Source organism: Xanthobacter sp. DMC47 (assembly GCF_056313845.1).
In genome coordinates, this window is record NZ_JBQUZM010000006.1 from 1 (window position 1) to 56,156 (window position 56,156).

A 56,156-nucleotide genomic window follows, 5' to 3' on the forward strand; every position below is an offset into this window, starting at 1 on the left:
TCGGCGTGGCGGGCGCCTTCATCGGCGACAAGCTGGCGGGCGTGCTGGAGGTGCCGGTCCACGGCTTCTTCCGCACGCTGATCGCCGCCATCGTCGGGGCCATCATCCTGCTCTGGGCGTGGCGGGCGATCAGGTCGCGCTGACGGAACGTCTGCGCTGGAGTATGCCGGCCCTGCGGCGCCGTCCCTTCCGGGCGGCGGCGCGGAGCATTATGTTGGTGGATTGCAGGCGCCGTCATGGCGTCCTGCCGGGTATGGAAGTTCGCTCATGGTCACGGTGATCGACACGCGGGAACGGCCGCGTCATCCGGAGAAGGCGCATCGGCCGGAAACCGAGGTGCTGCGCAAGCCGGAGTGGATCCGGGTGAAGGCGCCGGGCTCGGCCGGCTGGTCGAAGACCGCCGGCATCGTGAAGGAGCACGGGCTCGTCACCGTGTGCGAGGAGGCGGGCTGCCCCAACATCGGTGAGTGCTGGGAGAAGAAGCACGCCACCTTCATGATCATGGGCGACACCTGCACCCGCGCCTGCGCGTTCTGCAACGTGCGCACCGGCCTGCCGGATGCTCTCGACCGGGACGAGCCGCAAAAGGTGGCGGATTCCATCGCCAAGCTCGGCCTCTCCCACGCCGTCATCACCTCAGTGGACCGGGACGATCTCGCCGACGGCGGTGCCGAGCATTTCGCCCGCACCATCGCCGCCATCCGCAAGGCGAGTCCGAAGACCACGATCGAGATTCTCACCCCTGATTTCCTGCGCAAGGACGGGGCGCTGGAGGTGGTGGTCGCGGCGCGCCCCGACGTGTTCAACCACAATCTGGAGACGGTACCCTCGCGCTACCTCTCCGTGCGGCCCGGCGCGCGCTATTTCCATTCGCTGCGCCTGCTGCAGAAGGTGAAGGAACTGGACCCGTCCATCTTCACCAAGTCCGGCATCATGGTCGGCCTCGGCGAGGAGCGGCCCGAGGTGCTCCAGCTGATGGACGACCTGCGCTCGGCGGACGTGGATTTCATCACCATCGGCCAATATCTCCAGCCCACCCGCAAGCACCACAAGGTGGAGCGGTTCGTGACGCCGGACGAGTTCAAGGCCTATGAGACGGTGGCCTACGCCAAGGGCTTCCTGATGGTCTCGGCGAGCCCGCTCACCCGCTCGTCCCACCATGCGGGCGACGATTTCGAGAAGCTGCGCTCGAACCGCGCGGCGCGCCTCGGACGCGCCTGACGTGCCTTCCTTCTCCAACAGCCGGCGCGTCAGGCACTCCGCCCCCGACATGTTCGACCTGGTGGCGGACGTGGAGCACTACCCCGAGTTCGTGCCGCTGTGCCAGGCGCTGCGCGTCAAGCGCCGCACCAAGTCGGACGAGGGCGTGGAAATCCTCGTGGCGGATATGACGGTCGCCTACAAGCTGATCCGCGAGACCTTCACCTCGCGGGTGACGCTCGACCGGCCCCGCCTCACCATCCACGTGGAATATCTCGACGGCCCCTTCAGCCGCCTCGACAACCGCTGGGAGTTCATCCCTCAGGGCGAAAGCGCGTGCGAGGTGAAGTTCTTCATCTCCTACGAATTCCGCTCGCGCACGCTGGGCATGCTCATGGGCGCCATGTTCGACGCCGCCTTCCGCCGCTTCGCCGATGCGTTCGAGAAGCGGGCGGACGAGGTCTACAGGACGGTCGGGTAGGAGGAGGGCGCCTCCATGGGGGCGCCGGCCTCGCGCAGCGCCTTGAAGCCGCCTTCCACATGGGCGACCGGCTTCAGCCCCATGTCCTGCGCCGTCGCCGCCGACAGCGCGGAGCGCCAGCCGCCGGCGCAGAAGAAGATGAAGGCCCGATCCTCGCCGAACACCGGCTTGAAATAGGGGCTTTCCGGGTCGATCCAGAATTCCAGCATCCCGCGCGGGCAATGGAAGGCGCCCGGCACGCGGCCTTCGCGTTCCAGCTCGCGCGGGTCGCGCAGATCCACCAGCAGCGCGCCCTCGCCGGCGCGGCGCAGGGCTTCCTGCGGCGTCACGGTCTCGACCTTCGCGTTCGCCTCGGCAAGGAGGGCCTTGTAGCCGCGGGTGATGGTCTGGGGCATGGGCGTCCTCCGGTTGTCTTCCCGCCGTAGTGCTCCCCTCTCCCCTTGCGGGAGAGGGACTGGGGGTGAGGGGGCAGGGCGCGACAATCGAGGTGACACCCCCTCATCCGGCTCGCGGCTTGCGCCGCGATCCACCTTCTCCCGCGAGGGGAGAAGGGGACAGGCGGCCTACAGCTCGCTGTAGCCGCCGTTCTTCCACTCATAGACCACGAAGTCGGGCTTGGTGATGTCACCCTTCTTGTCGAAGGAGAGCTGGCCGAGCACCGTCTGGAAGGTCATGCCGGTGTGGATCTGCGCCGCCACCTTCTGCGGGTCGAGGGATTTCGCCGCCTCGGCCGCCTGCTTGATGACCTGCATGGCGGCGTAGGAATAGAGCACATAGCCCTCGGCATCGATGCCCTTGGCGGTCATGGCTTCCACGATGCCCTTGGCCGCTGGATTCTTGCGGGGATCGGGGCCGAAGGTCATCAGCGTCCCGGTACCGCCGGTGCCGGCGATGTTCCAGTATTCCTTGTCGGCCAGAGCGTCGCCGCCCATGAGAACGGTCTTCAGGCCCTGGTCGCGCATCTGGCGGACGATCAGTCCAGCCTCGGGGTGCAGGCCGCCGTAGTAAATCACGTCGACGCCGGCCGCCTTCATCTTGGAGACGAGGGCGGAATAGTCCTTCTCGCCGGGGTTGATGCCCTCGTACATCACTTCCTTCACGCCGGCCTTGTTGAGAGCCTTCTGCGTCTCGTCGGCGAGGCCCTTTCCGTAGGGCGACTTGTCGTGGACGATGGCGATCTTGCCGCCCTTGAACTTCTGGGCGAGGAAGGCGCCCGCCACCGGCCCCTGCTGGTCGTCGCGGCCGGCGGTGCGGAACGTGTTCCACAGCTTGCGCTCGGTGTAGGCGGGATTGGTGGAGGCGGGGCTGATCTGCAGCACACCGGCATCGGCATAATCCGATGAAGCGGCGATCGAAATGCCGGAATTGATGTGGCCGATGACAAAGGTCGCCCCATCGGTGATGAGCTTGTTGGCCGCCGCCACGCCCTGCTCGGGCTTGCCACCGTCATCGGCCACGAGAAGCACGATCTTCTGGCCATTGATGCCACCGGCGGCGTTGATGTCGTTCACCGCCTGCTCGACGCCGGTCTTCATCTGCGCGCCGAAGGCGGCGATGGAGCCGGTGAGCGGCCCGGCCGCCCCGATCTTCACATCGGCCCTGGCGCCCGGCGCAAAAGCGAGGCCGGCGCAGACGGCAAGCGCGGCGAAGGAAAGCCTGTTCATCCCGATCCCCTCGAAATGAGTCTGAATGTCTGGCGCGGAGCCGTTGGTCCGGTCTTCGCACGCCGGGCTTCGGGCGCATGGGACGCGCCTTGCCCTTGTGGCAGCATGATTGCCAAAGCGGGGTCCGAAGACAAGCGCGCCTGGGCAAGGCCTGATGACGAAGTTTGGCTCAAACGAAGAAGCCTGCGCCGGGGGGCGCAGGCTTCGGAGTGTTCACGCCTCGATCAGGCCGCGGGGCATCACAGCTCGCTGTAGGTGCCGTCCTTCCAGACGTAGACCACGTAGTCGAGCTTGGTGATGTCGCCCTTCTTGTCGAAGGTGAGCGGGCCGAGCACCGTGTCGAACTTCATGCCCGAATGGATCTTCTCGGCCACCTTCTTGGGGTCGAGGGACTTGGCCGCCTCGGCGGCCTGCTTGATGACCTGCACGCCGGCGTAGGAGTAGAGCACGTAGCCCTCGGGATCGATGCCCTTGGCCTTGAACTTGTCCACGATGGCCTTGGCGGCGGGGTTCTTGCGCGGGTCAGGACCGAAGGTGGTCAGGGTGCCGGTGGCGCCGTCGCCGGCGATGGACCAGAACTCCTTGTCGATCATGCCGTCGCCGCCCATCAGCACGGTCTTCATGCCCTGGTCGCGCATCTGGCGCACGATCAGGCCGGCTTCCGGATAGAGGCCGCCGAAGTACACGAGATCGGCGCCGGTCGCCTTGATCTTGGAGACGAGGGCCGAATAGTCCTTCTCCTTCGGGTTGATGCCCTCGTAGAGGACTTCCTTCACGCCGCCCTTGTTGAGGGCCTTCTGGGTCTCGTCGGCGAGGCCCTTGCCGTAGGGCGTCTTGTCGTGGACGACGGCGATCTTCTTGCCCTTGAAATTCTTCAGGATGTAGGCGCCGGCCACCGCGCCCTGCTGGTCGTCGCGACCGCAGGTGCGGAAGGTGTTCCACATCTTGCGCTCGGTGAAGGTGGGGTTGGTGGAGGCAGGGCTGATCTGCAGCACGCCGGCCTCTTCATAATCCTGCGAGGTCGGGATGGAGACGCCGGAATTGTAGTGGCCGATGACGAACTTGGCGCCGTCGGTGATGAGCTTGTTGGCCGCCGACTTGCCCTGCTCGGGCTTGCCGCCGTCGTCACCGACCAGGAACTCGATCTTCTGGCCGAGGATGCCGCCGGAGGCGTTGATGTCGATGATGGCCTGCTCGGTGCCGTTCTTCAGCTGCGCGCCCACGGCGGCGAGATCGCCGGTGATGGGGCCGGCGACGGCGATCTTCACCTGCGCCTGAGCCGGCGCCGCCAGGGCGAGGCCGGCGCCGAGCGCCAGCGACGCCATCAAAAGCTTCTTCATGCCTTGTCTCCCCTTCTGCACCCTGCCGGCGTCAATCCGGCCCCGGTGAATCCGTTGGCGGCGCATTGTGCCGCAATCACGGGTCGAGTCGATCCCTCTCGTGAGGGTACCCGCGGCCCGCTCTTCAGTCGTCGCCAGGCTGGCGCGGATGCCACGCCAGGTGCCCCTGCCGCTCGTACATCCAGCCGTATTGCACGGTCATCTGCCGCTGCCGCATGGCGCGGAAACCGAGCGTCGCGATGGAGGCCAGCAGCACGAATTCCACCGCCAGCGGCTCCGGGTCGAACAGCGTCGCCTGGAACAGCGCGAAATGGCAAAAGCGCACCGCGCAGGCGAGCAGCGCGCAATAGACGACGAGGTGGACATAGGATTCCCATGACCGCGCGACCGCCTTGCCGGTGAGCCAGGCCGCCCCGCCGCCGAGGAACAGCGTCACCAGCAGGAAGTCGCCCAGCGAGGCGCCGATCAGTTCCTCCGGCCAGAGGAACAAGGTCGCCACCAGCACGACCAGCGCAATGGCCGGGCCGATGAGCATGGGGGAGGTGACGCGGCCGGGATCGCGCGCGGCGTCGTGTGCGGTCACGTCAGCGCCCTCCTTCCAGATAGGCGGCGCGCACCTCCGGCCGGGCCAGCAGCTCCGCGCCGGTGCCGGACATGGTGACGAGACCGTTGACCATCACATAGCCGCGGTGGGCGAGCTTCAGCGCATGGAAGGCGTTCTGCTCCACCAGGAACACTGTGAGCCCCTCTGTGCGGTTGAGCATGCGGATGGCATCGAAGATCTGCCGCACCACCAAGGGCGCGAGGCCGAGGGAGGGCTCGTCCAGCAGCAACAGGCGCGGGCGGCTCATGAGGGCGCGGGCGATGGCCAGCATCTGCTGTTCGCCGCCGGAGAGCGTTCCGCCACGCTGGTCGATGCGCTCTTTTAGGCGCGGGAACAGCGTGAACATGCGCTCCAGATCCTCGGCGAAATGGGCGTTGCCGTCGATGGCGGCGCCCATCTGGAGGTTCTCGTAGACCGTCATGCGCGGGAAGATGCGCCGGCCCTCCGGAGACTGCGCGATCTTGAGGCGCATGATCTCGTGGGTGGGCAGGGCGGTGATGTCCCGCCCCGCATAGACGATGCGACCGTCGCGGGCGCGGGGGCTGCCGCAGATGGTCATCATCAGGGTGGACTTGCCGGCCCCGTTGGCGCCGATGAGGGTGACGATCTCGCCCTCGTTCACCTCGATGTCCACGCCCTTGAGCGCGATGATGTTGCCGTAATAGGCGGTGACGCCCGATACGGAGAGCAGCGGCGCCTTGCGCGCGGCGGGGGAGGGGGCAGTCTGGGTGTCGGGCTGCATGCTCATGCCCCGGCCTCCACCACGGCGACGGCCTCTTCCTCGTCCTCGACCCCGAGATAGGAGGCGATGACGCGCGGATCGTTGCGCACCTCGTCCGGCGTGCCGTCGGCGATCTTGGAGCCGTACTCCAGCACGACCACGTGGTCAGAGATTTCCATCACCACCGACATGTCGTGTTCGATGAGCAGGATGGAGGCCTGGTGCTCGCGCCGGATGGAGAGCAGCAGCTCGTTCAGCGCCGCGGATTCGCGCGGGTTGAGCCCGGCGGCGGGCTCGTCGAGGCAAAGCAGCACCGGGTCGGTACACATGGCGCGGGCGATCTCAAGCCGTCGCTGGTCGCCATAGGGCAGGTCGCCCGCCGGATCGTCCGCACGGTCGATGAGACCGATCTTGTTGAGCCAGTAGAGCGCGCGGTCCACGGCGCCCTTCTGCTTCCGCTGCCAGGACGGCAGGTTGAGGATGGCGGCGGGGTTGAGAAGGCCGGAGGTGGTCAGCGACATATGCTGCGCCACCAGCAGGTTTTCGAGGATCGTCATGCCCGAGAACAGGCGGATGTTCTGGAAGGTGCGCGCCACCCGTGCCCAGGAGGCCACCTTGTGGTCGGGCAGGCGCTCCAGCAGGTAGAGCGCGCCGGCCTGAGACTTGCCCCAGGCGAGGCCCGAGGCGGTGACGCCATCCACTTCCGCGTCGGTCGCCGGGCCGCCGTGGAACAGAGCGAGGCGGCCGGTTGAGGGCTTGTAGAAGCCGGTGATGCAGTTGAACACCGTGGTCTTGCCGGCACCGTTGGGGCCGATCACCGCCGTCACCTCGCCCCGCCCGGCGGCGAAGGACACGTCGTTGACGGCGACGAGACCGCCGAAGCGCATGGACAGGTGATCGACCTTCAGGATCGGATTGCGATCCCAGGACCGGGCCGGGGAGAGGGGCTCGCCCGCCATCAGCCGTGCCCTTCCTTCACCAGCGATCCCGACACCGCCTTGCGCTCCTTCAGGAAGATGGTCGGCATGCGGCTGGAGACGAGGCCGCGCGGACGCCACACCATGACCGCCACCATGGCGAAGCCGAAGATGAGCATGCGGTAGAGGGAGGGGTCGAAGTCCGGTCCGAAGAGGAAGTCGGCCTTGAGGAAGGAAAGATTGCGCAGCAGCTCCATGCCGCCGATGAGCAGGATCGCCGCGCCCGCGACGCCCATCTGCGAGCCCATGCCGCCGAGCACCACGATGGCGAGGATCACCGCCGATTCCATGAAGGTGAAGCTCTCGGGCGAGACGAAGCGGATTCGCACCGCGAAGAAGGCGCCGGCGAAGCCGCCGAACATGGCGCCGGTGGCGAAGGCGGTGAGCTTGGTGAGCGTCGTGTTGATGCCCAGCGAGCGGCAGGCGATCTCATCCTCGCGCAACGCCTCCCAGGCGCGCCCCACCGGCATCTTCCTCAGGCGGATGGTGACCACCGCAGTGAGCGCGGCGAGGCCGAGGATGACGAAATAGAGGAAGAACATCCGGTGCATGGAGTTGAACTCCAGCCCGAAGATGCTCGCGAACCCCGTCTCGGAGGAATCGAACGGCACGCCGAAGAAGGTGATCGGCGGGATGGAGGAGATGCCCGCGCCGCCGTTGGTCAGCGACACCCAGTTGATGAGCACGAGGCGGATGATCTCGCCGAAGGCCAGGGTGACGATGGCGAGATAGTCGCCGCGCAGGCGCAGCACCGGGAAGCCGAGGATGACGCCCCACATGGCCGCGAGGATGCCCGAGAGGGGCAGGCAGATCCAGAACGCCCAGGCGGTCCAGAAATCGTCCCCCAGCGTGCCGGCGAAGAAGTCGTTGATGGGCACGCTGGTGGAGAGGAGGGCGAACGTATAGGCGCCCACCGCATAGAAGGCGACGTAGCCGAGATCGAGAAGGCCGGCGAGGCCGACCACGATGTTCAGCCCCCATCCCAGCATCACATAGGTGAGGATGTAGATGCCGAGGTCCACCCAGTAGCGGCTCGGGCTGAGCCCGCCGGCGAGCAGGATGGACAGGAACGGGTAGAGGATGGCGAAGCTGAAGAACACCGGCTTCACCGCCGGCGCCGCCAGCGCGCCGAGACGGGCCATGGCGCCGGGCGTGGTGGAGACGCGGCGGGGCGGCCGGCTCGGATTCCACACCGTGATCATGAGGACGAAGCGTCCCACCATCACGATGCCCGCGAAGATGGCGACGAGCCCGAAGCGATAGGTGAGGACCAGCGAGCCGGTGCCCGATTCGCTGGCACGGAAGCCGACGAGCGGAAGCAGCAGCAGCGCCGTCAGAAGGCCGCTGACGATGGCGTCCCTGATCGCACCCGCCACTGCCGAGGGCCGCCGCTCCGGCCCGGGGGGCGGCAGCGGGACCGGATCGAGCACCACGGTGGGATCGGGCAGTCCCAGATCGTTGAGCCCCGGACCGGATACGGTCGCCATCACACCTTCTCCACTTCCGGCCGGCCGAGCAGGCCCTGCGGCAGGAAGATGAGTGTGACGACAAGGATGGAGAACGCCGCCACATCCTTGTATTCGATGGAGAAATAGGCCGACCAGAAGGTCTCGATGAGGCCGATGAGGATGCCGCCGAGCACCGCCCCCGGCAGCGAGCCGATGCCCCCCAGCACGGCGGCGGTGAAGGCCTTCACCCCCGGCACGAAGCCGTCGGCGAAGTTCACCACGCCGTAATACATGAGGTACATGACGCCCGCGACGGCGGCGAGTGCGGCGCCGATGACGAAGGTGAGGGCGATGGTCTGGTCCACGTTCACGCCCAGCAGCGCCGCCATCTTGCGGTCCTGCTCGCAGGCCCGCTGCGCGCGGCCGAGGGACGTCTTCTGGACGAGATACCAGAAGCCCGCCAGCAGCACCGCCGTCACCACCATGATGATAACCTGCTTGTAGGCCAGCGTGACCTGATAGCCGTTGTTCTCCATGACGACGATCACGTCCGTGACCATGGGCGGCAGCGGCTTGTTGCGGGGCCCCTGCGCCACCTGCACGAAGTTCGAGAGCAGGATGGACATGCCGATGGCGGAGATCATCGGCGCGAGGCGGAAGGAGCCGCGCAACGGGCGGTAGGCCACCCGCTCGATGGTCCAGCTCACGAGGCCGGTGAACAGCATCGCCACAACCAGCGTGATGGCGAGGATGAGGAAGATGGAGCTGAGGCCGACCACGGTCGTCAGCAGCAGCACGCAGATGAGCGCGATGAAGGCGCTGACCATGAACACGTCGCCGTGGGCGAAGTTCACCATTCCGATGATGCCGAAGACCATCGTGTAGCCGATGGCGATCAGTCCGTAGATCGACCCGAGGGTCAATCCGTTGATGAGCTGCTGGAGGAAGACATCCATCCGCCGCTTGAACCCCTCTGTTCGGGCGCCTCTTATCTCATCGTGCCCGATGATTGTGCGCTGCCGTATTGGAGAGTCATAACCCGGCCCATCGGCTGACACAATTGCGTCGCCGCCCCCGTCAACCACAGCCTTCTGCCAAGCTTCCACTGCCTTTATTTCGCCCTTGCGGGGGCAAGTGCAGGCGGATACCTTTCTGGTATATTGTCGACAACAAGATCGGCAGGGCCGCCGCGGGCATCTCAGATGCTTCCGATGCGGCACAAAGCGGAGCCATTCCGCGCCTCAGGCGCAGCGGGCTCCGATGGGGACGGGAAGCGGCCGCGGGGAGGGGACATCATCCCCACGCCTCGTCACACGGCTCATGTTGTCACGACTGAAGCTCGATCCCTTTCTCGTCGCCCTCGCCACCGCCGTCGTTCTTGCCCTCGCCTGGCCCAGACCGGGCGTCACCGGCGGCATCCTCCATGCCGACAAGGCAGCAACGTGGGGCGTGGCGGTCATCTTCCTGCTCTACGGCGTCTCGCTCTCCCCGCGGCGGCTCTTCGAGAGCGCGGCGCGCTGGGACCTCCACCTCGTGGTGCAGGCCACCACCTTCCTTGTCTTCCCCGCCGTGGTGGTGGGTGCGCTGGCGCTGGCCGGCGGGCTGTTTCCCGAGCCGCTCGCCATCGGCTTCTTCTTCCTCGCGGCGCTGCCCTCCACCGTGTCGTCCTCGGTGGCGATGACCTCGCTGGCGCGCGGCAACGTGCCGGTGGCCATCTTCAACGCCTCCATCTCCAGCCTCATCGGCGTGTTCGCCACCCCGGCCCTCATGGCGTGGTATCTCCACGCCGTGGGTGACGGCATGGACCTCGGCGCGGTCATCCTGAAGCTGGTGACGCTGGTGGTGCTGCCCCTCGCCATCGGTCAGGCGCTGCGGCCGCTGCTGCTCAAGACGGTGGAGCGCCACCGCGCGGTGGTGAAGGCGGCGGACCGGGTGGTGATCCTCGCCATCGTCTACAACTCCTTCTGCGACAGCGTGGTCTCGGGTGTGTGGAAGGGGCTCAGCCCGCTTTTGCTGGCCGAGGTGATCGTCGCCGTCGTCGGCCTGTTCGCGGTGGTCTACGCGCTGACCCGCGGGGTGTGCCGGCTGATGGACTTTTCCGCGCCGGACACGGTGGCGGTGGCCTTCTGCGGCTCCAAGAAGTCGCTGGCGACGGGCCTGCCCATGGCGCACGTGATGTTTGGCGCGGCGCCGGCGCTGTCGCTCATCATCACGCCCATCATGCTCTACCACTTCCTCCAGCTGGTCATCGTCGGCGTCATCGCCAACCGCTTCGCCTCGCGGGCTGATGCACTGGCGATCATGGAGGCGGAGGAGAGCGAGCCCTCGCTGATCGCCGAGGACGATGCTTTGGCCCTGCCAGAGCCCGCGCGCACGAGAGCGTGACGGGCTCCCCCATCGGAGCACCCCCGTCTTGACCGCGTCACCGGCGCCGTCCCACATTGGAGGAATGAAAAACGGCCGGCCGCCGTAAACGCCGGACGCGGGGACGAACCCCGCGCCGGAGAGGCGCCTGCCCAGGGAGGTGAGGCATGTCCGAGGCGACGACCATCGTTCGCGTCCCCGTCCGTCTGACCGTGAACGGCAAGTCCGTCTCAGCCGAGATCGATCCGCGCACCCTGCTGGTGCAGTTCCTGCGCGAGACGCTGGACCTGACCGGCACGCACGTGGGCTGCGACACCAGCCAGTGCGGCGCTTGCGTCGTCCATCTCGACGGGGTGGCGGTGAAGTCCTGCACCATGCTCGCCGCGCAGGCGGATGGCGCCTCCGTCACCACCATCGAGGGGCTGGCGACCGGCGGAAAGCTGCACCCCATGCAGGAAGCCTTCCGCGAGAATCATGGCCTGCAGTGCGGCTTCTGCACGCCGGGCATGATCATGAGCGCGGTGGATCTCGTGGCCCGCTTCGGCCCGGACATCGACGAGACGACCATCCGCGAGAACCTCGACGGCAACATCTGCCGCTGCACGGGCTACCACAACATCGTCAAGGCCGTCGCCGCGGGCGCCGCCGCCATGGGCTCCGCCGAGGCGCCGCGCGCCGCTGAATAGGCGGCTACCGCACCCCGTCCGCCACGCATTTCGCAGACATAGCCCGCCCGCAAAGGGCGGCGCCGGGAGGATCCCGATGAACGCCAGCGTTTCCAGCTCCGTCACGCCCATCGGCGCCGCGGTCCGGCGCAAGGAAGACCACCGCTTCATCACCGGCAAGGGCCGCTACACGGACGATCTCGATCGTCCGGGGCAGGCCTACGCCTATTTCGTCCGCTCGCCCTACGCGCACGCCCGCATCCGCCACATCGACGCGACCGCGGCCAAGGCCATGCCGGGCGTCGTGGACGTGCTGACCGGTGCGGACCTCGCCGCCGATGGGCTCGGCGACCTCATCTGCGGCTGGATGATCCATTCCAAGGACGGCAGCCCCATGAAGATGGGCTCCCATCCGGCGCTGGCGAAGGAGAAGGTGCGCTATGTGGGCGACCACGTGGCCGTGGTCATCGCCGAGACCCTGAACCAGGCGAAGGATGCCGCGCTCGCGGTCGAGGTCGAATACGAGCTTTTGCCGGCGGTCGCAGACCTAGCCAGCGCCACCGACGGCGAGCAGATCCACGATTGCGCCCCGCGCAACACCGCCTTCGAGTGGGAACTGGGCGACAAGGCCGCCACCGAGGCGGCGTTCGCCCGCGCGGCGAAGGTGACGAGCATCGACATCGTCAACAACCGCCTCGCCCCCAACGCCATCGAGCCGCGCGCGGCCATCGGCGAATATGATTCCGGCGACGAGGCCTATACCCTCTGGACCACCAGCCAGAACCCGCACGTCGCCCGCCTCGTGCTCTCCGCCTTCGTCGGCATCGCGCCGGAAAACAAGCTACGCGTCATCGCCCCGGACGTGGGCGGCGGCTTCGGCTCCAAGATCTTCATCTATGCGGAGGAAACCGTCTGCACCTGGGCGGCGAAGAAGGTGGGCCGGCCGGTGAAGTGGACGGGCGACCGCTCTGAGGCCTTCCTCTCCGACGCCCACGGCCGCGACCACATCACCCACGCCGAACTGGCGATGGACGAGGCCGGCCACATCATCGGCTTCCGCATCAAGACGCGCGCCAACATGGGCGCCTATCTCTCCACCTTCGCCTCCTCCATCCCCACCTATCTCTACGCCACGCTGCTGTCGGGCCAGTACGCCATCCCGGCCATCTATTGCGAGGTGGATGCCATCTACACCACCACCGCCCCGGTGGACGCCTATCGCGGCGCCGGGCGGCCGGAGGCGACGTTCCTTCTGGAGCGGATCGTCGAGAAGGCGGCGCGCGAGCGCGGGGAAGACCCGGCCGACTTCCGCCGCCGCAACTTCATCAAGTCGTTCCCGCACCAGACGCCCGTCATCATGTGCTACGACGCGGGCGATTATGTCGCCTCCCTCGACAAGGCGCTGGAGGTGGCGGACTACAAGGGCTTCCCGGCGCGCCGTGCGGAATCCGAGCGCAACGGCAAGCTGCGCGGCATCGGTCTCTCCGCCTATATCGAGGCCTGCGGCATCGCCCCATCGGCGGCGGTGGGTTCGCTGGGCGCTGGCGTCGGCCTCTGGGAAAGCGCGGAAGTGCGCGTGAACCCCACCGGCAACGTGGAGGTGCTCACCGGCTCGCACAGCCACGGGCAGGGGCATGAGACCACCTTCGCCCAGCTCGTCTCTGCCCGCCTTGGCATCCCCATCGATCAGGTGAGCGTGGTCCATGGCGACACCGACAAGGTGCAGTTCGGCATGGGCACCTACGGCTCGCGTTCCGGGGCGGTGGGCATGTCGGCCATCGTGAAGGCGCTCGACAAGGTGGAGGCCAAGGCTAAGAAGATCGCCGCCCATATGCTGGAGGCCTCCGAAGGGGACATCGAGTTCAAGGACGGCAAGTTCACCGTTGCCGGCACCGACCGCTCGCTCGCCTTCGCCGAGGTGGCGCTCAATGCCTATGTGGCGCACAAATTCCCCACCTCCGAAATCGAGCCGGGGCTGAAGGAGGGGGCGTTCTACGATCCCACCAACTTCACCTTCCCCGCCGGCTGCCACATCTGCGAACTGGAGGTGGACCCGGAGACCGGCGTCGTCGAAATCAAGTCCTTCGTCGCCATCGACGATTTCGGCGAGATCATCAATCCGATGATCGTCGAGGGGCAGGTCCACGGCGGCATCGGGCAGGGCATCGGCCAGGCGCTGATGGAAGGCGTCACCTATGACGCGGACGGCCAGCTCGTGACCGGCTCCTACATGGACTACACCATGCCCCGCGCCGGCGACCTGCCTTCCTTCACCGTGGGCATGACGCAGACCCGCTGCCCCTCCAACCCGCTCGGCATCAAGGGCTGCGGCGAGGCCGGGGCCATCGGCGCGCCACCCGCCGTCATCAACGCGCTGACCAATGCGCTCGGCACCGAGGACGTGCCCATGCCCGCCACGCCGTCCCGGGTGTGGGCCATCGCGCAGGCTCGCGCGTCTCGTCTTGCTGCGGAATAGGAGGACGCCATGTACGCCTTCGACTATCAGCGTCCCGACGCCATCGCCGCCGCCGCCGCGCTGCTCTCCGCCGATCCGGAGGCCAAGGCGCTGGCCGGCGGGCAGACTCTGCTGCCGACTTTGAAGCAGCGCCTCGCCCAGCCCACCGCGCTGGTGGACCTCTCCCGCATTCCGGAGCTTTCCGGCATCTGCGCCACCACGGAAGGCGTCTCCATCGGTGCCATGACGCGCCATGCGGCGGTCGCCGCCTCGGACGTGGTGCGGGCCGCCATTCCGGCCCTCGCGGATCTTGCCGGCATGATCGGCGACGTGGCGGTGCGCAACCGGGGCACCATCGGCGGCTCGCTGGCCAATGACGACCCGACCGCCGACTATCCCGCCGCCGTGCTCGCCCTGAACGCCACCGTGGTCACCGACCGCCGCTCCATCGGCGCGTCCGATTTCTTCCGGGGCCTGTTCGAGACGGCGCTGGAGGAGGGGGAGATCATCACCCGCGTGGACTTCCCCAAGGTGGAGAAGGCAGCCTACGCCAAGTTCCGCAATCCCGCCTCGCGCTATGCCATGGCCGGCGTGTTCGTGGCGAAGACGGCGGCCGAGGTGCGGGTGGCGGTGACGGGGGCCGGGCAGTCCGGCGTCTTTCTGTGGACCGAGGCGGGGGACATCCTCGGCTCCGATTTCACGGTGGGCGCCATCTCCGGCCTCGCGCTCGACCCGTCCAACCTCATGAGCGATCTCCACGGCAGCGCGGAATATCGCGCTCAGCTGGCCAAGGTGATGCTGAAGCGTGCGGTGGGCTCCATCTCGGGGTGACAGCGGCCCGCTCCGGCTTAAGCTGACGCGGCGGCGCCCTGCTGCCGCGTCGAGCCCGGGCATCATGAGCGCCGAACCGCAATCCACCGCAGACCCCGCCGCAGGCCCGGCGGCTCGTCCCCGCTTCCAGCGCGGGCGTTTCCCCAAGGCGCGCGTGGATGCCCTGAGCGACGGCATCTTTGCCTTCGCCATGACGCTTCTGGTGCTGGACATCCGCCTGCCGGACAACCTTGCGCTCACCTCGGCAGCGGAGCTGACGGCGCATCTCCTGTCGCTGTCGCACCAGACGCTGACCTATGTGATTTCGTTCTTCGTGCTTGGCGCCTTCTGGCGCAGCGGCATCGAAATCCGGCCGACCAGCGAGACGGTCGATCGGCACACGGTGCGCCTCGCCCTGCTGTTCCTGTTCTTCGTCACCACCGTGCCGTTCTCGTCGGGGCTGGTGGGTCGTTATGGCGGGCTGACGCCGGCTGTTCTGGTCTACGCCGGCAACATGACTATGCTGGCCGTGCTCACCATCGCCATCCGCTATCTGGACGTGAAGCCGCGCCATCGCTCGCTGCGGGGCGCCGCCGGCGGGGTGCTGCCGCTGTTTATCGCGACCGCCGTCCTCTCGGTGCTCATCAGCGCCGTGGCGCCGGGACAAGCCATGTATGCCTACCTGCTCAACGGGCTGGCGCGCCTGCCCTTCTGGCCGCGGGGCGGATACGGCGAATCGGCCTGACCCAACGAAAAAAGGCCGGCGCAGGGACTGCCTGCGCCGGCCTTTCAATCACTCAGCCGGAATGGCTGGGACGTGCCGTCACTTGACGCCGATGACGCCGCCCACGGCACCGCCGACCGCGCCGACCGCGCCGCCGACCACCGCGCCCACCGGGCCGGCGGCCTTCTCGCCTTCCTTGGCGCCCTTCTCGGCGCCGTGGCCGGTGCCCTGCACGCCGCCGGCGACGCCGCCCGCGACCGCGCCGCCCACACCGCCAACCGTGCCGCCGACACCGGCGCCGACCGGGCCGGCCGCCTTGTCACCGGCCGAAGCGCCGGCGTTGGCGCCCTGCTCGGCACCCTTCACCACGCCCTGCGCAAAAGCGGCGGCGGGAGCCAGAGCCAGAGAGAGAGCGGTAGCGGCCAGAATGATCTTCTTCATGGCATTTCATCCTTCGGTTCGTCACTTCGACAGGCAACGGGAGCCGTGCTTCCGCCGCCGAGCGCGCGACCGTGGGGCGTCGTGGTGCGCAAACCCGCCCCTACGATAATCCGCCGGCCGGCCTCCCGCCAGACACGCTGACGGGAGCTTGGCCGCAGGTATCAGGCGGTCTTGTCGAAAAGCTGGCGGCCGATGAGCATCCGCCGGATTTCGCTGGTGCCGGCGCCGATCTCGTAGAGCTTGGCGTCGCGCAGCAGGCGGCCGGTGGGATAATCGTTGATGTAGCCGTTGCCGCCCAGCGTCTGGATCGCCTCCAGCGCCATCCAGGTAGCCTTCTCCGCCGCATAGAGGATGGCGCCGGCCGCATCCTCGCGGGTGGTGGCGCCACGGTCGCACGCCTTGGCCACCGCGTAGACGTAGGCCTTGGTGGCGTTCATGGTCACGTACATGTCGGCGATCTTGCCCTGCATCAGCTGGAACGTGCCGATGGGCTGGCCGAACTGCTTGCGCTCGTGGACATAGGGCATCACCACGTCCATGCAGGCCTGCATGATGCCAGTCGGGCCGCCGGCCAGCACCGCGCGCTCATAGTCGAGCCCGCTCATCAGCACATTGACGCCCTTGCCCACGGCGCCGAGCACGTTCTCCTCCGGCACCTCGCAATCCTCGAACACGAGTTCGCCGGTGTCGGAACCGCGCATGCCGAGCTTGTCGAGCTTCTGGGCGGTGGAGAAGCCCTTGAAGCCCTTCTCCACGAGGAAGGCCGTCATGCCCTTCGGGCCAGCGGCGGGGTCGGTCTTGGCGTAGACCACCAGCGTCTCGGCGATGGGGCCGTTGGTGATCCACATCTTCGAGCCGTTGAGGACGTAGCGATCGCCCTTCTTCTCCGCGCGGGTGCGCATGGAGACGACATCCGAACCCGCGCCCGGCTCGGACATGGCGAGGGCGCCCACATGCTCGCCGGAGATCAGCTTGGGCAGGTATTTGGCCTTCTGCTCGGGCGTGCCGTTGCGGCTGATCTGGTTGACGCACAGGTTGGAGTGCGCGCCATAGGAGAGGCCCACCGAGGCGGAGGCGCGGGAGATCTCCTCCATGGCGATGACGTGCTCGAGATAGCCGAGCCCCGAGCCGCCGTATTCCTCTTCCGCAGTCACGCCGAGCAGGCCCAGCGCGCCGAGCTTGGGCCACAGGTCGCGGGGGAACTGGTTGGTCTTGTCGATCTCGGCAGCGCGCGGGGCGATCTCGGCCTGGGAGAAATCGCGCACGGTGTCGCGCAGCATGTCGGCGGTTTCGCCGAGGTCGAAATCGAAACCCCCGGGGGCGTTCGGCAGCATGGTCACATCCTCCCTCGCTCCCCCGATTCTCATGCGCGGTCGCGGCCGCCGACGGGAAGCAGGAACTAGAATAAAACGGTTGTCCGTTTAATCAATGGGCCGGAGCCACGCCGCGCCGCTCAACTTTCGTCAGGCGGCGGGGCGGGTGATGCGATCGGTGAGGTTGAGGCGGCCGCGGGCGATCTCGGCCACCTGAAGGCGCACGGCCTCCGAGCCGGCAAGCTGGTCCAGCATCTCGATCTGATTGCGGGCGATGAGCAGCAGCAGGTCGTCGCGCACGGCGCCGTCCGGCCCCTTGGGCAGCACCGGGACGATCTGGAGATGGTCGAGGTGCGGCCGGTCGGGCAGTGCGGCCGCGAGATGGGCGCGCAGGGCGTCCGCCGTTACCGGAGCCGAAGGCGCGACGAAGGCGTAGAGGCCCACCTTGCCGCCCAGCGTCTGGAAGTCCGACATGTGCACCTCCGCCACCGCCGGATGGCTGGCGAGGGCTGCGGCGATCCGCGGCCCCACCTGCGTCACCCGCGGGCCGCGGCCCTCGGTGTCGGAATAGGACATCAGCCGCCGGGTCACGAAGCGGTAGACCTTCTTGCCGGTGGCCATCCACACGCGGGTGGGCAGGCTCTTGGTGGCCAGCACCTTCTTCTCGCGCGGCGTGAGCTGGTCCGGGCAATAGGTGCGCTTGTGCTTCAGAAGGTGGCGCAGGTCCTCGTAGGCCAGCACGCGCCCGATCTTGGACCGGCGGCTGAAGGGCAGGGCGAGCTGGAAGTCCATCAGCCACGCCTCGCCGTCCGCCCCCCGCAGCCAGTTCTGCTGCTTGGCGAGGTCGTTATGGACGTAGCCGGCACGATGGAGTGTCAGCAGCGCGGCGCGGGCGGAATGGAAGAAGTGCATGTCGCCGGCCGGCCGGGCGATCTGGAGCGGCGCCCCGTCGATCCAGCCGCGCACCAGGAAGCGCTTGCCCACGGCGAGCAGCGGCGTGGTGACGCCGGTGCGCGTCACCTTCTCCAGTGCGTGAATCTCATGGGCGGCGAGCTGGTAGGCGATGGGCGCGAACCAGAGCGAGACGTCGTTCCAGCGCCGGCGCACGGCGGGCCATTCCCGGCCATGGCGGTCGGTCCAGGTGCCGCGTTCCACGGTGGAGAAGACATCGCGCTTCAGCACCGTGTCCACGGCGAAGCGGGCCGGGTCGGCATCATATTCCAAGGGCGGCGGCGTGACGGACTGGCGCGGCATCCGGGCCTCTTAAGCCGCCTCTGGCGGGCTGTCGAGCCAGGTGAGGATGTCGGTCAGCGCGCGCGCGGCGAGCGCCTTCTTCTTGGCGAGCGTCTTCTCGGCCCCGCGCAAGCGCTTGCCGGCCTCGCCCTTCGGCGCCTCGGCGAGCGGGGGGAAGAGGCCGAAATTCACATTCATGGGCTGGAAGGAACGGGGGCCGCCCTCGGCCTCCGCTTCGATATGCCCGCCGGTGATATGGGCGAGCAGCGCCCCGTGCGCGGTGGTCAGCGGCGGCAATGGCACCTCCTGCCCCAGCCGCTCGGCCGCAGCGAAGCGCCCGGCCATGAGGCCCACGGCGGCGCTTTCCACATAGCCCTCGCAACCGGTGATCTGGCCGGCGAAGCGCAGGCGCGGATCAGCCTTCAGGCGCAGCGTGCCGTCCAGCAGGCGCGGGGAATTGAGGTAGGTGTTGCGGTGGAGCCCGCCGAGCCGGGCGAACTCCGCGTTCTCCAGTCCCGGAATGGTGCGGAACACGCGGGCCTGCTCGCCATGGCGCAGCTTCGTCTGGAAGCCGACCATGTTGTAGAGCGTGCCCAGCTTGTTGTCCTGCCGCAGCTGGACGATGGCATAGGCTTTGACGTCCGGCGCGTGGGGATTGGTGAGGCCCACCGGCTTCATGGGGCCGAAGCGAAGCGTCTCCCGGCCGCGCTCCGCCATCACCTCGATGGGCAGGCAGCCGTCGAAATAGGGCGTCTTGGCCTCGAAGTCGCGCACCGGGGCCTTGTCGCCGGAGATCAGCGCATCGACGAAGGCGTTGTATTGGGCCTCATCGAGGGGACAGTTGATGTAGTCCGCGCCCGTGCCGCCCGGTCCCGCCTTGTCGTAGCGCGACTGGAACCACGCCTTGCCCATGTCGATGCTGTCGAAATGCACGATGGGCGCGATGGCGTCGAAGAAGGCGAGGGCGCTTTCCCCGGTGAGGCCGAGGATGGCCTCGGCCAGCGCGGGGGAGGTGAGGGGGCCGGTGGCGAGGATTACATTGTCCCACTCGGCCGGGGGCAGGCCGGTGATCTCCTCGCGGCGGATCTCGATGAGGGGGTGCTCCTCGAGCGCAGCGGTGACGGCGCGGGAGAAGCCCTCCCTATCCACTGCCAGCGCGCCGCCGGCCGGCACCTGGTTGGCGTCGGCCGCCTTCAGGATCAGCGAGCCGGCCCGGCGCATCTCCGCATGGAGCACGCCGACCGCATTGCCCTGCGGATCGTCGGAGCGGAAGGAATTGGAGCAGACCAGCTCGGCGAGGCCATCGGTGAGGTGCGCCTCGGTGCCCCGCACGGGCCGCATCTCGTGGAGCACCACGGGGACGCCGCGCATCGCCAGCTGCCAGCTTGCCTCCGAGCCCGCGAGACCGCCGCCGACCACATGAACGGGTGCGACATTATCGCCATTCGGACGGTCGGGCCAAAAAGTGTCAGGCATCGCGGCTCCAGTGCGCCGCCGGCGATCAGGGGGCATCCGGCGGGACAAGGGATGTGCCACACGCGCCGCTCAGACTTCAACCCTCGCAGGCGTCCGCGTCCTGTGAGGGCTCCAAAAACGAAAATGGCCCCCTGAGGGACCACTCTCCGGTGCCTGCCCGAAGGCAGGCTCAGCCATGGCGGCGTTGCCTGAAATCAGGCAACGGCCGAAGCGTGACGGGCCACGGCCCGAATCTCGCTGCGCGACACGTTGATGTCCGCGAGAGAGCGATCATCAAGGCTGGACAGCTCCGCAACCGTGCGGTTGTAGACCTGCCACCGGCGAAACTGGCGAGCCAGCAAACCCCAGAGCAACATCTTACTTCTCCTTTTGTGGTCCGCCTTGCAGCGACTCCACTTGCTGGCAGCAACATATGCTCTCATGCTGCATCGCCATAGAGCGCTGACGCATTGCAGCAATGCAACGCGTGCATGGTGCGGGCAATCGCTCGTTAACCCATGGGAATAGTGCAATGCTGCATTGCATGTCCTTAGAAGGGCTCGTTTTTGGAGAGGTATATTTCTGCCTCCCCCGTGCTATGTCGAGCGCGAGTGGGCGGGGGCCCTCTCGGCACGCTGGTCACGCGGCGTGCCGTGTATGCGTAAGCCGCATTGGGGGCATGTGATGAACGTGGCGAACGCCGCCGGTTTGGCCGGGGACGCTATCTATACTGCCCAGGAGGAACGGGGCCTCACGTCCCGTTTTCTGGGTTCGACGGGCTTCTTTGTCGAGGTGGGGGCCTACGACCCGGTCTTCCAGAGCCAGACGCTCCACCTGGAACTCACCGGATGGCGGGGCCTTCTGGTTGAGCCCGTGCCGGAATTCGCTGAAAATCTGCGCCGTGCCCGTCAGGCTGACGTGGTGCAGTGCGCCTGTGTTGCACCCGAGGCCGCCGGCGCCGGCCGCGTGGCCCTGCTGGAGCGGCGCGGTGCCAGCACCGTCGTCTTTGATCCGCGCAAGGTACGGCCGGAGGACATGGTGATCGAGGTGCCGGCCGCGACCCTCGACTCCATTCTCGACGCAGCCGGTGTCTCCAGCATCGACTTCCTCTCGGTGGACGTGGAAGGCGCCGAGCCCGACGTGCTGAAGGGACTAACGCTCAGCCGCTTCCAGCCCAAGCTGGTCGTGGTCGACGACCGGGAGCGGTTCGGGGAGACGCGTGCCGTTTTGCGCCAGGGCAATTACGACCTCGTCCGGCGTACCGGCCACAATGCGTGGTTCGTGCCGCACGAGACCGCACGGCACCTGAGCCTGCGCGCACGGGCACAGCTCGCGTGGACCTACGGCATCGGCCGTCTGCTCCGCCGTGGCATCCGTCCGGGTTCCGCCCGCATGGCCTGAGGCGGCGCGCAGTCGGAAGGCGAGCCTTATTCGGCCGCCTGCCGGCGCCGCCTGCCGCGCGTGACCCGGGGCGCATCGGATGCCTCTGCGGGCGCTTCACCGGCGCCGCCCCATGTCTCCGGCACAGCCTCTGCCACGACCCGTGTCTCATCGGCCGCATCGGCTTCCACCACGTCCGGCGAGGTAGAGCGTCGACCGGCCTTCCCCCGGCCCGTCGCGGCTGACCTGGCGGACTCTTTCGTGTCGCCGGCCTTCTGCCCGTCCGCGAACGGACGGCGGGCCAGCACTTCGGCGAGGAAGCGGCCGGTGTGGGAGCGCTTGCTGGCCGCCACCGTCTCCGGCGTGCCGGCCACCACGATTTCGCCGCCGCCGTCGCCGCCCTCCGGGCCGAGATCGAGAATCCAGTCGGCGGTCTTGATGACTTCGAGATTGTGCTCGATCACCACCACCGAGTTGCCCTGCTCAACCAGCTCGTGCAGCACTTCCAGCAGCTTCTTCACGTCGTGGAAGTGCAGGCCGGTGGTCGGTTCGTCGAGGATATAGAGCGTGCGCCCGGTGGCGCGCCGCGACAGCTCCTTGGAGAGCTTCACCCGCTGCGCCTCGCCGCCGGACAGCGTGGTGGCCTGCTGGCCGACCTTCACATAGTCGAGGCCGACGCGGTGCAGCGTCTCCAGCTTCTCGCGCACGGAGGGGACGGCCTTGAAGAATTGCGCGCCCTCTTCCACCGTCATGTCGAGAACGTCGGCGATGGACTTGTTCTTGAAGGTGACTTCCAGCGTCTCACGATTGTAGCGCTTGCCCTTGCAGACGTCGCAGGTGACGTACACGTCCGGCAGGAAGTGCATTTCGATCTTGATGACGCCATCGCCCTGACAGGCCTCGCATCGCCCGCCCTTCACGTTGAAGGAGAAGCGCCCGGCCCCGTAGCCCCGCGCCTTGGCTTCCGGCAGGCCTGCGAACCATTCGCGGATGGGGGTAAAGGCGCCGGTATAGGTCGCCGGGTTCGAGCGTGGCGTGCGGCCGATGGGCGACTGGTCGATGTCGATCACCTTGTCGAGATGCTCCAGCCCCTCCAGCTTGTCGAACGGGGCAGGGGCCTCCGAGGCGCCGTTCAGCCGCCGCGCCACCGCCTTGTAAAGCGTGTCGATGAGCAGCGTGGACTTGCCGCCGCCCGACACGCCGGTGATGCAGGTGAACAGGCCGAGCGGAATTTCCGCCGTCACGTTCTTCAGGTTGTTGCCGCGCGCGCCCGAGAGCTTGAGCATGCGCTTGGGGTTCGGCTTGCGCCGCGCCGGCACACCCACGCTCAGTTCGCCCGTGAGATAGCGGCCGGTGAGGGAGGCCGGATTGGCGAGGATTTCCGCCGGCGTGCCCTGCGCCACGATCTTCCCGCCGTGGATGCCCGCGCCCGGGCCCACGTCCACCACATGGTCGGCGGCGAGGATGGCGTCCTCGTCATGCTCCACCACGATCACCGTGTTGCCCAGGTCGCGCAGGTGCTTGAGCGTGCCTAGAAGGCGCTCGTTGTCGCGCTGGTGGAGACCGATGGAGGGCTCGTCCAGCACATAGAGCACACCTGTAAGGCCGGAGCCGATCTGCGAGGCGAGGCGGATGCGCTGGCTCTCGCCGCCCGATAGCGTGCCCGAAGACCGCGCCAGCGTCAGATATTCCAGCCCCACGTCGAGCAGGAAGCGCAGCCGCTCGCGGATTTCCTTGAGGATGCGTCCGGCGATCTCGTTCTGTTTGTCGGTGAGCTGGGCCGGGAGGTTCTCGAACCATCCGGCCGCCGCGCGCACGGAAAGCTCGCCGATCTCGCCGATGTGCCGCCCGGCGATCTTCACCGCCAGCGCCTCGGGCTTCAGCCGGTAGCCGTTGCAGACCTTGCAGGGGACGGTGGAGAAGTATTTGGAGATCTCCTCCCGCGCCCAGTCGCTGTCGGTCTCCTTCCACCGCCGGTCGAGGTTGCGCACCACGCCCTCGAAGGTCTTCGAGGTCTCGTAGGCGCGCATGCCGTCGTCATAATGGAAGGTGATCTTCTCGCTGCCCGAGCCGAAGAGCAGCACGTCGCGCGCCTGCTCCGGCAGGTCGGCGAAAGGCACGTTCAGCTTGAAGTGGTAGTGCTTGGCCAGCGCATCCAGCGTCTGCCCGTAATAGGGCGAGGTGGATTTGGCCCAGGGGGCGATGGCGCCCTGCTTTAGGGAGCGCGCCTTGTCCGGCACCACGAGGTCCGGATCGATGGTCTGCTCCACGCCGAGCCCGTCGCAGGCCGGGCAGGCGCCGAAGGGATTGTTGAAGGAGAAGAGCCGCGGCTCGATCTCCGGAATGGTGAAGCCGGACACCGGACAGGCGAACTTCTCCGAGAAGATGATGCGTCGGGGTGCCCCCGCCTCGTCCTTCTCGTCGGCGAACTCAGCCACCGCGATGCCATCCGCGAGGCCAAGGGCAGTCTCGAAGCTGTCGGCGAGGCGTTGGGCGAGGTCCGCGCGCACCACGATGCGGTCCACCACCACGTCGATGTCGTGCTTGAACTTCTTGTCGAGGGTCGGCGCCTCGGCGATCTCGTGGAAGGTGCCGTCGATCTTGACCCGTTGGAAGCCCTTCTTCATCCACTCGGCGAGTTCCTTGCGATACTCGCCCTTGCGCCCGCGGACCACCGGCGCCAGCAGGAATAGCCGCGTGCCTTCCGGCAGCGCAAGGGTGCGGTCCACCATCTGCGAGACGGTCTGGCTCTCGATGGGCAGGCCGGTGGCCGGCGAATAGGGCACGCCGGTGCGCGCCCACAGAAGGCGCATGTAGTCATAAATTTCGGTGACCGTGCCGACCGTGGAGCGCGGGTTCTTCGATGTGGTCTTCTGCTCGATGGAGATGGCCGGCGAGAGACCGTCGATCTGGTCCACGTCCGGCTTCTGCATCATCTCCAGGAACTGGCGGGCATAGGCCGAAAGGCTTTCCACATAGCGCCGCTGTCCTTCCGCATAGATCGTGTCGAAGGCGAGCGAGCTTTTCCCCGAACCGGACAGGCCGGTGAATACCACCAGGCTGTCGCGGGGGATTTCGAGGTCCACGTTCTTGAGATTGTGCTCGCGCGCGCCGCGCACCGAGAGGGTGCGGGCATCGCGGCGGGGGGCGGGACGCGGGGAAGCTGCGCGATCAGACATGGACATCCGCTGGCGCCTGCGGCGCAAAAAGGGGTCGGGGCCTGAGGAACGATCGTGCCGCCCTTGCAGCGGCGGGCACCCTGGCGGCCGGAAAGCCGCGCAGCGCGCCTAGGAACGTGCTCATGAACTCAGGGAAATGTAGTGGACCTTGTGCGATGCGGAAGAGAACATAATCGGAACTCCGGAGGGTGCCACCCAAAAAGAGCCGTCAACTCGCATGGAGCGCGCCCGATGGCCTTGCCAGTCTGGGGGAAGTCGGCTAGGAACACAACGTGAACATTGGGGCCTGGAGTTGTTACGCGCGGCAGCGCGCGTTGGTTCATCGGTTCATCATGGGGATAAAGCCGCACCGGGGGTCGCATGGCCCGGCGGGGACGCTAGGGTGCGGGATTCGCGGCGTACCGATCTTCGGTGGCGCCTAGAAACGGACTACGGCACGAGGGAGAGCGCGATGGCCGGCAGCGTCAACAAGGTGATCCTGATCGGCAATCTGGGCCGCGACCCGGAGGTCAAGTCGTTCCAGAACGGCGGCCGCGTCTGCAACCTGTCCATTGCCACGTCCGAGAACTGGCGCGACAAGGCCTCCGGCGAGCGCCGCGAGCGCACCGAGTGGCACCGCGTGGTGATCTTTAACGAGAATCTGGTGGGCGTCGCCGAGCGTTTCCTGAAGAAGGGCTCCAAGGTCTATATCGAGGGCCAGCTCGAGACCCGCAAGTATGAGAAGGATGGCCGCGAGACCTACACCACCGAGGTCGTGCTGCGCCCCTATCGCGGCGAGCTGACGCTGCTCGACGGCCGTGAGGGCGGCGGGTCCGGGGCGGACGAATACGGTGGAGGCTCCGACTTCGGCTCGGCCAGCCCCATGGGTGGCGGCGGTGGCAGCTTCGGCGGCTATAGCGGCGGCGGTTCCGGCGGCGGGCGCCGTCCGGCCCCGGCGGGCGGAGGGATGGGCGGCGGCTCGGGTGGTGGTCGCCCCGCGGCCGATCTCGACGACGAAATCCCCTTCTGAGGCCGGCCGACGCTTGTCGGGTCGATGGAGGCGGGGCGAAGTGGTGGTGAGCCCGGCCGCGGCCCGGTCCTGCAGTGTCCATTCCTGCGTGCGGGGCCTCGGCGTGGAGGGAACGCGTGGCGTTCCCTGTTGCCCCGTCGCGGCGCCGTTCGCCAGCCGGGTTTTCCTGCCTTTTCAGGCCATTCTGACGCAAAAGCGACAAAATGTGCGGCGACTGGCAAAATGCTCCACATAAGTTATTGATTTTTAACGGGAAAAATTGAGCCGACCGGCGGGGTTTTGCTGGCGTCGGAAGGGTGAATCGGCTAGAAGGAAGCGCCCTTCCAATCCATGCGAGTGCTGACTTTTGGCCGATTCCGAAACGCCGAAGAGTGGCGGCGAGCCGCCGTCCGACATCCGGCCCGTTTCCATCACGGAGGAGCTGTCCCGCTCCTATCTCGACTATGCCATGAGCGTCATCGTCGCCCGGGCCCTGCCCGACGTGCGCGACGGCCTCAAGCCCGTGCATCGGCGCATCCTGTTCTCCATGCACGAGAACGGGTACGAGTGGAACAAGCAGTACCGCAAGTCGGCCCGCGTGGTCGGCGACGTGATCGGCAAGTACCATCCCCACGGCGACCAGTCGGTCTACGACGCGCTGGTGCGCATGGCGCAGACATTCGCCATGCGCCTCCCGCTGGTGGATGGCCAGGGCAATTTCGGCTCGGTGGACGGCGACGCCCCGGCGGCCATGCGCTACACCGAGGTCCGCCTGGAGAAGGTGACCAACGCGCTTCTCGACGACCTCGACAAGGAAACCGTCGACTTCCAGGAAAACTACGACAACACCGAGAGGGAGCCGAGCGTCCTTCCGGCCAAGTTCCCGAACCTTCTGGTGAATGGTGCGGGCGGTATTGCGGTGGGCATGGCCACCAACATTCCGCCGCACAATCTCGGTGAGATCATCGATGTCACCGTCGCGCTGCTGGACGACCCGCTGCTCGAGCCCGAGGCGCTGCTGGACCTGCTGCCCGGCCCGGACTTCCCCACCGGCGCGCTGATCCTCGGCCGCACCGGCATTCGTCAGGCCTATCTTACCGGTCGCGGCTCGATCCTGATGCGCGCGAAGGTCGCCATCGAGAACATCCGCAAGGACCGCGAAGCCCTCATCGTCACCGAGATCCCCTATCAGGTGAACAAGGCGACGATGATCGAGAAGATCGCGGAGCTGGTGCGTGACAAGCGCGTCGAGGGCATCTCCGAGATCCGCGACGAGAGCGACCGCGACGGTATGCGCGTGGTCATCGAGATCAAGCGCGACTCCCAGGCCGACGTGGTGCTGAACAACCTCTACCGGCTTACGCTGCTGCAGACCTCGTTCGGCGTGAACATGGTGGCGCTCTCCGGCGGCAAGCCGGGCCTGCTGACCCTGCACGACGTGCTGACCGCCTTCATCGCCTTCCGCGAGGAGGTCATCAGCCGGCGCACGAAATTCCTGCTGCGCAAGGCGCGCGATCGCGCCCACGTGTTGGTGGGCCTCGCCATCGCGGTCGCCAACATCGACGAGGTGATCCGCCTCATCCGCACCGCGCCGGACCCGGCGACCGCCCGCGAATCCCTGATGGGTCGCGACTGGCCGGCCAAGGACATGGCCCCGCTCATCGCCCTCATCGCCGATCCGCGCCACAAGCTGAAGGACGACGGCACCTACCGCCTCTCCGAGGTGCAGGCCCGCGCCATCCTGGACCTGCGCTTGCAACGCCTCACCGCCCTCGGCCGCGACGAGATCGCCGACGAGCTGGACAAGCTCGCCGCCGAGATCGCCGATTACCTGGACATCCTCGCCAGCCGGCCGCGCATGCGGGCGATCATCCGGGACGAGCTGCTCGCCATCAAGGCGGAGTTCGGCACCCCCCGGAAGACCGAGATCGTCGAGGGCTTCGGCGATCTGGAAGACGAGGATCTCATCCAGCGCGAGGAGATGGTCGTCACGGTCTCCCACGCCGGCTACATCAAGCGCGTGCCGCTCTCCACCTATCGGGCGCAGCGGCGCGGCGGCAAGGGCCGCTCGGCGATGCAGACGCGCGACGAGGATTTCGTCACCCGCCTGTTCGTGGCCTCCACCCACGCGCCGGTGCTGTTCTTCTCCTCCAAGGGGCAGGTCTACAAGATGAAGGTGTGGCGCCTGCCGCTGGCGGCGCCGCAGGCCCGTGGCAAGGCCCTCATCAACATCCTGCCGCTGGAGCAGGATGAGCGCATCACCTCCGTCGTGCTGCTGCCAGAGGACGAGGGCGAGAACCAGCGCCTGCAGATCATGTTCGCCACCACCGGCGGTACCGTGCGGCGCAATGCGCTCACCGACTTCCAGCAGGTGAACCGCAACGGCAAGATCGCCATGAAGCTGGCCGACGGCGAGGCGATCGCCGATGTGGGGCTCTGCACGGAGGAGGACGACGTGCTCCTCACCACGGCGGCCGGCGCCTGCATTCGCTTCCCCGCCACCGAAGTGCGCCTGTTCAAGGGCCGCGACAGCGTCGGCGTGCGCGGCATCCGGCTGGAGGAGGGCGATAGCGTCATCTCCATGGCCATCATCCGCCATGTGGATGCCGATGCCGAGCAGCGGCTCGCCTACATCAAGATGCGTCGCGCCTTGCGTGGCGAGGCGGGCGAGAGTGCCGAGGTGGAGCAGGAAGAGGGGGCCAGCGGCTCCGGCCAGCTCAGCCAGGAGCGCTACGCCGAGATGGGAGCGAAGGAGCAGTTCATCCTCACCGTCTCCGAGAACGGCTACGGCAAGCGCACCTCGTCCTACGAATATCGTGTCACCGGGCGCGGCGGTAAGGGCATCGTCGCCATGGCGGTGAACGAGCGCAACGGCCGGCTCGTGGCCTCCTTCCCCGTGGAGGATGCCGACCAGATCATGCTCGTCACCGACGGCGGCCAGCTCATCCGCTGCCCCGTGGATGGCATCCGCATCGTCGGCCGCGCCAGCCAGGGCGTCATCGTGTTCAACACGGCGGAAGGCGAGCGCGTGGTCTCGGTGGAGCACATCAGCGAGGATACCGGCGCTGAGGGCGAGGCGGGCGAAGGCGGCGCGGAAGCTGCCGGAGACGACGCGCCGGAGGCCTGATACGCGAGCAGGGGGCTTCGGCCAGAGGAGCGCAAGTGATGATCTCGGCCGAAAGCCTCGCCCTGTTCGTGCTCGCCTGCATTGCCTTGGGGGCGACGCCGGGGCCGAACGTGGCGCTCATCGTCGGCACCAGCCTCAAGCACGGTCGGCAGGCGGGCATCCTCACCGCCATGGGCGTCAATGTGGGCCTCATCGCCCAACTGGCGCTGGTGGCGGGGGGCCTCGCCTATGTGGTGGAAGCCTTCTCCCGCCATTTCGATCTCGTGCGCTATGCCGGCGCGGCCTACCTCGTGTGGCTCGCAGTGATGCAATGGCGCGCCGCCGGCAAGGCGGTGGAAGCCCCCGCGCCGTCCGCCCACGCTGCCTTCGGGCGTGGGCTCGCGGTGGCCTTCGCCAATCCCAAGACCCTCCTGTTCCACGCGGCCTTCCTGCCGCAATTCGTCACCAACACCGCGGATCCGGTGCCGCAGATCGCGCTTCTCGCGGCGATCTTCGCCGTCATCGCGCTGGTGGGCGACATGCTGTGGGCGGTGGTGGCGGACAAGGCGCGGGCTGCGCTCAAGGGGCGCTTCACTCTCGTGGCGGACCGCGTCTCCGCCGGCATCCTCGTCGGCGGCGCGGCGCTGCTGCTGGCGGCGGGACGGCGATAGGCCCTCCGCGGCGCCGCCCCGCATTGCCCCGCGGGGGGAGGGGGCTATAAGGCCCCATGTCTGCCCTTCTGCATGATTCCGCCCCGCTCGAGGTTCTGCGCCACGTCTTCGGCTACGAGGCGTTTCGCGGGCGGCAGCGCGAGATCGTGGAGCATGTGGTCGCCGGCGGCGATGCCCTCGTGCTCATGCCCACGGGCGGGGGAAAATCCCTGTGTTATCAGGTGCCGGCGCTGGTGCGGCCGGGCACCGGCATCGTGGTCTCGCCGCTCATCGCGCTGATGCACGACCAGGTGCAGGCGCTGCGCCAGCTAGGTGTGAAGGCGGCCATGCTCAATTCCTCGCTCGCCCCGGGCGAGGGCCGGCAGGTGGAGCGGGCGCTCGCCATGGGCGACCTCGATTTGCTCTATGTGGCGCCCGAACGGCTGCTGACGGACGGCTTCCTTCATCTGCTGGACGGCGCGCGCATCTCTCTGTTCGCCATCGACGAGGCCCATTGCGTCTCCCAGTGGGGGCACGATTTCCGGCCCGAATATCGCCAGCTCACCATCCTGCACGAGCGCTATCCCGGCGTGCCGCGCATGGCGCTCACCGCCACGGCGGACGGGCCGACCCGCCGGGAGATTGTGGAGCGGCTCAATCTGGAGGAGGGGCAGGTGTTCCTGTCCTCCTTCGACCGGCCGAACATCCGCTACCGCATTGCTCCGAAGGCCAATCCGCGCGCCCAGCTCAAGGCCTTCCTCGATGCCCACGACGGCGAGGCGGGCATCATCTATTGCATGAGCCGGGCGAAGGTGGAGGCGACGGCCGAAATGCTCTCCACCGAGGGCCGCACGGCGCTGCCCTATCACGCCGGCCTCGACGCCGACACGCGCGCCCGTCATCAGGATCGCTTCCTGAAGGAGGAGGGGGTGGTGATGGTGGCTACCATTGCCTTCGGCATGGGCATCGACAAGCCGGACGTCCGGTTCGTCGTCCATCTCGACCTGCCTAAGAGCATCGAGGCCTACTATCAGGAGACCGGCCGCGCCGGCCGCGACGGCCTGCCCTCCGAGACTCTGCTGCTCTATGGCGTGGAGGATGTGGCCAAGCTCATCCAGTTCGTGGACGGCTCGGATGCTCCGGAGGCGAGGAAGCGCGTGGAGCGGAGCAAGCTCGACGCGCTGCTGGGGCTCGCCGAGACCGCCTCCTGCCGGCGGCAGGTTCTGCTGAAATACTTCGAGGAAGACCTGCCGCAGCCCTGCGGCAATTGCGATACCTGCCTTGATCCGCCGCGCACCTTCGACGGCACCGAGGCGGCGCAGAAGCTGCTCTCCTGCGTGTACCGCACCGGCGAGCGGTTCGGCGCCGGCCATGTCATCGACGTGCTGCGAGGCGACGCCAACGACAAGGTGACCAAGTTCGGCCACGACAAGCTCTCCACCTTCGGCATCGGCGGCAATTTCTCGCGCGATGAATGGCGGGCCGTGGTGCGCCAGCTGGTCGCGATGGGCTATCTGTGGGTGGATGTGGAGGGCCATGGCAGCCTCGGCCTCACCGAGAAGTGCCGGCCGGTGCTGCGCGGCGAGGAGCGGGTGGAGCTGAAGGCCGAGGCGCGCCCCCGCGCCGCCCGCGTCACAGGGGGAGGGCGCGGCCCTTCCGCAGCGCTGGCCGATCCGGCGGACGAGGCGCTGTTTCAGAAATTGAAGAAGCTCCGGCTGGAGCTGGCGCGGGCGCAGGGCGTGCCGCCCTACGTGATTTTCCACGACACAACCCTGATGGCCATCGCCGAGCTGAAGCCCACCTCCATGAAGGCGCTGGGCATGATCTCCGGTATCGGCGAGGCCAAGCTGATGCGCTACGGCCAGCAGTTCCTGCAGGTGATTGCTGAGGGGTAGGAAAGCGGCTCCCCTCTCCGCTTGCGGGAGAGGGGTTGGGGGTGAGCGGGCGGCTTGGCGCTGCCAGTTCAGCCCGCCGTCGTCCTCCGGCGCGACCGGAGGACCCATCCGCCCATCGTGACAGCCACCCCGACGCGGCGACGAACCGCGCCATGGGCCCTCCGGTCGAGCCGGAGGGCGACGGGATACCAGCAGGACATCCGGCGGGGCAGGGGCTGCCGCTCACGCCGCCTTCAGCGCTACCCCGAGCCGGCCCGCGAGGTCCTGCACGAACTGGTAGGCTGTCCGGCCGGAGCGGGCGCCGCGGGTGGTGGCCCATTCGAGCGCCTGCGGCCGCCATTCGTCCTCCGTCGCCGGAATGCCATGGTGCTCCACATAGGCCGCGACCATGGCGAGGTATTCGTCCTGGCTGCACTTGTGGAAGCCAAGCCACAGGCCGAAGCGGTCGGAGAGGGAGACCTTCTCCTCCACCGCCTCGCCGGGATTGATGGCGGTGGAGCGCTCGTTGTCCATCATGTCGCGCGGCAGCAGATGGCGGCGGTTGGACGTGGCGTAGAAGATCACGTTGTCCGGCCGCCCCTCGATGCCGCCCTCAAGCACCGCCTTCAGCGACTTGTAGGACGTATCATCGGAATCGAACGAGAGATCGTCGCAGAAGACGATGAAGCGGTGATGGGAGCCGCGCACCAGCCCCATGAGCGCCGGCAGGGTTTCGATGTCCTCGCGGTGGATCTCCACCAGCTTCAGCCGCGCGCCGTCATCGGCCAGCGATCGGTTGATGGCGGCGTGGGAGGCCTTCACCAGCGAGCTTTTGCCCATGCCGCGCGCGCCCCAGAGCAGAGCATTGTTGGCCGGCAAGCCGCGGGCGAAGCGCTCGGTGTTCTCCACCAGCTGGTCGCGCACCCGGTCGATGCCCTGCAGCAGGTCCATCTCCACCCGGTTGACCCGCGGCACCGGCTCGAAGCGGATCGGATCGGTGTGCCAGACGAAGGCGTCGGCCGCTTCGAAGTTGGGGGTCGGCACGGCGGGCGGGGCGAGGCGCTCCAGCGCTCCGGCGATGCGGGTGAGCAGGTCCAGGGTCGCGCTCGAAAGGTCCGGCTGTGTCATTATCATCCTCCCGCGCGGGGATTAGGACGCGCCCGGCCCGGCGGCAAGGCGTGACAGTGCGGCTGTGGCGCAAAAGCCATGCAGAGGGCGCATGGTGTGGACGACGCTGCAGCGCAACAATTCCGCCTTAACTTCTCCCCATCCATCCTCGACCAAGCACATCGGAACTAACGGTAGCCGCGTGCGCGGCGCCCCCCTCTGCCCCGGGAGGTCGAGACCCATGGCGATCCGCCCCTTCACCTGCGCCGCCCTTATGGCGACGCCGCTCTTCGCCGCCGCGCCTGCCCTCGCCGATGGGACCGAGGCGAAGACCGCACTGAAGGCCGACGGCTCGACCTCGCTCACCTATTCAACGCCCGTGCAGGACTATGGCGCGGTGGTCGGCCTCGACCTGTCGGCTGCCGGATCGAGCGTGGCGCCCACGGTCGGGCAGAGCGCCGATGGCCTCGGCGGGACCGCCTATGCCAAGGTCACGGTCTCCCGCCTACCGGACTGGATGGTGTGGGAGAAGGGCACAGTGAACGTTTCGGTCGATCCCAACGACGCGGCGAGCAAGCTCGCCACCACTTTCGAGCGCACCATTCCCCTGAGCTCCGGCCTCGCGGCGACGCTGGCCGACACTTATCAGGTCAAGGCCGGTTCGCAGGCGTGGGAGACGGACAAGTCGCTCAGCCTCAAGCTGACGGACATGGGCACTACCTTCGCCGTCACCACCAAGGCGACGAGCACCTCGTCCCAGCTTCTGCCCACGGTAAGCGCCCAGCAGCAACTCGCGCCGGACCTCACCGTCACCACCTCCGTGGCCGATACCGGCTCGACGCTGAACAAGAGCATCACCGCCGGCTTCACCCACCGCTGGTGAGGCGTCGCCTCAGCCGTGGATGATGGCGATCAGGAAGCGCACGCCGATCAGGAGCAGGAACAGGCCGAAGCCGATCTCCAGATGGCGCCGGCTCAGCCGGTGGGCGAGACGCGCGCCATAGGGCGCCACCAGCGTCGCCACCGGGGCGATGCACAGGAATCCGATCACCGACACATAGCCGATGGAGAGCGGCGGCAGCTCCGACAAATGCGGCCAGCCGGCGATGGCATAGCCGATCACCCCCGGAATGGGGATGATGACGCCGATGCCCGCCGAGGTTGCGACGGCCGCATGGATCGGCACGCCGTAGAGCAGCAGGATGTTGGTGGAGATGCCACCGCCGGAGATGCCCACCAGCGACGACGCCAGCCCGATGAAGAAACCGTAGAACCGCATCATCGCAGAGGAGGGCAGGTGGTCGGCAATGCGGATGTCGTTGCGGCCGATGAGGCTCTTCAGGCCCAGGAGCGAGACCACCGCCACGAAAACCGCCTGCAACACCCAGCCCGCCGCCACTGCCGCGATGGCGCTGCCGGTGATGATGCCGATGATGGCCGGGATGCGCCATTTCGCCAGCACGCCCGGCATCGCCGCCCCCTTGGCGACGTGGGTGCGGTAGGAGGCCATGGCGGTCGGGATGATGATGGCGAGGGAGGTGCCGACGCACAATTGCATCCGCACGCTGTCATCCACCCCGAGGAAGCCGAACACCTCGTAAAGCACCGGCACGATGACGCCGCCGCCACCGATGCCGAAAAGGCCGGCGAGCAGGCCCGTCAGCACTCCGCCGGCCAGCATGGCGCCGACGAGCAGGACGAGTTCCTGCACGGGAACGTTGGAAAACATGAGCGCGACCGAAGGCTTGCGGGCAGAAGGGGGACGAGGAGTGGCCCGGATTTCGCCATCTGTCCACTGCGCCGGCCGCATGGCGCACGATGAAGGTCCGCTATTCACGCAAATCTCTTGGCATTGCGGCCCGCTCAGGCCGCCAGCCGATCCCGGCGGCGCACCTCGTCCACCGCGCCGCGCAGCACCTCGAGCCCCGCACCGGGGATGATGGCCTCGGTGGAGAGGCGGCGGCGGAAGATGCGGGCACCCTTCCTGCCCCCGAACAGTCCGAGCATGTGCCGGGTGATGTCGGAGAGGCGGCCACCGGCTTCCAGATGCCGGGCAATGTAGGGTTCGAACGCTTCGATGGCGGCGAATGTATCCGCGTGCGGGGCGGGGACGCCGTGCAGAAGAGGGTCCACCTCCGCCAGCAGTTCCGGCGAATGGTAGGCTGCGCGGCCGAGCATGATGCCGTCGAGCCCGTCCGCCTCGGCGAGCCCCTGCGCGAGGCTTTCGAGGCCACCGTTGAGCGCCACCGGCACATGGGGCAGGCGGGCTTTCAGGCGACGCACGCGGTCATAGTCGAGGGGCGGAATGTCCCGGTTCTCGCGCGGCGAGAGGCCGTTCAGCCACGCCTTGCGGGCATGGACGATGAGCCCGTCGCAACCGGCCGCGAGCACCGCGTCCGCGAGGGTATCGAGAGCCTCCTCCGGGTCCTGATCGTCCACGCCGATGCGGCATTTCACGGTGACGGGGAGGGCGACGGCGCCCTTCATCGCCGCGACGCAATCGGCCACCAATTGCGGCTCCCGCATGAGGCAGGCGCCGAAATTGCCGCCCTGCACCCGGTCGGAGGGGCAGCCGACATTCAGGTTGATCTCGTCATAGCCGAAATCGGCGCAAATGCGCGCCGCCTGCGCCAAAAGGGCCGGATCACTGCCGCCCAGCTGAACCGCCACCGGATGCTCGATGTCCGAAAACCCTAGCAAACGCGCCCGGTCGCCATGGATCACAGCCGGCGCCGTCACCATCTCAGTATAGAGCAGCGCATGGCGGGAGAAGGTGCGATGGAAGGCCCGGCAATGCCGGTCCGTCCAATCCATCATGGGCGCTACCGAAAACGTAAGCTTCTGGTTCTCAAGCATTATTCTTGAATACTATCACATTGGGCCGGGTCGGGAATGATCCCTGTTGCGACCTGATACGGCCCGGATTTCGCTTTCGACGCGTGTGCGCACACGGTGCGCGCACGGATCGGCCCCTTCCCTAAACCATAATCCGGCTCCTGGAGAGCCCCGATCCGGCGAAGGGGCAGCACGTCAGCGAGCGTGCCTTCGCCGCAAGGACGGCGAGGAAGGGGGTGGCGCACGTGCTTATGTGGCGTGCGCCGCCGTTGCCGCCATCTCCCGTGCCCGCCCCGGCGGTCGGCCGGGGCAGGGAGAGGGAGAGGTCAGAGCCGGTAGCCGCGGCTGCTCTGGATGCGCTTGAGGGCGGTTTCCAGCGCGTCCACGTCCTCGGTCGTGTTGTAGAAGGCGAGGGAGGGCCGCACCGTACTCTCCAGCCCGAACCGGCGCAGGATGGGTTGGGCGCAGTGATGCCCGGCCCGCACCGCGATGCCTTCCCGATCCAGCGCCGTGCCCACATCCTGCGTGCGGCAGCCATCCAGCACGAAGGAGAGCACGCTCGCCTTGTCCGCCGCCGTGCCGACGAGCTTCAGGCCTGGCACGGTGAGCAGCCGCTGGGTCGCGTAGACCAGCAGCTCGTGCTCGTAGCGGGCGATCACCTCCATGCCGATGCTCTCGACATAATCGATGGCCGCGCCGAGGCCCACCGCGTCGGCGATGTTGCCGGTGCCGGCCTCGAACCGCTCGGGCGGGCCGTTGTAGATGGTCTTCTCGAAGGTCACGTCGGCGATCATGTTGCCGCCGCCCTGCCACGGGGGCAGGTGGGCCAGGACGTCCTTCTTGCCGTAGACCACGCCGATGCCGGTGGGGCCGAACACCTTGTGGCCGGAGAAGACGAAGAAGTCGGCGTCGAGCGACTGCACGTCCACTGCCATGTGGGAGACGGACTGCGCCCCGTCCACCAGCGCGCAGACGCCGTGGCGGTGGGCGATGGCCACCATCTCCTTGACCGGAACCACCGTGCCGAGCGCGTTGGACACCTGCGCCAGCGCGACGACGCGGGTGCGGGGATTGAGCAGCTTCTCGTATTCCTCGAGGATCACCTGCCCCGTATCGTCCACCGGCGCGACGCGCAGGCGCGCGCCCTTCTCGGCCGCGAGCAGCTGCCACGGCACGATGTTGGCGTGGTGCTCCAGATGGGTGACGACGATCTCGTCGCCCTCCTTCACATGCCGCCGGCCGTAGGTCTGGGCGACGAGGTTGATGCCCTCGGTGGCCCCGCGCACGAAGATGATGTCCTTCACCGATCCCGCATTGAGGAAGCGCCGCACCTTCTCGCGGGCCGCCTCATAGGCATCCGTCGCCCGCGCCGCGAGGGCGTGGGCGGCGCGGTGGATGTTGGAATTTTCGTGCTCGTAGAATTGCGTCAGCCGGTCGATGACCGCCTGCGGCTTCTGCGTGGTGGCGGCATTGTCCAGCCAGATCAGCGGCTTGCCGTGCACGCTCTGCTGCAGGATCGGGAAGTCCCGCTTGATCGCGTGGGGATCAAACGGGCGGGTCTGCGGGCCGAGGTCGGGCACCAGTTCCGGGGTGAGGGCCGCGGAAAGGCCGCCGAAGTCCGGAGCCCGTGCCGGCGCGGCCGGGATGGGCGCCGCCGGTACGGTCGGTTCCGCCGGCGGGGACGCAGAGGCGGGCACGGGCGCATGGGCGCGCGCCTCGTCGAGGAAATAGAGGCCTCCGGCATCGGCGCCGAAATCCCCCGGCACTCCGGACGGCGCGGGCGGACGCCGGCTGTCGAGCGCGATCACGCTGCCGAGACCGGCCGGCACCTGCCCGGCACCGAAGCCGCTGGCCAGCCCCGGCAGGGACACGGCCGGAGAGCCGCCCGGCTGGGGCAGGGTGGAAAGGCCGGGAACGGCCACCGCCGCCGGAGCGGGCGGGGGCGGGATGTTCGGCGTCGGCACCACCGAGGGGATGGTGACGGGCGGCAGGTCCGGCGCGGCGAAGGGGGGCCGCGACGGCAGGTGCTGGGCCGCGAGGGTGGTCGCGGGCAGGCCCGGCACGTCGGCCGGGCTCGGCGGTGCGGAAGGCAGCGTCACCAGATGCGGCGCCGCCTCGGGTGCGGCAGACGCAGGCCCCGCCTGGAAGAAGGCGTTGGCGATCTGTTGCAGCACCTGCGGATCGGGCCAGCCCGACGGCGGCGATGCCGGCGCAGCACCCGCCGCGCCGAAATCGTCCGCCCCGAGATCCGCCACCCCTTGGGGCAGCCCCGGCTCAGGCGTAGGTGTCAGGATAGGCATGATACTTGCCGACCTCGACATCGGTGAGCACCGCGAGCGCATCGTGGGTGAGCACGGCGGCCGAGCAGTAGAGCGAGACCAGATAGGAGGCGATGGCCTTGCGGTTGATGCCCATGAAGCGCACCGAGAGGCTCGGCGCCACCTCGCCGGGAACACCCGGCTGGAACAGGCCGATGACGCCCTGCTTCTTTTCGCCGGTGCGCAGCAGCAGGATGTTGGTCTTGCCGTTCTCGTCCACATAGAGCTTGTCGGACGGCACCAGCGGCAGGCCGCGCCAGGTGAGGAAGGGCGTGCCGAACAGCGTCACCGTGGGCGGCGGCACGCCACGGCGAGTGCATTCGCGGCCGAAGGCGGCGATGGCGCGCGGGTGGGCGAGGAAGAAGGCCGGCTCCTTCCACACCTTGGTGATGAGCTCGTCGAGGTCGTCCGGGGTCGGCGCGCCGGTGCGGGTGGCGATCTTCTGCGAAGGCGCGGCGTTGGTCAGCAGGCCGTACTCGGCATTGTTGATGAGCTCGGCCTCCTGCTTCTCCTTCACCTTCTCGATGAGGAGGCGCAGCTGCTCCTGGATCTGGTCGTAGGGGTGGGAATAGAGGTCCGAGACGCGGGTCTGCACGTCGAGGATGGTGGTCACCGCATTGAGGGAATATTCCCGCGGCGCCTCCTCATAGTCCACGAAGGTCTCCGGCAGGTCCGGGTCCTGGTCGCGGCGGGGCGAGCATTCCACGTCGGCGGCGATCTCGCCGTTGGCTTCCTTGACGCGGTTGAGGCGGTAGATGCCGGCTTCCACCGGCGTCCACGGCAGGAAGGAGACGAGCCAGCGCGGCGTGATGCCGGACCATTGCGCGCGGGTCTTCGTGGCGTTGGCGAGCTGCCGGGCGGCGGCCTCGTTCAACGTCCTTCTGATGGCAGGCTCTTCGGTCATTCGGGTTCCCCGTTGAAAGGCTGGAACGGCGCGGCGGCGCTTGCGGTGAGGCCGGGCGCGGGGTCTCCCGCGCTGCCCACCGAGCGGTTCTGCGCCTGCGTGAGATGGCTGCCCGGCGGCACCGAATGGGTGAGCCAGACATTGCCGCCGATGGTTGATCCGCGGCCGATGGTGATGCGCCCGAGCACGGTGGCACCGGAATAGATCACCACGTCGTCCTCGATGATCGGGTGGCGCGGTGCGCCCTTGATGATGGCGCCCGAGGCGTCGGTCGGGAAATTGCGCGCGCCCAGCGTCACCGCCTGATAGAGGCGCACCCGCTCGCCGATGATGGTGGTTTCGCCGATGACGACGCCGGTGCCGTGATCGATGAAGAAGCTGCCGCCGATGCTGGCGCCGGGATGGATGTCGATTCCGGTGCGCGAATGGGCGATGTCGGAGATGAGGCGGGCGAGGAAGCCGGCGCCGAGCCCGTAGAGCGCATGGGCGATGCGGTGGTGCACCACCGCCGTGAGCCCCGGATAGACCAGCAGGATTTCGGCGAAGCCCGTGGCCGCCGGATCGTTTTCATAAGCCGCGCGGATGTCGCTGACGAGAAGGGCGCGGATCTCCGGCAATTGCTGGGCGAAGGCGCGGACGATGTCGATGGCCTCGCGCTCGAACGCCGCCTCGGAGCGGGCCTCGCGGGTGGAGAAGGGCAAGCTGCGCCGGGTCTGCTCGGCGAGCGTGGTGAGCGCGTCGTTGAGGGTGGCGCCGACGAAATAGTCGATGGTTTCGGCGGCAAGCCCCGGCGGCCCGTAGTGGGCCGGGAAGAGCGCCGCGGCGAGCCCTTGCAAGGCGGAAACAATGGCTTCGCGGGAAGGCGGCGGGCGCAGCAGGCCGCGATGGCGGATGTTGTGCTGCACATCCCGAGACAGCTTCAGCGCTGCGACCACCGGGCCGAGGTTCCAGCCGGAGGGCTGGGCGCTCCCTGCACCCCCGTCGCTCCGCGTGCCTTCGTGGAAAGCGACGCCATCTATCGGATCGGCCCGTTCGATCACCCCTTGGCCGTCGCTCCCCTTGGCCGTCACCGGATGCCCCCTCTTGCGCGCCGATGCACCATGGATGACACGGCCAAGCTATATTGTCTAGTTAATCACGCGAATTAATAGATATTTGCCGGGCGACAGGTTGCACGACGCTTTTGGCCTCTCACGCGGCCGCGCTGAGCCTGCGATAGGCGGCGCCGGCATGGGTCTCCTTCAGCCGGTCGGAGCCGGAGAGCTTTCCGCGCAGGGTGCCGGGCGCGTAATCCTGCTTGTAGAGGCCGCGGCGCTGCAGCTCCGGCACCAGCAGGTCCACCACGTCGGTGAAGGTGTCCGGGAAGAAGGCGTGGGAGAGGTTGAAGCCGTCCACGTCCGCCGCCTCGACCCAGGCTTCCAGCTCGTCCGCGATGTCGGCCGGCGTGCCGGCTAAGAGCGGGCCGCGCCCGCCGATGCCGTTGTGGCCGATGATCTCGCGCAGCGTCCACACCCGGTCCGGCTCGGCGACCGTGAAGGTCTCCAGCAGCGACTGCACGGCATTCTCCTTGACCTCGCCGAGGGTCAGCGGCGCGTCGAGGTCGAAGGTGGAGAAATCGATGCCGGTCCAGCCGGAGAAAAGCGCCAGCACGCCCGCGGGGTCGGTGTAGCGGCGATAATCGGCGAGCTTGTCCTCCGCCTCCGCGCGGCTGCGGGCGGGAATGGCGGTGGCGAGGGTGAAGACGGCGATGTCGCGCGGATCGCGCCCGAGCGCCGCCGCCCGCGCCCGGATGTCGGCGATGCCCGGCGCGATGCTCGCCGGGGTCGGCCCGCCCACGAACACCGCCTCCGCATGGCGCGCTGCGAACGCCCGCCCGCGCGGGGAGGCGCCGGCCTGGAACAGGTAGGGTGTGCGCTGGAGCGAGGGCTCGGTGAGGTGGATGGTGTCTATGTCGAAATGCCGGCCTTCGTGCCGCACGCGGTGGACCTTCGAGGGATCGGCGAATATCCCGGAGGCGCGGTCGCGCACCACGGCGGCGTCCTCCCACGACCCCTCCCAGAGCTTGTAGGCGACCTCCAGGAATTCATCTGCCCGGTCATAGCGCGCGTCGTGGGAGAGCACTTTCTCACGGCCCACCGCGCGGGCGCCGCTGTCCGAATAGCCGGTGACGATGTTCCAGCCGATGCGGCCTTGCGTGAAATGATCGAGCGTCGAGAAGCGCCGCGCGAGCACCGCCGGCAGTTCGTGGGTGGTAGAGGCGGTGATGCCGAAGCCGAGATCACGCGTCTCGTGGGCGAGGGCGGAGACAAGCATCAGCGGATCGAGCTTCGGAAACTGGGCGCCGGAGCGGATCGCTGCGTCCGCGGTGCCGCCATAGACGTCATGCACGCCAATTCCGTCGGCGATGAACAGGGTGTCGAACTTGCCGCGCTCCAGCACCTTGGCGAGGTCTACCCAGTAGTCGAGCGTGTTGTAGTCAGCGCCCCGGCTCGCGGGATGCGCCCACAGGCCGGGCGAGAGATGCACCGGGCTGAAGCCGATGAAGCCGTTGAGGCGGATCTGGCGGGTCATGAAGCCTCGGAAGTTGCGCGCCTTCGGGCGTCAGCGCTGAAAAAGGGATGCGAGGGCGACGCGCAGCGAGGCCTTCCGGGAGACGGGAGCCGGTGCGCCCGGTGGGCGGAGCGGTGTGCCATTGCGCCGATCCGGGCGATGAGCCGGCACAGGCGCGATTTCGGGAGCGCAGACGGCTCCGAACATGAGGGCCATGGCCCCGAAGGCATCGGCGGACATGCGATTTGCTCCCGGAGTCAGACCGCCGCGCGCGCGTCGGCGACAGGCGCACCGGCAGGGCGGAAGGCGGCGGCGGGGTGGCTCTGCGGCAGGCGGCTGCGGCCGGGACCGTAGATTTTCTCGCGTAGCGTGCCGGGGGCGTAACTCTGCTTGAAGCGGCCGCGGCGGCGCAACTCGGGCACGACATATGTGCCGAAATCCGCATAGCCGCCGGGCGTCACGGCGTAGCTGAGGTTGAGGCCGTCCACGTCGGTCGCCTCGACCCAGGCCTCGATCTGGTCCGCCACCTGCGCGGCCGAGCCGATGAAGACCGGACCGCGCCCGCCGATGGCGTTGTGTTCGGCGAGTTCGCGCACCGTCCACACCCGGTTCGGATCGGCGATGGAGAAGGCTTCCAGCGCCGAGACCAGGCCCTGCGAGCGGTCGTCGAAGCGGATGGGGGCATCGAGGTCGTATTTCGAGAAGTCGATGGCGGTCCACCCGGAGAACAGGATCAGCGCCGCCTCGGGATTGAGGAAGCGGCGGTAGCTCGCGAGCTTCTCCTGCGCCTCCTCTTCCGTGGCGCCCACGATGGTGGTGGCCATGGAGAAGAACTTGAGTTCGCGCGGGTCGCGCCCCAGCGCGGCGGCGCGGGCACGGGTGTCGGCCACCACCGGGGCGATGACGTTGGGCGTCGGTCCGCTCACGAAGATGCACTCCGCGTGGCGCGCCGCGAAGGCCCGGCCGCGCGTGGAGGCGCCGGCCTGGAACAGCACGGGCGTGCGCTGGGGCGACGGCTCGGAGAGGTGGATCGCCTCCACCTGGAAATGCTGGCCGCGATGGACGATGGGCCGCACCTTCGCGGGATCGGCGAAGACGAGGTTCGCGCGGTCCCGCACTGCCGCGTCATCGTCCCAGCTGCCTTCCCACAAGGCGTAGACGGCATCGAGATATTCGTCGGCGATATCGTAGCGCGCATCGTGGGGCGTGAGCGCCTTCTCGCCCACGGCGCGGGAGCCGGAGGTGGTATGGCCGGTGACGATGTTCCAGCCGATGCGCCCCTTGGTCAGATGGTCCAGCGTCGACATGCGGCGGGCGAACGGGTAGGGCGGCTCGTAGAGGGCATTGCTGGTGATGCCGAAGCCCAGATTTTGCGTCACCCGCGCCATGGCCGACACCGCCACGATGGGGTCGAGCTTGGGGAGCTGCGCGCCCACCTTCAGCGCCGCGTGGTAGGAGCCGCCATAGACATCGTTGGAGGCCATGCTGTCGGCGATGAACAGGGCGTCGAAACCGCCCTCTTCCAGCGTGCGGGCGAGATCGGTCCAGTAGCCGAGCGTGGTGTAGTCGAGCGAGCGGTCTTCCGGATGCCGCCACAGGCCTGGCGAGTGATGCACCGGCGAGGCCATGGCGAAGGCGTTGACGCGGATTTCCTTTTTGCGACCGGTGCTGTCCGGGGCGGGCGTTTGCATCATCGTCTCATTCCGTTCAGCGGCTTCACGAGAGCGCAGGAGAGCAGGGTCGACTCTTTTAGTCAATAAATTCCATTGAATTTATATATAAACAAAGGAAGGATAGCGGCCCACACCTCTCCGGGAGACAGCCATGACCGCGACCGCCGCGCTCCAAAACCAGCCTGCCGCATTGTCTGAGCCCTATCGATTCATCACCGTCGAGCACTTGCGGGAGCTTCTCGCCAGCAGTGGAGAAGTCGCGCTGGTGGATGCCCGCGAGGAGGGCGTGCGCTCCCGCGATGGCCACATCCTCCAGTCGGTCCCGCTGCCCCTGAGCCAGATCGAGCTGCGCGCCGCGGCCCTCCTGCCGCGCTTCGGTGCGCCAGTGGTGGTGACCGATGGCGGTGCCGGCGACCTCGCCACCCGCGCCGCGCGCCGGCTTGCCGAGCTGGGCTATTCGGACGTGTCCGTGCTCGAAGGCGGCGTCTCCGCCTGGGAGGCGGCGGGCGGCATCGCCTATACCGGCTCCAACGTGCTCTCCAAGGCATTCGGCGAATTCGTCGAGCACGCCTATGGCACGCCCCGCCTACCCGCGCGCGAGGTGAAGGAACGGCTCGATCGCGGCGAGGACATCGTGATCCTCGACGGGCGGACTTTCCAGGAGTTCGAGAACTTCCACATCCCTGGCGCCCATGCGGTGCCCAACGCCGAATTGCCGTTCCGCGTCCACGGCCTGGTGCCCTCCGAGGAGACGCTGGTGGTGGTGAATTGCGCGGGCCGCACCCGCTCGATCATCGGCGCGCAGGCGCTCATCAATGCCGGCCTTCCCAACACCGTGGTGGCGCTGGAGAACGGCACCATGGCCTGGCTGTTCGAGGGCTACGACCTCGCCCATGGCGACCGCGCGGACGTTCCCGCCCCCGGCCCCGCCGAGCTTGAGAAGGCGCGCGCCAGCGTCGCCCGCCTCACCCGCCGCTTCGGCATCCGTACGCTCGATCGCGCGGGACTCGCCCGCTTCGAGGCGGAGCGCGACGCGCGCACGCTCCATGTGCTCGACGTGCGCACCCGCGCCGAATACGAGGCCGGCCATCTGCCCGGGTCGCTCTGGGCGGAAGGCGGCCAGTTGGTGCAGGCCACTGACCGCTGGGTGGGAACCCGCAACGCCCGCATCGTGCTGGTGGACGACGCCGACGGCGTGCGCGCGGCCATCACAGCCTCCTGGCTCATCCAGCTCGGCGTCGGTGAAGTCTACGTGCTCGGCCTAGATGCGGGTGACCGCCTGGAGCAGGGGCCGGAGCCGCAGGTCGTGCTCGGCCGCGCGCCCACCGTTGCGGTGATCCAGGTGGCGGGGCTGGAGCGGCTCATCGCCAAGGATGCGGTGGTGGTGCTCGATCTCGATACGAGTCTGGCCCATGCGGCGGGACACATTCCCGGCGCCCGCTTCGCGGTGCGTTCGCGCCTGCCGGAGGGGCTGGACACCCTGCCGCCGCGCCCGTTGGTGCTCACCTCATCGGACGGTCGCCTCGCGGCGCTGGCAGCGGCGGAACTCGCGGGTTCCGGCCGGCAGGTGTCCGTGCTGGAGGGCGGAACGGCGGCCTGGAAGGCCATCGGCCTGCCGCTGGAGACCGGCGAGACCGCCCCGCTGCACGCGGCCGACGATGTGTGGCGCTCGCCCTATCAGGAGGCTGGCGACCGCCATGCCGCCTTCCGCCGCTATCTCGACTGGGAAATCGACCTGATCCGCCAGATCGAGCGCGACGACACCATCGCCTTCAAGGTCTATCCCTGACGCACGAAGGCCGCCGGACGAGCATCGGGCGGCCTTCCGCTTTTTCAGATCGGGTCAGGCAAGGGCGCGCCCGCCGCCGTCCACGAACAGGTTGGAACCGGTGATGTAGCGCGCCTCGTCCGACAGCAGGAACGCCACCGCGTCGGCGACGTCGGTGGGAAGGCCCGGGCCGGGAAGGGCAGTGTCGGGCGGTGACCCCTTGCCGGCGGCGTTCAGCGCGTCGAGCCGGGGTGACTTGATGGGCCCGGGCGACACGGCATTAACCCGCACGCCCTGCGGCCCGTAGACGGTGCCGAGGCCGCGCACCAGAAGGATCAGCGCCGCATTCACGCTGGAGCCCGGAAGATGCTGCGGCGAGGGCTCGATGCCGCCGCGCCCGCTCAGCACCACCACGCTGCCTTTCCCCGATGCGATGAGATGGGGCAGCGCCGCGCGCACCACACGCACGGTGCCGAGCAGCTTGGCGTCGATCACCTTCAGCCAGTCGGTATCTGCTAGCTTCAGGAAGTCGCCGAAGATGGGCAGGTTGGTGGAGGTCACCACCCCGTCCAGCCGGCCGAAGCGCCGGGCGATCTCTGCGGCGGCGGCATCGACGGCCGCCGGATCGGTGATGTCCACGGCAAGCGGGATGATGCGCTCGGCGGAGGGCAGCGTCTCCGCGCGCCGGCCGGAGGCGATCACCGTCGCGCCCTGCGCCGCCAGCGTCTCGGCGCTGGCCCGGCCGAGGGCGCCGCCTGCGCCGGTGATCCAGATCACGCGGTCCTTGAAATCATGTGCCATTGGGGCCTCGTTGGATGGGTGCCGTTCAGAGCACCTGGTCGAACAGGGTGGAAACGTCGTCCACCCCTTCCAGCCGGTGGATGCGCTGCACCAGCGCTTCGATGCGGGCCGGCGGCAGCGCGTTGCGGCCGTAGCTGAAGGCGGCGACCAGCTTGGCGTGGATCTCGTCCTCCGAGAGCGGCGCGTCCGCGCTGCCGGGCACGGCCTCGACGCGGTGGGAGAGACGGCGGCCGTCGTGGGTCTCGATGGTGACGTCCGCGGGGGCGAAGGTGCCGGTGCGGCTCTCATCGACGCGCACGAGGAGGCGGTCCACCAGCGGCCGGATGGCCGGGTCGAGCACCGCCGCCGGCTCGATGTCCGCGAGGCCGAAGCCGCCGCGCGCGAGGACGGCGGCGACGCCGTAGCGCACGTTGAACTGCCCCGTCACCTGCGGGTTGGCCTCGGGCGCGAAGGCGCCGCCCACGAGGCGGGCCATGTAGGGCGTGAGCACGATCTCGCCCCGCGCCACATCCGCGGCGCCGATGCCCTCGCGTGCGACGATCTCCAGCGCGGCGGTGAGCGCGGCATGGCTGCAGCCGCAGGCGGGGAATCGCTTGAGCGCGGTATCCTCCACCAGATAACGCCGCCCGAGCCCCTCCAGCACCTCTTCCGGCCGCCCGTCCTCGAACAACGCGAAGAGGCCATAGGGCCCCTCTAAGGCTGCGCGCGGGCCGGTGGTGCCGAGGGCGGCGAGATCGGCGGAAATGATGCCGTCCCGCGCCGCGAAGGCCGACTGCAGGCGCTTGGTGAGGCGCTGCTCCACATGGCTCTGCTGGGTGCCGCCGGCATGGCACAGGGCGATGCCGAGGGCGTTGTGGGTGCGGTCAGGGTCGAGCCCGCGCAGGCGCGCGGCGGCGAGCGCAGCGCCGAACACGCCGGCGATGGACGTATGGAAGAAGCCCCGGTTGGTGCGCGTCGCCGCCGCTAGGCGCACCACGAGCTCATTGCCGAGGGTGAGGGCGGCGAGAAGCTCGCGCCCGTTGCGCCGCTGCTGCTCGGCCACGGCGAGCGCGGCGGGGGCGACGATGATGTCGGCATGGATGAAGCCGGCGAGGCTGTCGAAATCGAGCGCGGCCGCGAGCGTGCCGTTGTAGAAGGCGGCGGCGGAGGGCTCGCGCCGTGTCTCGCCCTCGCCCCAGAGGCTGGCGTGGCCCGGCGCGCCGCGCAGCGCGAGCGCGCGCGCAGCGTTGACGCCGGCCGCATCCGCCGCGGCCCAGGCAACGGCGAGCGTATCGAGCAGCACGCGCTTGGTGGTGGCGATGGTACGGGCCGGGATATCCTCGAACCGGATGCGCTGGAACGTTTCCACCACGGCGGCGGTGACGTCGGCGCGCACCCCGGCCGCCTTGGGGCTGACGGAGATGGTCATGGTCCCTCCGGCGCCGTTCAGTTCACGGCGGCGTTGAAGGTGGTGTTGAACTCGGACGAGACATCAATGGCGCGGGGAATGGCGCCGGCTTCCAGAAGCGCATCGGCGATCTTCTGCTCGCGGCGGATCAGCTCGGCATCGATGGGGCGCAGCCGCGCCTTGCCGAATTCCACATAATAGCGGGCGCGGGCCGGGCTCTGCTTCACCCTATCGATATAGATGCGCTCGGCGGTGTCGAGATTGTCCGCATACCACGCGAAGTATAGCGCCAGCCGGCCGACGAAATCCTGCAGCACCGCGCGCCGCGCGGGATCGGCGATGGCGTCCGTGCGGGCGGCGAACACGCCGAGCGCGGGCACGTCGAGGTCGTCGCTGGTGAGCACGATGCGCGCCTGACCCTTCTCCACCGCCTCGCCCACCAGAGCGCCGAGGCCGGAATAGACATCCACATGGTCGGCATTGAAGGCGGTGGCGGCGGCATTGCCGTCGCCGAACTGGATGGGGTCGATGTCGGCGGTGGTAAGGCCCCCCGCCCGGCGAGCGAGGAGATACTGCACATAGTTCAAGCCGCCGAAGTTGAAGCCCCATTTGAGGCCCTTCAGCTCGGCCGCCGTCTTCGCGCCGGTGCGGCTGCGCACGGCGGTGACGATGCGCGGATAGCGCGCGTCGAGATTTCGCCAGCCGGCGATGATCTGGAGCGGCGGCCCGCCGGCCCAGCCATCGGCGGACTTGCCCTGCTCGATGATGAGCGAGGTGTCGCCGAGATGGGCGAGATCGATGGCCTTTGAATAGGCAGCCGTGAGCTGCGCGGCAGGGCCGGGCAGCACCACCCATTCCACCTTGTAGGGGGCCCCTTCAAACACACCCGACGCCTGGGCCAGCTCCGGAAGTGTCGAATCCTGATAGCCGACCTTGAGGCTCACGTCCGCCGCCCCCGCCCGCCCGGCGCCGAGGCCGGGGAGGAGGAGCGCGCCCGTCGCGGCAAGGAGGGTGCGCCGCGTAAGCCGGCCGGCGACGGGCGGAAGAGGGGCTGCCATCTGTGGTCTCCCGTTCCTCGCCGCTCAGTTGCCGCCGACGGTGGAGGAATTGAAGCCGCGATAGAACTCGACGTTCACGTTGATCTTCTTGGGGATGGCGCCAGCGTCGGTGAGGATGTCCGCAATCTTCTGCTCGCGGGCGACGAGCTTTTCGTCCAGCGGCTGGAAGGTGGCCTTCTGGTAGAGGGTGGTGAGTTTCGCCCGCGCCGGGGTCTGCTTCACCTTCTCCTCATAGAGCTTCTGCACCTCGTCGAGATGGTCGGCGTACCAGGTCCAGTGGGTGCGCACGCGGGCCAGGAAATCGGCGAGAGCCGCGCGCTTGGCGGGGTCCTTCAGCACGTCGCCGCGGGCGGTGAAGACGTTGAGGGCCGGAATCTCCAGCTCGTCGCTGGTGATGAGCACCCGGGCGGCACCCTTCTCGATGGATTCACCCACCGGCGCGATGGAACCTGAGAATGCGTCCACCCGGCCGGAATTGAAGGCGGCCGCGCTGGCGTTCTGGTCGCCGAGCTGCACCGCCTCGTAGTCCTTCGGGGTAAGGCCGGCCTTCAGGCCGGTGAGCACGTATTGCAGATAGTTGAAGCCGCCGAAATTGTACGACCACTTCTTGCCGCGCAGGTCGGCCAGCGTGTCGATCTTGGCATCCGTGCGCACCACGGTGACGATGGGCGGATACTTGCCGTCATTGGCCCGCCAGCCGGCGATGATCTGCAGCGGGGGATTGCCCTCCACCCAGTCGTCCTTCGCCTTGCCCTGCTCGATGATGAGCGAGGTGTCGCCCATGTGGCCCACATCGATGTTCTTGGAATAGAGCGCCGAAAGCTGCGCCGCCGGGCCGGGCAGGATCACCCATTCCACGTCATAGGGCGCGCCCTCCAACACCTTGGAAGCGGTGACGGTTGAGGGCACGGTGAGGTCCTGATAGCCGATCAGCAGCTTCACGCGCTCCTCGGCGGAAGCCGGGGCGGCGAAGACGGTGGCGAGAATGGCGCCCGCTGCGAAGAGGTGACGGCGGGAGAAACGCGGGGAGAGGGTCACAGGGAAAGGCTCCGGATCGAAAACGGGAAGGGTCAGGCGTGGCCACCGGCCTCGGGGGAGGCGACGCCCAGCTCGGCGAGCAGGCGGGAGCGGAGCGCGGCGAAGCCGGCGTCGCCGCGCTTGCGTGGACGCTCCAGAGGAACGCGCGCATCGAAGCGGATGCCGCCGCCGGACAGGACGATCACCCGGTCGGACATGAGGATGGCCTCGTCCACGTCGTGGGTGACGAGGACCACCGCCGGCAGGTGGCGCCGCCAGAGCTGTGCCACGAGATCGTGCATGCGGATGCGGGTCAGCGCATCGAGGGCGGCGAAGGGCTCGTCCAGCAGCAGGAGGTTGGGCTCGCCGGCCAAGGCGCGGGCGAGGGCCACACGCTGCGCCTCACCACCGGAGAGGGTCTTGGGCCACACGTCCACATGGCGGCCGAGGCCCACTTCCTCCAGCGCCGCGGCGGCGAGGCGACGGGTGACGCGGTTCTGCACATGGCCGAGCACCACGTTCTGCCACACGCGCTTGGCCGGCACGAGCCGCGGCTCCTGAAACACCACGGAGCGGGCAGAGGCGACTTCCACGCGCCCGCCATCGGCCCGGTCGAGCCCGGCGAGGATGCGCAGCAGCGTCGTCTTGCCGGTGCCCGAGGGGCCGAGCAGGGAGACGAACTCGCCGCGCCGGACTTCGAGGTCGATGCCGTCCAGCACCGCGCGCGAGCCGAACACCCGGCGCACGCCTTCAAGGCGGACGGCCACCGGCTGGACGGGTGCGGGAGGAGCGGCAAGATCGAGGCCGGCGAGCGCGACGGCTTCGGCGGGAGCGGAGCTATGCAAGGACAAGGCTGGGCCTCCAGGGCAGGGCGAGGCGTTCCACCAGACGCATCACGAGGTCGATGACGATGCCGAGCAGCGCGTAGACGATGATGCCGGCGATGATGATGTCGGTGCGCTGGTTCTGGTTGGCGTTGATGAGGATGAAGCCGATGCCCGAGCGCGCGTTGATCTGCTCCGCTGCCACCAGCGCCAGCAGCGACACGCCGGCCGCGAAGCGCAGCCCGACGAGGATCGAGGGCAAGGCCGTGGGGATGATGACGCGGGTGGCGATGCGGCCATGGGAGAGGCCGAACACCCGCGCCGCCTCGATCAGCTTCTGGTCCACCCCGCGCACGCCGGAATAGGTGTTGAGATAGACCGGGAAGATGGTGGCGCCGAAGATGAGCGCGATCTTCGCCTGCTCGCCGATGCCGAACCAGATAATGAAGAGCGGGATCATGGCGATGAACGGGATGGTCCGCAGCATCTGCAGGGGCGCATCGAACAATTCCTCGCCCACCCGCCACAGGCCGGCGAAGAGGCCGAGCACCAGCCCGACGCTCGCCCCCAGCGCCAACCCCGTCAGCGCGCGGGCGAGGGAGGCGGGAATCGCGGCCTGAAGCTCACCGGTCCGGATCAGTTCCGCATAGGCCGAGATGATGTCGGCCGGGGAGGGGAGCACCTCCGGCGCGACGAAGCCGAGGCTGGAACTCGCCTGCCAGACAGCGAGAAGCAGCCCCGGCACCAGCGCGCGGGAGGCGAAGCGGGCGCTCTTGCCGAAGCGCGAGCGGGCGGGCGTCGCCGCGCCGCGTGGGCTGAGGTCCACCAGATCGAGCGCGACCACCTGCTGCGGCTGGCCGGGAGCGGTAGCGACAAAGGCGGGCGGCGGTTGCTGGACGGTCATCTCGGCATTCCGGAGCGAATGGATGGGGGCAGGCGGTGGCTCATTCGGCGGCGGCCAGGGTGTCGGCGCTTGCGAGCGCGCAGGCGTAGAGATCGCGCGGCAAATCGTCGGAGCCCACGGGGGCAAGGAAGCGCGCGAGGTGCTTCGCCCGATCGGCGACGAACAGGTCGCGGCCGATGGCGGCCACCGCGCGCGGGATATTGTGGCGCAGGCTCGCAATGTCTCCGACAGGCCGCCCCGTGCTGGTCATGGCCGAGAAGGCGAGGAAGTGGATGTCGGTGAGGAAGGGCGCCGCGCCCTTTTCCGTCTCCTTGAGCTCGAAGGCCGGGCCGAGATAGGGGGCGCTGGCGAGCGCGGCGTCGGCCTCGTCCACCGCCACCTTGTCCGACCAGCGGGCGATGGCGGGGGCGAAATCGGCGAAGGGCGGGAAAAGCCGTGCGTCGGCCTGATAGCCGGTGCCGAGCAGGATGAAGTCGGCGTCGAAGGTCGCGCCCGAATTCAGCGTGATGCGTACGCCGTCCGCGTGCCGCTCCACCGCGCGCCAGCCGGCGTCGAGATGGATGCGGAAGTTGTCATGGGCGACCGCCCGCTTCACCGCCGCCGGCGGCGGGAACGAGGCGCGGCGGCGGAAGTGGGCCATCGCCGCCCAGCGGTCGGCATCTGGCAGCGCGTGGAAATGCTCCCAGGCGCCGAAGAAGCCGAACGGCTTGAGGGCCGAGCCGCGCGCGAGGTCGGTGCCGCGCGAGAACAGGTCCACCGCCCCCGCACCGGCCTCCAGCAGCGCCCCCGCCGCGTCGAAGGCCGAGGCGGCGGAGCCGAGGATGGCGATGCGGCGGCCGGCGAGGGCTTTGGGATCGAAATCGTGGGTGTGGGCGTAGAGCTGGCCCGGCAGGCCCCCCACCACATCGGGGATGAACGGCCCGCCCGCGCCGGCAATGCCGGTGGCCAGCACCAGCTTGCGGGTGGTCTCGGTGAAGGTCTTCCCGTCCGCCGTGAGATGGAGCCGCAGGCGCCCCTCGGTTTCCCGCCCCTCCTGCGGCTCCACCCGCGCGAGGGTGACGCCATTGCGCACCTCGACACCGGAAGCTGTGCGGAACCACGCCACATAGTCCGCCCAGATCTCACGCGGCACGGTCGGCAGCGCCGCATAGGCATCGACCCCGTAGGCGGCCTCGTACCACGCCTGGAACGAGAGGCTGGGCAGGCCCAGCTCCGGGCCAGGCGGCACCTTGGGCGTGCGCAGGATGGTCATGCGCGCGGGGCCCCGCCAGATGCCCTCGCCACCGGCCGGCGCCGTATCGATGACGCTGACCCGGCCGATGCCGGCGCGCCTCAGGCCGAAGGCGACCGCAAGGCCGCTCTGGCCCGCACCCACCACCACTACGTTGTGGTCGATGCCCTCAGCCGGAGGCACCCAGTGCGTTCCGGTCTCCCCGATGCGGGCGAGATCGGCCTGTGCCTGGGCGGCAAGGCGGGCAAGGGCGGCGATGTCGGGGGTGGTCATGGTCTGGTCCCGTGGATGAGGAGCGGTCACCCGCTTTGGCGACGATGCGCGCGCGGTCGGCGTCAGACGGCCAGCTCTGCGGCCGGCTTTCCGGGGGCGAAGCGGCTGGTGGGGCGGGGGAGGCCGAAATGCTCCCGCAGCGTCCGGCCCGCATAGTGGGTGCGGAACAGCCCGCGTTTGCGCAGCAGCGGCACCACATGATCCACGAAGACCTCAAGGCCCTCGGGCAGCACGTCCGGCATCAGGTTGAAGCCATCCACGGCACCGGCCGTGAACCAGGCCTCGATGTCGTCGGCGATGGCCTCCGGCGTGCCGACGATGACGCGGTGGCCGGTGGAGCCGCCGAAGCGCCGGATGAGCTGGCGCACCGTGAGCTTCTCGCGGTCCGCCGCGCCCACCAGCGCATCGAAGAAGGTCTGCATCCCGTCCACCGGGCGGGCCACCTCCGGCAGCTGGCCGTCGAGGTCGAGCGATGACGGATCCACCTTGAGGATGCCGGCGACGCGGCGCAGCCCGTAGTCGCCGGGGCTGAGCGCCCACAGCTCCTCCTCGCGGCGGCGGGCTTCCGCCTCGGTGGAACCGATGATGGTCGCGAGGCCGGGCAGGATCACGATGTCGTCGCCGCTGCGGCCGAAGGTGCGGGCCTGGGTACGCACCGAGGCCGCGAAGGCTAGCGCCTCTTCCAGCGTGTGGGCGACGGAGAAGATGGCTTCCGCATGCCGCGCGGCGAGGCGGATGCCGTCCGCCGAGCCACCCGCCTGCACCAGCACCGGCCGCCCCTGTACCGAGCGCGGCACGTTGAGGGGCCCGCGAACCGAGAAGTGGCGGCCACGATGCTCGATGGGATGGACCTTGGCGGTGTCGATGAAGCGGCCGGACGCCTTGTCGCCGACGAAGGCGTCGTCCTCCCAGCTGTCCCACAGGGCTGTCACCACGTCGGCGAATTCGTCGGCGCGCTCATAGCGGCTGGCGTGGGCCTCTAGCTCGTCGGTGCCGAAATTGCGGGCGGCTGCGGCATCGGCGGTGGTGACGATGTTCCAGCCCACCCGGCCATTGCTGGCGATATCGAGGGAGGCGAAGCGGCGGGCGAGATTATAGGGGTCGTTGAAGCTGGTGGAGGCGGTGCCGATCAGCCCCAGATGCTCGGTGGCGGCGGCCACATGCGCCAGCACGATGGTCGGCTCCAGCGCCTGGAACGGGCGCAGATCCGGACGATCGGAAAAGGACGGTACGTCGGCCAGGAAGATGGCGTCGAAGGTGCCGCGCTCGGCGATCTGCGCGACCTTCACGTAATGGGCGATGTCCGCATAGGCGCGGGGATCGGACGACGGCGCACGCCAGGCCGAGCTGTAGAAGCCGGCGTTCAGGGTGTTCACGTTCAGATGCAGCTGGCGCGCGGCCATGACGTCGCTCCCGGAGGACGGAGACCGGCGGGCGATGCGCGTTCGATGCGGGTGCCGGCCAATCGATGCCGGCTACTCTACGAACCTGAATTAGTTTGTCTATAAATTTAATTGAATTTATCTCGAGACCAAATCCGGCGCTGCAGCTGAAGAACCTGAAAAGCCTGCAATGGCGCAGCATTGCGCGCATCCTGGGCAGTCCGTTAAGGCGGTCCTGAACCGGGGCCGCCGCCGCGCGCCGCGCTTTCAGGATGACAAGCGCCGTGATGCCATTAACATCGACGCAACGGATCGGACTCACGGAGCGGACGGTGGTCGGGCGGCAGCAACTGGCGAGGTTGGGGCGCGGCGCGTTTGGCGTCTTGCTGGCCTATGCCTTTTTGCTGCAGGTCATCGTCGGGGGACTGGCGACGCAGCGCATGACCTTCGCCGCCATGGACGGCGCCAGCCCGAGTCTTTGCGCCTCCATCCAGAACAATTCCCACCCTCAGCCGGGGCATTCCGGCCCGGGACAGACGGACGCGGATCATTCCGCCTGCTGCCCGCTGTGCGCATTCTCCTTGCTGTCGCCCTTGCTGCCCATGTCTGTGGCGGCCGGCCAGCCTGTAGCCGCACCGCTTCCCGCCGCGCGTTCCGGCATGGAGAGCCCGCCCGCACCGGGCCTCCAGCGTTATGAGCCACGCACGTCGCAAGGGCCTCCGCTAAACGCCTGACCGCCGGTTTCACCGTGGTCATCGCGTTGCTGGACCAGCTCCACGCTGGCGGCGACCGCGGTCCATGGTGAATGTCGAGCGCATCGAGAGCCCCGGCGCCATCCGTCGCTGCGGGAGCGCTCGACTGGGCGGCGGAGTGAGCCTCGTGTTCAAGCCGCCCACCGACAAGGCGTCCGCCGCCTTCGTCGTCGCCCCTCTCTTGGAAGGCATGTTCACCACACTCCTGTGGATGCGGCCGCAACCGGCCGTGCGGCCTTCTTCCGTGCGCAGACGCAATAGGGCCCGCGCACGCTCCGCCGAGGCTGCCCCCCCCGGGGAAGCCTCAGTTTGAACCGAGCTTTGCTGTTACATCCACGCCTTTCCGACTCAGCGCGGGAATGGCGCAACACCTGAGGAGTAGGCCATGTCCATCTTCCATCTCACCCGCCGCGCCGTGATCGCGGCAGCGGTCGCGACCGTCGTGTTCGCGGGCGGCGCGGCCATGGCGCACGACTACAAGGCGGGCACGCTGCAGATCGACCATCCCTGGTCGCGGGCCACGCCGGGTGGCGCGAGCGTCGCTGCCGGCTATCTGGTGGTGAAGAACACCGGCACCGCACCCGACCGCCTCATCTCCGCCAGCGTGCCGTTCGCCGGCCGGGTCGAGATCCATGAGATGGGCATGAAGGACGGCGTCATGATCATGCGTCCGGTTCCGGACGGTCTCACCATCCCGGCCGGTGGCAGCGTCGAGCTGAAGCCCGGCGGCTACCACATCATGTTCCTGGAGCTGAAGAGCCCACTGAAGGAAGGCACCTCCGTGGACGGTACGCTGACCTTCGAGAAGGCCGGCACCGTGCCCGTGCAGTTCCAGGTCGAGGGCCTCGGCGCCTCCGGCAGCACCCATTCCGGACACTGAGGCCGGAAACGCGCTCGCACGACACGCCGGGCCAAACGGTCCCGGCGCGTCGTGCCTGCGGGATTGCTTGACAGCGCGGAGGTGTTGGGTGCCTGCTGCGCATGCGAACGGTGCTCCGGTTGCCACGGCATCCGGAGTGAAACGGGAATGGGGTAGTGCCTGAACCTGCGGAGCCAATCCGCATGATCCGGCCCGAAGCCCCAACCGCCCCCGCGACTGTGAGCGGCGAGCGATCTTCCAGCATGCCACTGGCCAAAGCCCCCTCGGGCCGGCCGGGAAGGCGGGGGTGAGCGTAGACCCGCGAGTCAGGAGACCGGCCGGTCGCATGATGACACCCCTCGGGCCGTCGGGTGAGACGGCAACGGAGACCTGCATGCATATCGAACCCGGACTCGTCGACGGGGCCAAGATCGGCCTCAGCTATGTCACCGCGGCCGCCGCCGGCGGCTATGCCCTGAAGCTTGCCTATGAGGCGGCGCGCGAGCGCGGCGTCCTCTCGCTGGCGGGCCGCACCTTCGCCACCACCGCTTTGGTGTTCAGCTTCTTTGAGGTGCTGCCGCACTATCCGGTGGGCGTCTCGGAAGTCCACCTCATCCTCGGCTCGACCCTGTTCCTGATGTTCGGTGCTGCCCCGGCCGCCCTCGGGCTCGCCTTCGGCCTGCTCATCCAGGGCCTGTTCTTCGCGCCGTTCGACCTGCCCCAGTATGGGATGAACGTGACCACCCTGCTGGTGCCGCTGTTCGGCGTCGCCGCCGTCGCGCGCCGCATCTTGGCGCCGGGCACGCCCTATGTGGAGCTGAAGTACGGCCAGGCGCTCGCCCTCTCCACCGCCTATCAGGCCGGCATCGTGGGCTGGGTGGCGTTCTGGGCGGTCTACGGCCAGGGCTTCGCGGCGGAGAACCTCACTTCGGTGGCGAGCTTCGGCGGCGCCTACATGCTCGTCATCATCGTCGAGCCGCTGGTGGACCTTGCGGTGCTCGCTGCCGCGAAGGCGCTGCATGGCGCAGTCAAGGGCGGCAGCCCGCTGCTGGAGCGCCGGCTCTACGACGCGGCCTGATCGCGCCCCCAACCCTCGGATAAGCGAACGCCGGCGGTGCTCCCGCCGGCGTTCTGCGTTTCAGGGGACCTCGACGGGCGGGGGCAGGGCGGGAGAGGGCAGGGCGGCTGGGGCTTCCGGGTCCGGTACCAGATGGCGGAGCGGATCGAAACCTCCCACATGGTTGGCCCAGGCAAGACCGACGGCGAGGCCCTTGGCGCGGGGCAGCACGTGGAAGGCGGCTGCCACGGCGACGAGTTCGCTCGCCGCCAGCTCGACCGCCAGCGGCAGGTCGCTCAGCAACTCCAGAATGCCGCCCACCAGCGATCCGGCCAGCAGCGCGAGGGGGATTGCGAGCACCGGCACGGCATTGGTAACGCGGGC

Annotated in this window: 49 protein-coding genes and 1 riboswitch (1 of these 50 running past the window's edge); of the genes, 18 read left to right on the forward strand and 31 right to left on the reverse strand. The window is 68.4% G+C overall.

Annotation, left to right across the window (positions count from 1 at the left end):
* Positions 1–5: 5 nt before the first annotated feature.
* The 3 genes from ACT54R_RS22100 to ACT54R_RS22110 all read left to right on the forward strand — a co-directional run bounded on the left by ACT54R_RS22100 (position 6) and on the right by ACT54R_RS22110 (position 1,681).
* Entirely contained in the window at positions 6–143 is a 138-nt protein-coding gene (locus ACT54R_RS22100; RefSeq protein ID WP_476330864.1) for a GlsB/YeaQ/YmgE family stress response membrane protein, read from the forward strand.
* Between the two features lie 124 nt (positions 144–267).
* Complete coding sequence (gene lipA, locus ACT54R_RS22105; protein ID WP_168457776.1) at positions 268–1,221, forward strand: lipoyl synthase; 954 nt, start codon at positions 268–270, stop codon at positions 1,219–1,221.
* Position 1,222: 1 nt separating this feature from the next.
* On the forward strand, positions 1,223–1,681 hold the full coding sequence (locus tag ACT54R_RS22110; protein ID WP_476330142.1) for a type II toxin-antitoxin system RatA family toxin: 459 nt from the start codon (positions 1,223–1,225) through the stop codon (positions 1,679–1,681).
* Here the strand turns inward: ACT54R_RS22110 and ACT54R_RS22115 are convergent.
* The 8 genes from ACT54R_RS22115 to ACT54R_RS22150 all read right to left on the reverse strand — a co-directional run bounded on the left by ACT54R_RS22115 (position 1,663) and on the right by ACT54R_RS22150 (position 9,391).
* Positions 1,663–2,076, reverse strand: coding sequence for a rhodanese-like domain-containing protein (locus ACT54R_RS22115; protein ID WP_476330144.1), 414 nt, complete (start codon positions 2,074–2,076; stop codon positions 1,663–1,665). The two genes, ACT54R_RS22110 and ACT54R_RS22115, sit on opposite strands and share 19 nt — an antisense overlap.
* A gap of 168 nt (positions 2,077–2,244) precedes the next feature.
* Positions 2,245–3,345, reverse strand: coding sequence for a branched-chain amino acid ABC transporter substrate-binding protein (locus tag ACT54R_RS22120; protein ID WP_476330148.1), 1,101 nt, complete (start codon positions 3,343–3,345; stop codon positions 2,245–2,247).
* A gap of 239 nt (positions 3,346–3,584) precedes the next feature.
* Positions 3,585–4,685, reverse strand: a complete 1,101-nt coding sequence (locus tag ACT54R_RS22125) for a branched-chain amino acid ABC transporter substrate-binding protein (RefSeq protein ID WP_476330151.1) — start codon at positions 4,683–4,685, stop codon at positions 3,585–3,587.
* Between the two features lie 124 nt (positions 4,686–4,809).
* Entirely contained in the window at positions 4,810–5,268 is a 459-nt protein-coding gene (locus tag ACT54R_RS22130) for a DUF6867 family protein (protein WP_476330155.1), read from the reverse strand.
* Between the two features lies 1 nt (position 5,269).
* The gene (locus ACT54R_RS22135; protein ID WP_476330157.1) at positions 5,270–6,037 is read right to left on the reverse strand and encodes an ABC transporter ATP-binding protein; all 768 of its coding nucleotides are present in this window, start codon (positions 6,035–6,037) and stop codon (positions 5,270–5,272) included.
* Positions 6,034–6,969 (reverse strand): ABC transporter ATP-binding protein, encoded by a 936-nt coding sequence (locus ACT54R_RS22140; RefSeq protein WP_476330160.1) that lies wholly within the window; start codon positions 6,967–6,969, stop codon positions 6,034–6,036. The genes ACT54R_RS22135 and ACT54R_RS22140 overlap by 4 nt, the downstream gene beginning before the upstream one ends.
* Positions 6,969–8,474, reverse strand: coding sequence for a high-affinity branched-chain amino acid ABC transporter permease LivM (gene livM, locus ACT54R_RS22145; protein WP_476330163.1), 1,506 nt, complete (start codon positions 8,472–8,474; stop codon positions 6,969–6,971). Before livM ends, ACT54R_RS22140 begins: the two co-directional genes overlap by 1 nt.
* Entirely contained in the window at positions 8,474–9,391 is a 918-nt protein-coding gene (locus tag ACT54R_RS22150) for a branched-chain amino acid ABC transporter permease (protein ID WP_476330166.1), read from the reverse strand. Before ACT54R_RS22150 ends, livM begins: the two co-directional genes overlap by 1 nt.
* Positions 9,392–9,755: 364 nt before the next feature.
* On the opposite strand from ACT54R_RS22150, the gene ACT54R_RS22155 reads away from it, so the two are divergent.
* The 5 genes from ACT54R_RS22155 to ACT54R_RS22175 all read left to right on the forward strand — a co-directional run bounded on the left by ACT54R_RS22155 (position 9,756) and on the right by ACT54R_RS22175 (position 15,474).
* On the forward strand, positions 9,756–10,820 hold the full coding sequence (locus tag ACT54R_RS22155; protein ID WP_476330169.1) for a bile acid:sodium symporter family protein: 1,065 nt from the start codon (positions 9,756–9,758) through the stop codon (positions 10,818–10,820).
* 146 nt (positions 10,821–10,966) lie between these two features.
* A complete protein-coding gene (locus ACT54R_RS22160) occupies positions 10,967–11,485 on the forward strand; it encodes a (2Fe-2S)-binding protein (RefSeq protein WP_476330172.1) in 519 nt (172 codons plus the stop codon).
* A 76-nt stretch (positions 11,486–11,561) separates the two neighbouring features.
* The gene (locus tag ACT54R_RS22165; protein WP_476330175.1) at positions 11,562–13,940 is read left to right on the forward strand and encodes a xanthine dehydrogenase family protein molybdopterin-binding subunit; all 2,379 of its coding nucleotides are present in this window, start codon (positions 11,562–11,564) and stop codon (positions 13,938–13,940) included.
* Between the two features lie 9 nt (positions 13,941–13,949).
* Entirely contained in the window at positions 13,950–14,750 is an 801-nt protein-coding gene (locus tag ACT54R_RS22170; protein ID WP_476330178.1) for an FAD binding domain-containing protein, read from the forward strand.
* A gap of 64 nt (positions 14,751–14,814) precedes the next feature.
* Positions 14,815–15,474, forward strand: coding sequence for a TMEM175 family protein (locus tag ACT54R_RS22175; RefSeq protein ID WP_476330181.1), 660 nt, complete (start codon positions 14,815–14,817; stop codon positions 15,472–15,474).
* Positions 15,475–15,552: 78 nt separating this feature from the next.
* Here the strand turns inward: ACT54R_RS22175 and ACT54R_RS22180 are convergent, their stop codons facing one another.
* The 5 genes from ACT54R_RS22180 to ACT54R_RS22200 all read right to left on the reverse strand — a co-directional run bounded on the left by ACT54R_RS22180 (position 15,553) and on the right by ACT54R_RS22200 (position 20,272).
* On the reverse strand, positions 15,553–15,894 hold the full coding sequence (locus tag ACT54R_RS22180) for a hypothetical protein (RefSeq protein WP_393973696.1): 342 nt from the start codon (positions 15,892–15,894) through the stop codon (positions 15,553–15,555).
* A gap of 161 nt (positions 15,895–16,055) precedes the next feature.
* On the reverse strand, positions 16,056–17,228 hold the full coding sequence (locus ACT54R_RS22185) for an isovaleryl-CoA dehydrogenase (protein WP_168457791.1): 1,173 nt from the start codon (positions 17,226–17,228) through the stop codon (positions 16,056–16,058).
* A 129-nt stretch (positions 17,229–17,357) separates the two neighbouring features.
* Positions 17,358–18,461 (reverse strand): serine/threonine protein kinase, encoded by a 1,104-nt coding sequence (locus ACT54R_RS22190; protein WP_476330187.1) that lies wholly within the window; start codon positions 18,459–18,461, stop codon positions 17,358–17,360.
* 9 nt (positions 18,462–18,470) lie between these two features.
* Entirely contained in the window at positions 18,471–19,916 is a 1,446-nt protein-coding gene (gene trmFO / locus ACT54R_RS22195) for a methylenetetrahydrofolate--tRNA-(uracil(54)-C(5))-methyltransferase (FADH(2)-oxidizing) TrmFO (protein ID WP_476330191.1), read from the reverse strand.
* 194 nt (positions 19,917–20,110) lie between these two features.
* Positions 20,111–20,272, reverse strand: a complete 162-nt coding sequence (locus tag ACT54R_RS22200; protein ID WP_168457794.1) for a YjiS-like domain-containing protein — start codon at positions 20,270–20,272, stop codon at positions 20,111–20,113.
* 307 nt (positions 20,273–20,579) lie between these two features.
* Here ACT54R_RS22200 and ACT54R_RS22205 point away from each other — a divergent pair, with 307 nt between their 5' ends.
* A complete protein-coding gene (locus ACT54R_RS22205; protein ID WP_476330194.1) occupies positions 20,580–21,296 on the forward strand; it encodes an FkbM family methyltransferase in 717 nt (238 codons plus the stop codon).
* A 26-nt stretch (positions 21,297–21,322) separates the two neighbouring features.
* Here ACT54R_RS22205 and uvrA read toward each other — a convergent pair whose 3' ends face one another.
* On the reverse strand, positions 21,323–24,454 hold the full coding sequence (gene uvrA / locus ACT54R_RS22210; RefSeq protein ID WP_476330197.1) for an excinuclease ABC subunit UvrA: 3,132 nt from the start codon (positions 24,452–24,454) through the stop codon (positions 21,323–21,325).
* Positions 24,455–24,905: 451 nt separating this feature from the next.
* Between uvrA and ssb the strand changes: the two genes are divergently transcribed.
* From ssb to recQ, 4 genes are all read left to right on the forward strand, one after another.
* The gene (gene ssb, locus ACT54R_RS22215; RefSeq protein ID WP_476330200.1) at positions 24,906–25,463 is read left to right on the forward strand and encodes a single-stranded DNA-binding protein; all 558 of its coding nucleotides are present in this window, start codon (positions 24,906–24,908) and stop codon (positions 25,461–25,463) included.
* Positions 25,464–25,809: 346 nt separating this feature from the next.
* Positions 25,810–28,569 carry a DNA gyrase subunit A gene (gene gyrA, locus ACT54R_RS22220; RefSeq protein WP_476330203.1) on the forward strand — a complete coding sequence of 920 codons (2,760 nt, stop codon included), beginning with the start codon at positions 25,810–25,812 and terminating at the stop codon, positions 28,567–28,569.
* A gap of 38 nt (positions 28,570–28,607) precedes the next feature.
* Complete coding sequence (locus ACT54R_RS22225; protein ID WP_476330206.1) at positions 28,608–29,219, forward strand: LysE family translocator; 612 nt, start codon at positions 28,608–28,610, stop codon at positions 29,217–29,219.
* Positions 29,220–29,275: 56 nt separating this feature from the next.
* Positions 29,276–31,093: a DNA helicase RecQ gene (gene recQ / locus ACT54R_RS22230; protein ID WP_476330209.1), complete on the forward strand. Its 1,818-nt coding sequence runs from the start codon at positions 29,276–29,278 to the stop codon at positions 31,091–31,093.
* Positions 31,094–31,315: 222 nt separating this feature from the next.
* Here recQ and ACT54R_RS22235 read toward each other — a convergent pair whose 3' ends face one another.
* Positions 31,316–32,200 carry an ATP-binding protein gene (locus ACT54R_RS22235; protein WP_476330213.1) on the reverse strand — a complete coding sequence of 295 codons (885 nt, stop codon included), beginning with the start codon at positions 32,198–32,200 and terminating at the stop codon, positions 31,316–31,318.
* Between the two features lie 220 nt (positions 32,201–32,420).
* Between ACT54R_RS22235 and ACT54R_RS22240 the strand changes: the two genes are divergently transcribed.
* Positions 32,421–33,062: a hypothetical protein gene (locus tag ACT54R_RS22240; RefSeq protein WP_476330216.1), complete on the forward strand. Its 642-nt coding sequence runs from the start codon at positions 32,421–32,423 to the stop codon at positions 33,060–33,062.
* A 9-nt stretch (positions 33,063–33,071) separates the two neighbouring features.
* Here the strand turns inward: ACT54R_RS22240 and ACT54R_RS22245 are convergent, their stop codons facing one another.
* From ACT54R_RS22245 to ACT54R_RS22275, 7 genes are all read right to left on the reverse strand, one after another.
* Entirely contained in the window at positions 33,072–33,908 is an 837-nt protein-coding gene (locus tag ACT54R_RS22245; RefSeq protein WP_476330219.1) for a sulfite exporter TauE/SafE family protein, read from the reverse strand.
* A 134-nt stretch (positions 33,909–34,042) separates the two neighbouring features.
* On the reverse strand, positions 34,043–35,035 hold the full coding sequence (dusA, locus tag ACT54R_RS22250) for a tRNA dihydrouridine(20/20a) synthase DusA (protein ID WP_476330222.1): 993 nt from the start codon (positions 35,033–35,035) through the stop codon (positions 34,043–34,045).
* 305 nt (positions 35,036–35,340) lie between these two features.
* The gene (locus ACT54R_RS22255; protein ID WP_476330225.1) at positions 35,341–37,314 is read right to left on the reverse strand and encodes a family 2A encapsulin nanocompartment cargo protein cysteine desulfurase; all 1,974 of its coding nucleotides are present in this window, start codon (positions 37,312–37,314) and stop codon (positions 35,341–35,343) included.
* Positions 37,289–38,236 carry a family 2A encapsulin nanocompartment shell protein gene (locus ACT54R_RS22260; RefSeq protein ID WP_168457805.1) on the reverse strand — a complete coding sequence of 316 codons (948 nt, stop codon included), beginning with the start codon at positions 38,234–38,236 and terminating at the stop codon, positions 37,289–37,291. The genes ACT54R_RS22255 and ACT54R_RS22260 overlap by 26 nt, the downstream gene beginning before the upstream one ends.
* Entirely contained in the window at positions 38,233–39,255 is a 1,023-nt protein-coding gene (gene epsC / locus ACT54R_RS22265; protein ID WP_476330867.1) for a serine O-acetyltransferase EpsC, read from the reverse strand. The genes ACT54R_RS22260 and epsC overlap by 4 nt, the downstream gene beginning before the upstream one ends.
* A 172-nt stretch (positions 39,256–39,427) precedes the next feature.
* Entirely contained in the window at positions 39,428–40,807 is a 1,380-nt protein-coding gene (locus ACT54R_RS22270; protein WP_476330230.1) for an LLM class flavin-dependent oxidoreductase, read from the reverse strand.
* Positions 40,808–41,043: 236 nt separating this feature from the next.
* The gene (locus ACT54R_RS22275) at positions 41,044–42,477 is read right to left on the reverse strand and encodes an LLM class flavin-dependent oxidoreductase (protein ID WP_476330235.1); all 1,434 of its coding nucleotides are present in this window, start codon (positions 42,475–42,477) and stop codon (positions 41,044–41,046) included.
* 133 nt (positions 42,478–42,610) lie between these two features.
* Here ACT54R_RS22275 and ACT54R_RS22280 point away from each other — a divergent pair, with 133 nt between their 5' ends.
* Positions 42,611–44,248: a rhodanese-like domain-containing protein gene (locus ACT54R_RS22280; RefSeq protein ID WP_476330239.1), complete on the forward strand. Its 1,638-nt coding sequence runs from the start codon at positions 42,611–42,613 to the stop codon at positions 44,246–44,248.
* Positions 44,249–44,302: 54 nt separating this feature from the next.
* Here the strand turns inward: ACT54R_RS22280 and ACT54R_RS22285 are convergent, their stop codons facing one another.
* The 8 genes from ACT54R_RS22285 to ACT54R_RS22320 all read right to left on the reverse strand — a co-directional run bounded on the left by ACT54R_RS22285 (position 44,303) and on the right by ACT54R_RS22320 (position 53,125).
* The gene (locus ACT54R_RS22285; RefSeq protein WP_476330244.1) at positions 44,303–45,028 is read right to left on the reverse strand and encodes an SDR family NAD(P)-dependent oxidoreductase; all 726 of its coding nucleotides are present in this window, start codon (positions 45,026–45,028) and stop codon (positions 44,303–44,305) included.
* Between the two features lie 25 nt (positions 45,029–45,053).
* The gene (locus ACT54R_RS22290) at positions 45,054–46,436 is read right to left on the reverse strand and encodes an MmgE/PrpD family protein (protein WP_476330246.1); all 1,383 of its coding nucleotides are present in this window, start codon (positions 46,434–46,436) and stop codon (positions 45,054–45,056) included.
* 17 nt (positions 46,437–46,453) lie between these two features.
* Positions 46,454–47,473 (reverse strand): type 2 periplasmic-binding domain-containing protein, encoded by a 1,020-nt coding sequence (locus tag ACT54R_RS22295; RefSeq protein ID WP_476330249.1) that lies wholly within the window; start codon positions 47,471–47,473, stop codon positions 46,454–46,456.
* A gap of 24 nt (positions 47,474–47,497) precedes the next feature.
* The gene (locus tag ACT54R_RS22300; protein ID WP_476330252.1) at positions 47,498–48,511 is read right to left on the reverse strand and encodes a PhnD/SsuA/transferrin family substrate-binding protein; all 1,014 of its coding nucleotides are present in this window, start codon (positions 48,509–48,511) and stop codon (positions 47,498–47,500) included.
* A gap of 32 nt (positions 48,512–48,543) precedes the next feature.
* A complete protein-coding gene (locus tag ACT54R_RS22305; RefSeq protein WP_476330870.1) occupies positions 48,544–49,335 on the reverse strand; it encodes an ABC transporter ATP-binding protein in 792 nt (263 codons plus the stop codon).
* The gene (locus tag ACT54R_RS22310) at positions 49,328–50,218 is read right to left on the reverse strand and encodes an ABC transporter permease (RefSeq protein ID WP_476330255.1); all 891 of its coding nucleotides are present in this window, start codon (positions 50,216–50,218) and stop codon (positions 49,328–49,330) included. The genes ACT54R_RS22305 and ACT54R_RS22310 overlap by 8 nt, the downstream gene beginning before the upstream one ends.
* A gap of 40 nt (positions 50,219–50,258) precedes the next feature.
* Positions 50,259–51,722, reverse strand: coding sequence for an FAD-dependent oxidoreductase (locus ACT54R_RS22315; RefSeq protein ID WP_476330258.1), 1,464 nt, complete (start codon positions 51,720–51,722; stop codon positions 50,259–50,261).
* 62 nt (positions 51,723–51,784) lie between these two features.
* Positions 51,785–53,125, reverse strand: a complete 1,341-nt coding sequence (locus ACT54R_RS22320) for an LLM class flavin-dependent oxidoreductase (protein WP_476330261.1) — start codon at positions 53,123–53,125, stop codon at positions 51,785–51,787.
* 311 nt (positions 53,126–53,436) lie between these two features.
* Between ACT54R_RS22320 and ACT54R_RS22325 the strand changes: the two genes are divergently transcribed.
* From ACT54R_RS22325 to ACT54R_RS22335, 3 genes are all read left to right on the forward strand, one after another.
* Positions 53,437–53,838 (forward strand): DUF2946 family protein, encoded by a 402-nt coding sequence (locus ACT54R_RS22325; RefSeq protein ID WP_476330264.1) that lies wholly within the window; start codon positions 53,437–53,439, stop codon positions 53,836–53,838.
* A 403-nt stretch (positions 53,839–54,241) separates the two neighbouring features.
* Positions 54,242–54,736: a copper chaperone PCu(A)C gene (locus ACT54R_RS22330; protein WP_476330267.1), complete on the forward strand. Its 495-nt coding sequence runs from the start codon at positions 54,242–54,244 to the stop codon at positions 54,734–54,736.
* Between the two features lie 91 nt (positions 54,737–54,827).
* Positions 54,828–55,072: riboswitch (cobalamin riboswitch) on the forward strand.
* Positions 55,073–55,109: 37 nt separating this feature from the next.
* On the forward strand, positions 55,110–55,793 hold the full coding sequence (locus ACT54R_RS22335) for an energy-coupling factor ABC transporter permease (protein ID WP_476330270.1): 684 nt from the start codon (positions 55,110–55,112) through the stop codon (positions 55,791–55,793).
* A gap of 60 nt (positions 55,794–55,853) precedes the next feature.
* Here the strand turns inward: ACT54R_RS22335 and ACT54R_RS22340 are convergent, their stop codons facing one another.
* Positions 55,854–56,156: the 3' portion of a DUF983 domain-containing protein gene (locus ACT54R_RS22340; protein WP_476330272.1), read on the reverse strand. It continues 282 nt past the right edge of the window; 303 of the gene's 585 nt are visible here — the last part of the coding sequence; its start codon lies beyond the right edge, outside the window; it ends in the stop codon at positions 55,854–55,856.

Excerpts from the sequence above, each read along its gene's own strand:
- lipA (WP_168457776.1), top strand. The coding sequence starts at position 268 with ATGGTCACGGTGATCGACACGCGGGAACGGCCGCGTCATCCGGAGAAG.
- ACT54R_RS22115 (WP_476330144.1), bottom strand. The coding sequence starts at position 2,076 with ATGCCCCAGACCATCACCCGCGGCTACAAGGCCCTCCTTGCCGAGGCG.
- ACT54R_RS22120 (WP_476330148.1), bottom strand. The coding sequence starts at position 3,345 with ATGAACAGGCTTTCCTTCGCCGCGCTTGCCGTCTGCGCCGGCCTCGCT.
- ACT54R_RS22125 (WP_476330151.1), bottom strand. The coding sequence starts at position 4,685 with ATGAAGAAGCTTTTGATGGCGTCGCTGGCGCTCGGCGCCGGCCTCGCC.
- ACT54R_RS22135 (WP_476330157.1), bottom strand. The coding sequence starts at position 6,037 with ATGAGCATGCAGCCCGACACCCAGACTGCCCCCTCCCCCGCCGCGCGC.
- ACT54R_RS22140 (WP_476330160.1), bottom strand. The coding sequence starts at position 6,969 with ATGGCGGGCGAGCCCCTCTCCCCGGCCCGGTCCTGGGATCGCAATCCG.
- livM (WP_476330163.1), bottom strand. The coding sequence starts at position 8,474 with ATGGCGACCGTATCCGGTCCGGGGCTCAACGATCTGGGACTGCCCGAT.
- ACT54R_RS22150 (WP_476330166.1), bottom strand. The coding sequence starts at position 9,391 with ATGGATGTCTTCCTCCAGCAGCTCATCAACGGATTGACCCTCGGGTCG.
- ACT54R_RS22155 (WP_476330169.1), top strand. The coding sequence starts at position 9,756 with ATGTTGTCACGACTGAAGCTCGATCCCTTTCTCGTCGCCCTCGCCACC.
- ACT54R_RS22160 (WP_476330172.1), top strand. The coding sequence starts at position 10,967 with ATGTCCGAGGCGACGACCATCGTTCGCGTCCCCGTCCGTCTGACCGTG.
- ACT54R_RS22165 (WP_476330175.1), top strand. The coding sequence starts at position 11,562 with ATGAACGCCAGCGTTTCCAGCTCCGTCACGCCCATCGGCGCCGCGGTC.
- ACT54R_RS22170 (WP_476330178.1), top strand. The coding sequence starts at position 13,950 with ATGTACGCCTTCGACTATCAGCGTCCCGACGCCATCGCCGCCGCCGCC.
- ACT54R_RS22175 (WP_476330181.1), top strand. The coding sequence starts at position 14,815 with ATGAGCGCCGAACCGCAATCCACCGCAGACCCCGCCGCAGGCCCGGCG.
- ACT54R_RS22180 (WP_393973696.1), bottom strand. The coding sequence starts at position 15,894 with ATGAAGAAGATCATTCTGGCCGCTACCGCTCTCTCTCTGGCTCTGGCT.
- ACT54R_RS22185 (WP_168457791.1), bottom strand. The coding sequence starts at position 17,228 with ATGCTGCCGAACGCCCCCGGGGGTTTCGATTTCGACCTCGGCGAAACC.
- ACT54R_RS22190 (WP_476330187.1), bottom strand. The coding sequence starts at position 18,461 with ATGCCGCGCCAGTCCGTCACGCCGCCGCCCTTGGAATATGATGCCGAC.
- trmFO (WP_476330191.1), bottom strand. The coding sequence starts at position 19,916 with ATGCCTGACACTTTTTGGCCCGACCGTCCGAATGGCGATAATGTCGCA.
- ACT54R_RS22200 (WP_168457794.1), bottom strand. The coding sequence starts at position 20,272 with ATGTTGCTCTGGGGTTTGCTGGCTCGCCAGTTTCGCCGGTGGCAGGTC.
- ACT54R_RS22205 (WP_476330194.1), top strand. The coding sequence starts at position 20,580 with ATGAACGTGGCGAACGCCGCCGGTTTGGCCGGGGACGCTATCTATACT.
- uvrA (WP_476330197.1), bottom strand. The coding sequence starts at position 24,454 with ATGTCTGATCGCGCAGCTTCCCCGCGTCCCGCCCCCCGCCGCGATGCC.
- ssb (WP_476330200.1), top strand. The coding sequence starts at position 24,906 with ATGGCCGGCAGCGTCAACAAGGTGATCCTGATCGGCAATCTGGGCCGC.
- ACT54R_RS22225 (WP_476330206.1), top strand. The coding sequence starts at position 28,608 with ATGATCTCGGCCGAAAGCCTCGCCCTGTTCGTGCTCGCCTGCATTGCC.
- recQ (WP_476330209.1), top strand. The coding sequence starts at position 29,276 with ATGTCTGCCCTTCTGCATGATTCCGCCCCGCTCGAGGTTCTGCGCCAC.
- ACT54R_RS22235 (WP_476330213.1), bottom strand. The coding sequence starts at position 32,200 with ATGACACAGCCGGACCTTTCGAGCGCGACCCTGGACCTGCTCACCCGC.
- ACT54R_RS22240 (WP_476330216.1), top strand. The coding sequence starts at position 32,421 with ATGGCGATCCGCCCCTTCACCTGCGCCGCCCTTATGGCGACGCCGCTC.
- ACT54R_RS22245 (WP_476330219.1), bottom strand. The coding sequence starts at position 33,908 with ATGTTTTCCAACGTTCCCGTGCAGGAACTCGTCCTGCTCGTCGGCGCC.
- dusA (WP_476330222.1), bottom strand. The coding sequence starts at position 35,035 with ATGCTTGAGAACCAGAAGCTTACGTTTTCGGTAGCGCCCATGATGGAT.
- ACT54R_RS22255 (WP_476330225.1), bottom strand. The coding sequence starts at position 37,314 with ATGCCTATCCTGACACCTACGCCTGAGCCGGGGCTGCCCCAAGGGGTG.
- ACT54R_RS22260 (WP_168457805.1), bottom strand. The coding sequence starts at position 38,236 with ATGACCGAAGAGCCTGCCATCAGAAGGACGTTGAACGAGGCCGCCGCC.
- ACT54R_RS22270 (WP_476330230.1), bottom strand. The coding sequence starts at position 40,807 with ATGACCCGCCAGATCCGCCTCAACGGCTTCATCGGCTTCAGCCCGGTG.
- ACT54R_RS22275 (WP_476330235.1), bottom strand. The coding sequence starts at position 42,477 with ATGCAAACGCCCGCCCCGGACAGCACCGGTCGCAAAAAGGAAATCCGC.
- ACT54R_RS22280 (WP_476330239.1), top strand. The coding sequence starts at position 42,611 with ATGACCGCGACCGCCGCGCTCCAAAACCAGCCTGCCGCATTGTCTGAG.
- ACT54R_RS22285 (WP_476330244.1), bottom strand. The coding sequence starts at position 45,028 with ATGGCACATGATTTCAAGGACCGCGTGATCTGGATCACCGGCGCAGGC.
- ACT54R_RS22290 (WP_476330246.1), bottom strand. The coding sequence starts at position 46,436 with ATGACCATCTCCGTCAGCCCCAAGGCGGCCGGGGTGCGCGCCGACGTC.
- ACT54R_RS22295 (WP_476330249.1), bottom strand. The coding sequence starts at position 47,473 with ATGGCAGCCCCTCTTCCGCCCGTCGCCGGCCGGCTTACGCGGCGCACC.
- ACT54R_RS22310 (WP_476330255.1), bottom strand. The coding sequence starts at position 50,218 with ATGACCGTCCAGCAACCGCCGCCCGCCTTTGTCGCTACCGCTCCCGGC.
- ACT54R_RS22315 (WP_476330258.1), bottom strand. The coding sequence starts at position 51,722 with ATGACCACCCCCGACATCGCCGCCCTTGCCCGCCTTGCCGCCCAGGCA.
- ACT54R_RS22320 (WP_476330261.1), bottom strand. The coding sequence starts at position 53,125 with ATGGCCGCGCGCCAGCTGCATCTGAACGTGAACACCCTGAACGCCGGC.
- ACT54R_RS22330 (WP_476330267.1), top strand. The coding sequence starts at position 54,242 with ATGTCCATCTTCCATCTCACCCGCCGCGCCGTGATCGCGGCAGCGGTC.
- ACT54R_RS22335 (WP_476330270.1), top strand. The coding sequence starts at position 55,110 with ATGCATATCGAACCCGGACTCGTCGACGGGGCCAAGATCGGCCTCAGC.